General features: G+C 72.1%; 56 protein-coding genes (1 of these 56 only partly in view). 15 read left to right on the forward strand and 41 right to left on the reverse strand.

The genetic code is table 11. The features are described from left to right. The first annotated feature begins 152 nt into the window (after positions 1–152). Positions 153–1,547: an alkaline phosphatase gene (phoA, locus tag ACZ61C_RS15460; protein ID WP_465307070.1), complete on the forward strand. Its 1,395-nt coding sequence runs from the start codon at positions 153–155 to the stop codon at positions 1,545–1,547. A gap of 156 nt (positions 1,548–1,703) precedes the next feature. Next, a complete protein-coding gene (locus ACZ61C_RS15465) occupies positions 1,704–2,828 on the forward strand; it encodes a serine hydrolase domain-containing protein (RefSeq protein WP_465307072.1) in 1,125 nt (374 codons plus the stop codon). A gap of 61 nt (positions 2,829–2,889) precedes the next feature. On the opposite strand, the gene ACZ61C_RS15470 is transcribed toward ACZ61C_RS15465, so the two are convergent. Genes ACZ61C_RS15470 through fmt form a run of 3 tightly spaced genes read right to left on the reverse strand, consistent with a single transcriptional unit; the run spans position 2,890 to position 5,731 of the window. Continuing rightward, on the reverse strand, positions 2,890–3,387 hold the full coding sequence (locus ACZ61C_RS15470; RefSeq protein ID WP_465307074.1) for a flavoprotein: 498 nt from the start codon (positions 3,385–3,387) through the stop codon (positions 2,890–2,892). After that, positions 3,384–4,808, reverse strand: coding sequence for an RsmB/NOP family class I SAM-dependent RNA methyltransferase (locus ACZ61C_RS15475; RefSeq protein ID WP_465307076.1), 1,425 nt, complete (start codon positions 4,806–4,808; stop codon positions 3,384–3,386). The genes ACZ61C_RS15470 and ACZ61C_RS15475 overlap by 4 nt, the downstream gene beginning before the upstream one ends. Further along, complete coding sequence (gene fmt / locus ACZ61C_RS15480) at positions 4,805–5,731, reverse strand: methionyl-tRNA formyltransferase (RefSeq protein WP_465307078.1); 927 nt, start codon at positions 5,729–5,731, stop codon at positions 4,805–4,807. The genes ACZ61C_RS15475 and fmt overlap by 4 nt, the downstream gene beginning before the upstream one ends. Positions 5,732–5,873: 142 nt before the next feature. Between fmt and ACZ61C_RS15485 the strand changes: the two genes are divergently transcribed. Next, positions 5,874–6,818, forward strand: coding sequence for a GNAT family N-acetyltransferase (locus ACZ61C_RS15485; protein ID WP_465307080.1), 945 nt, complete (start codon positions 5,874–5,876; stop codon positions 6,816–6,818). Between the two features lies 1 nt (position 6,819). Here the strand turns inward: ACZ61C_RS15485 and ggt are convergent, their stop codons facing one another. After that, complete coding sequence (gene ggt / locus ACZ61C_RS15490) at positions 6,820–8,619, reverse strand: gamma-glutamyltransferase (protein WP_465307082.1); 1,800 nt, start codon at positions 8,617–8,619, stop codon at positions 6,820–6,822. Between the two features lie 205 nt (positions 8,620–8,824). Between ggt and ACZ61C_RS15495 the strand changes: the two genes are divergently transcribed. Together ACZ61C_RS15495 and ACZ61C_RS15500 are read left to right on the forward strand one after the other, a co-directional pair. After that, complete coding sequence (locus tag ACZ61C_RS15495) at positions 8,825–9,640, forward strand: lysozyme (protein ID WP_465307084.1); 816 nt, start codon at positions 8,825–8,827, stop codon at positions 9,638–9,640. 79 nt (positions 9,641–9,719) lie between these two features. Next, positions 9,720–11,072: a pyroglutamyl-peptidase I gene (locus tag ACZ61C_RS15500; RefSeq protein ID WP_465307086.1), complete on the forward strand. Its 1,353-nt coding sequence runs from the start codon at positions 9,720–9,722 to the stop codon at positions 11,070–11,072. 49 nt (positions 11,073–11,121) lie between these two features. Here ACZ61C_RS15500 and ACZ61C_RS15505 read toward each other — a convergent pair whose 3' ends face one another. The 15 genes from ACZ61C_RS15505 to pyrR form a co-directional block, all read right to left on the reverse strand. Next, positions 11,122–13,215, reverse strand: coding sequence for a primosomal protein N' (locus ACZ61C_RS15505; RefSeq protein ID WP_465307088.1), 2,094 nt, complete (start codon positions 13,213–13,215; stop codon positions 11,122–11,124). Between the two features lie 89 nt (positions 13,216–13,304). Continuing rightward, entirely contained in the window at positions 13,305–14,516 is a 1,212-nt protein-coding gene (gene metK, locus ACZ61C_RS15510) for a methionine adenosyltransferase (RefSeq protein ID WP_465308232.1), read from the reverse strand. A 94-nt stretch (positions 14,517–14,610) separates the two neighbouring features. Continuing rightward, positions 14,611–15,831, reverse strand: coding sequence for a bifunctional phosphopantothenoylcysteine decarboxylase/phosphopantothenate--cysteine ligase CoaBC (gene coaBC / locus ACZ61C_RS15515; protein WP_465307090.1), 1,221 nt, complete (start codon positions 15,829–15,831; stop codon positions 14,611–14,613). Further along, positions 15,824–16,093 carry a DNA-directed RNA polymerase subunit omega gene (gene rpoZ / locus ACZ61C_RS15520; protein ID WP_005152353.1) on the reverse strand — a complete coding sequence of 90 codons (270 nt, stop codon included), beginning with the start codon at positions 16,091–16,093 and terminating at the stop codon, positions 15,824–15,826. The genes coaBC and rpoZ overlap by 8 nt, the downstream gene beginning before the upstream one ends. Beyond that, the gene (gene gmk / locus ACZ61C_RS15525) at positions 16,090–16,758 is read right to left on the reverse strand and encodes a guanylate kinase (protein ID WP_465307092.1); all 669 of its coding nucleotides are present in this window, start codon (positions 16,756–16,758) and stop codon (positions 16,090–16,092) included. The genes rpoZ and gmk overlap by 4 nt, the downstream gene beginning before the upstream one ends. Then, positions 16,755–17,072, reverse strand: coding sequence for an integration host factor, actinobacterial type (mihF, locus tag ACZ61C_RS15530; protein ID WP_013224622.1), 318 nt, complete (start codon positions 17,070–17,072; stop codon positions 16,755–16,757). Before mihF ends, gmk begins: the two co-directional genes overlap by 4 nt. 107 nt (positions 17,073–17,179) lie before the next feature. Continuing rightward, complete coding sequence (gene pyrF, locus ACZ61C_RS15535) at positions 17,180–18,034, reverse strand: orotidine-5'-phosphate decarboxylase (protein WP_465307094.1); 855 nt, start codon at positions 18,032–18,034, stop codon at positions 17,180–17,182. Then, positions 18,031–21,345: a carbamoyl-phosphate synthase large subunit gene (carB, locus tag ACZ61C_RS15540; RefSeq protein ID WP_465307096.1), complete on the reverse strand. Its 3,315-nt coding sequence runs from the start codon at positions 21,343–21,345 to the stop codon at positions 18,031–18,033. The genes pyrF and carB overlap by 4 nt, the downstream gene beginning before the upstream one ends. Next, positions 21,345–21,941, reverse strand: coding sequence for a DUF4276 family protein (locus tag ACZ61C_RS15545; RefSeq protein ID WP_465307098.1), 597 nt, complete (start codon positions 21,939–21,941; stop codon positions 21,345–21,347). The genes carB and ACZ61C_RS15545 overlap by 1 nt, the downstream gene beginning before the upstream one ends. Beyond that, on the reverse strand, positions 21,938–23,107 hold the full coding sequence (locus ACZ61C_RS15550; RefSeq protein ID WP_465307100.1) for an AAA family ATPase: 1,170 nt from the start codon (positions 23,105–23,107) through the stop codon (positions 21,938–21,940). The genes ACZ61C_RS15545 and ACZ61C_RS15550 overlap by 4 nt, the downstream gene beginning before the upstream one ends. Further along, a complete protein-coding gene (gene carA, locus ACZ61C_RS15555; RefSeq protein WP_465307103.1) occupies positions 23,104–24,225 on the reverse strand; it encodes a glutamine-hydrolyzing carbamoyl-phosphate synthase small subunit in 1,122 nt (373 codons plus the stop codon). Before carA ends, ACZ61C_RS15550 begins: the two co-directional genes overlap by 4 nt. Beyond that, entirely contained in the window at positions 24,222–24,716 is a 495-nt protein-coding gene (locus tag ACZ61C_RS15560) for a PH-like domain-containing protein (protein ID WP_465307105.1), read from the reverse strand. The genes carA and ACZ61C_RS15560 overlap by 4 nt, the downstream gene beginning before the upstream one ends. Further along, positions 24,716–26,011 carry a dihydroorotase gene (locus ACZ61C_RS15565; RefSeq protein ID WP_465307107.1) on the reverse strand — a complete coding sequence of 432 codons (1,296 nt, stop codon included), beginning with the start codon at positions 26,009–26,011 and terminating at the stop codon, positions 24,716–24,718. Before ACZ61C_RS15565 ends, ACZ61C_RS15560 begins: the two co-directional genes overlap by 1 nt. Further along, on the reverse strand, positions 26,008–26,940 hold the full coding sequence (locus ACZ61C_RS15570) for an aspartate carbamoyltransferase catalytic subunit (protein ID WP_465307109.1): 933 nt from the start codon (positions 26,938–26,940) through the stop codon (positions 26,008–26,010). Before ACZ61C_RS15570 ends, ACZ61C_RS15565 begins: the two co-directional genes overlap by 4 nt. Further along, a complete protein-coding gene (gene pyrR, locus ACZ61C_RS15575) occupies positions 26,937–27,551 on the reverse strand; it encodes a bifunctional pyr operon transcriptional regulator/uracil phosphoribosyltransferase PyrR (protein WP_465307111.1) in 615 nt (204 codons plus the stop codon). Before pyrR ends, ACZ61C_RS15570 begins: the two co-directional genes overlap by 4 nt. A 249-nt stretch (positions 27,552–27,800) precedes the next feature. Between pyrR and bldD the strand changes: the two genes are divergently transcribed. After that, entirely contained in the window at positions 27,801–28,289 is a 489-nt protein-coding gene (gene bldD / locus ACZ61C_RS15580) for a transcriptional regulator BldD (protein WP_003096372.1), read from the forward strand. Between the two features lie 81 nt (positions 28,290–28,370). Here the strand turns inward: bldD and nusB are convergent, their stop codons facing one another. Genes nusB through ACZ61C_RS15595 form a run of 3 tightly spaced genes read right to left on the reverse strand, consistent with a single transcriptional unit; the run spans position 28,371 to position 30,511 of the window. Then, complete coding sequence (gene nusB, locus ACZ61C_RS15585) at positions 28,371–28,826, reverse strand: transcription antitermination factor NusB (RefSeq protein ID WP_465307114.1); 456 nt, start codon at positions 28,824–28,826, stop codon at positions 28,371–28,373. After that, a complete protein-coding gene (efp, locus tag ACZ61C_RS15590) occupies positions 28,826–29,389 on the reverse strand; it encodes an elongation factor P (RefSeq protein ID WP_323335269.1) in 564 nt (187 codons plus the stop codon). Before efp ends, nusB begins: the two co-directional genes overlap by 1 nt. 45 nt (positions 29,390–29,434) lie before the next feature. Next, positions 29,435–30,511, reverse strand: coding sequence for a M24 family metallopeptidase (locus tag ACZ61C_RS15595; protein ID WP_465307116.1), 1,077 nt, complete (start codon positions 30,509–30,511; stop codon positions 29,435–29,437). A 90-nt stretch (positions 30,512–30,601) separates the two neighbouring features. Between ACZ61C_RS15595 and ACZ61C_RS15600 the strand changes: the two genes are divergently transcribed. Then, complete coding sequence (locus ACZ61C_RS15600; protein WP_465307118.1) at positions 30,602–31,213, forward strand: B-4DMT family transporter; 612 nt, start codon at positions 30,602–30,604, stop codon at positions 31,211–31,213. A 113-nt stretch (positions 31,214–31,326) separates the two neighbouring features. Here the strand turns inward: ACZ61C_RS15600 and ACZ61C_RS15605 are convergent, their stop codons facing one another. From ACZ61C_RS15605 to ACZ61C_RS15650, 10 genes are all read right to left on the reverse strand, one after another. Continuing rightward, on the reverse strand, positions 31,327–32,808 hold the full coding sequence (locus tag ACZ61C_RS15605; RefSeq protein ID WP_465307120.1) for a beta-xylosidase: 1,482 nt from the start codon (positions 32,806–32,808) through the stop codon (positions 31,327–31,329). 440 nt (positions 32,809–33,248) lie between these two features. Then, positions 33,249–34,163 carry a GNAT family N-acetyltransferase gene (locus tag ACZ61C_RS15610; RefSeq protein WP_465307122.1) on the reverse strand — a complete coding sequence of 305 codons (915 nt, stop codon included), beginning with the start codon at positions 34,161–34,163 and terminating at the stop codon, positions 33,249–33,251. Then, positions 34,160–34,591: a type II 3-dehydroquinate dehydratase gene (aroQ, locus tag ACZ61C_RS15615; RefSeq protein ID WP_465307124.1), complete on the reverse strand. Its 432-nt coding sequence runs from the start codon at positions 34,589–34,591 to the stop codon at positions 34,160–34,162. Before aroQ ends, ACZ61C_RS15610 begins: the two co-directional genes overlap by 4 nt. Next, complete coding sequence (gene aroB, locus ACZ61C_RS15620; protein ID WP_465307125.1) at positions 34,588–35,697, reverse strand: 3-dehydroquinate synthase; 1,110 nt, start codon at positions 35,695–35,697, stop codon at positions 34,588–34,590. The genes aroQ and aroB overlap by 4 nt, the downstream gene beginning before the upstream one ends. Positions 35,698–35,705: 8 nt before the next feature. Further along, on the reverse strand, positions 35,706–36,230 hold the full coding sequence (locus tag ACZ61C_RS15625; RefSeq protein WP_465307127.1) for a shikimate kinase: 525 nt from the start codon (positions 36,228–36,230) through the stop codon (positions 35,706–35,708). Beyond that, positions 36,227–37,414 (reverse strand): chorismate synthase, encoded by a 1,188-nt coding sequence (gene aroC, locus ACZ61C_RS15630; RefSeq protein ID WP_465307129.1) that lies wholly within the window; start codon positions 37,412–37,414, stop codon positions 36,227–36,229. The genes ACZ61C_RS15625 and aroC overlap by 4 nt, the downstream gene beginning before the upstream one ends. Before the next feature lie 48 nt (positions 37,415–37,462). Then, entirely contained in the window at positions 37,463–38,083 is a 621-nt protein-coding gene (locus ACZ61C_RS15635) for a prepilin peptidase (protein ID WP_465307131.1), read from the reverse strand. A gap of 283 nt (positions 38,084–38,366) precedes the next feature. Further along, positions 38,367–39,008, reverse strand: a complete 642-nt coding sequence (locus ACZ61C_RS15640) for an anti-sigma factor family protein (RefSeq protein WP_465307133.1) — start codon at positions 39,006–39,008, stop codon at positions 38,367–38,369. Next, on the reverse strand, positions 39,005–39,517 hold the full coding sequence (locus tag ACZ61C_RS15645) for a sigma-70 family RNA polymerase sigma factor (protein ID WP_465307135.1): 513 nt from the start codon (positions 39,515–39,517) through the stop codon (positions 39,005–39,007). The genes ACZ61C_RS15640 and ACZ61C_RS15645 overlap by 4 nt, the downstream gene beginning before the upstream one ends. Before the next feature lie 4 nt (positions 39,518–39,521). Continuing rightward, a complete protein-coding gene (locus tag ACZ61C_RS15650) occupies positions 39,522–39,890 on the reverse strand; it encodes a hypothetical protein (protein ID WP_465307137.1) in 369 nt (122 codons plus the stop codon). 105 nt (positions 39,891–39,995) lie between these two features. Between ACZ61C_RS15650 and ACZ61C_RS15655 the strand changes: the two genes are divergently transcribed. Further along, positions 39,996–40,433: a QcrA and Rieske domain-containing protein gene (locus ACZ61C_RS15655; RefSeq protein ID WP_465307139.1), complete on the forward strand. Its 438-nt coding sequence runs from the start codon at positions 39,996–39,998 to the stop codon at positions 40,431–40,433. A 69-nt stretch (positions 40,434–40,502) separates the two neighbouring features. On the opposite strand, the gene ACZ61C_RS15660 is transcribed toward ACZ61C_RS15655, so the two are convergent. Then, entirely contained in the window at positions 40,503–40,958 is a 456-nt protein-coding gene (locus ACZ61C_RS15660; protein ID WP_465307141.1) for a PTS sugar transporter subunit IIA, read from the reverse strand. Continuing rightward, a complete protein-coding gene (locus ACZ61C_RS15665; protein WP_465307143.1) occupies positions 40,955–41,353 on the reverse strand; it encodes a PTS sugar transporter subunit IIB in 399 nt (132 codons plus the stop codon). Before ACZ61C_RS15665 ends, ACZ61C_RS15660 begins: the two co-directional genes overlap by 4 nt. An 85-nt stretch (positions 41,354–41,438) precedes the next feature. On the opposite strand from ACZ61C_RS15665, the gene ACZ61C_RS15670 reads away from it, so the two are divergent. The 5 genes from ACZ61C_RS15670 (at position 41,439) to ACZ61C_RS15690 (ending at position 46,149) form a co-directional block, all read left to right on the forward strand. Then, positions 41,439–42,227 (forward strand): GntR family transcriptional regulator, encoded by a 789-nt coding sequence (locus ACZ61C_RS15670; RefSeq protein ID WP_364529260.1) that lies wholly within the window; start codon positions 41,439–41,441, stop codon positions 42,225–42,227. Next, positions 42,224–43,462, forward strand: coding sequence for a PTS transporter subunit EIIC (locus ACZ61C_RS15675; RefSeq protein WP_465307145.1), 1,239 nt, complete (start codon positions 42,224–42,226; stop codon positions 43,460–43,462). The genes ACZ61C_RS15670 and ACZ61C_RS15675 overlap by 4 nt, the downstream gene beginning before the upstream one ends. 41 nt (positions 43,463–43,503) lie before the next feature. Further along, positions 43,504–43,770 carry an HPr family phosphocarrier protein gene (locus ACZ61C_RS15680; RefSeq protein WP_013224593.1) on the forward strand — a complete coding sequence of 89 codons (267 nt, stop codon included), beginning with the start codon at positions 43,504–43,506 and terminating at the stop codon, positions 43,768–43,770. An 82-nt stretch (positions 43,771–43,852) separates the two neighbouring features. Further along, complete coding sequence (locus ACZ61C_RS15685; protein ID WP_465307147.1) at positions 43,853–44,668, forward strand: serine hydrolase domain-containing protein; 816 nt, start codon at positions 43,853–43,855, stop codon at positions 44,666–44,668. After that, on the forward strand, positions 44,665–46,149 hold the full coding sequence (locus ACZ61C_RS15690) for an alpha/beta hydrolase (protein ID WP_465307149.1): 1,485 nt from the start codon (positions 44,665–44,667) through the stop codon (positions 46,147–46,149). The genes ACZ61C_RS15685 and ACZ61C_RS15690 overlap by 4 nt, the downstream gene beginning before the upstream one ends. A 187-nt stretch (positions 46,150–46,336) precedes the next feature. Here ACZ61C_RS15690 and ACZ61C_RS15695 read toward each other — a convergent pair whose 3' ends face one another. Both ACZ61C_RS15695 and ACZ61C_RS15700 read right to left on the reverse strand, forming a co-directional pair. Further along, a complete protein-coding gene (locus ACZ61C_RS15695; RefSeq protein WP_465307151.1) occupies positions 46,337–47,269 on the reverse strand; it encodes a D-2-hydroxyacid dehydrogenase family protein in 933 nt (310 codons plus the stop codon). Positions 47,270–47,273: 4 nt separating this feature from the next. Then, positions 47,274–48,368 carry an endonuclease/exonuclease/phosphatase family protein gene (locus ACZ61C_RS15700; protein ID WP_465307153.1) on the reverse strand — a complete coding sequence of 365 codons (1,095 nt, stop codon included), beginning with the start codon at positions 48,366–48,368 and terminating at the stop codon, positions 47,274–47,276. A 305-nt stretch (positions 48,369–48,673) separates the two neighbouring features. Here ACZ61C_RS15700 and ACZ61C_RS15705 point away from each other — a divergent pair, with 305 nt between their 5' ends. Together ACZ61C_RS15705 and ACZ61C_RS15710 are read left to right on the forward strand one after the other, a co-directional pair. Beyond that, a complete protein-coding gene (locus ACZ61C_RS15705; RefSeq protein ID WP_465307155.1) occupies positions 48,674–49,111 on the forward strand; it encodes a hypothetical protein in 438 nt (145 codons plus the stop codon). Positions 49,112–49,136: 25 nt separating this feature from the next. Next, positions 49,137–49,796, forward strand: a complete 660-nt coding sequence (locus ACZ61C_RS15710) for a TetR/AcrR family transcriptional regulator (RefSeq protein ID WP_465307157.1) — start codon at positions 49,137–49,139, stop codon at positions 49,794–49,796. On the opposite strand, the gene ACZ61C_RS15715 is transcribed toward ACZ61C_RS15710, so the two are convergent. The 5 genes in view from ACZ61C_RS15715 to alaS are tightly spaced (at most 58 nt apart) and all read right to left on the reverse strand, a layout consistent with a single transcriptional unit that may run on beyond the window. Then, complete coding sequence (locus tag ACZ61C_RS15715; RefSeq protein WP_465307159.1) at positions 49,783–51,039, reverse strand: GrpB family protein; 1,257 nt, start codon at positions 51,037–51,039, stop codon at positions 49,783–49,785. The genes ACZ61C_RS15710 and ACZ61C_RS15715 overlap by 14 nt on opposite strands. Before the next feature lie 58 nt (positions 51,040–51,097). After that, entirely contained in the window at positions 51,098–51,958 is an 861-nt protein-coding gene (locus ACZ61C_RS15720) for a shikimate dehydrogenase (protein ID WP_465307161.1), read from the reverse strand. Continuing rightward, positions 51,945–54,077 carry an endolytic transglycosylase MltG gene (gene mltG / locus ACZ61C_RS15725; RefSeq protein ID WP_465307163.1) on the reverse strand — a complete coding sequence of 711 codons (2,133 nt, stop codon included), beginning with the start codon at positions 54,075–54,077 and terminating at the stop codon, positions 51,945–51,947. The genes ACZ61C_RS15720 and mltG overlap by 14 nt, the downstream gene beginning before the upstream one ends. After that, positions 54,074–54,535, reverse strand: a complete 462-nt coding sequence (ruvX, locus tag ACZ61C_RS15730) for a Holliday junction resolvase RuvX (protein WP_465307165.1) — start codon at positions 54,533–54,535, stop codon at positions 54,074–54,076. The genes mltG and ruvX overlap by 4 nt, the downstream gene beginning before the upstream one ends. A gap of 31 nt (positions 54,536–54,566) precedes the next feature. Further along, positions 54,567–56,169 carry the 3' portion of an alanine--tRNA ligase gene (alaS, locus tag ACZ61C_RS15735; protein WP_465307167.1) on the reverse strand. It continues 1,058 nt past the right edge of the window, so only the last 1,603 of its 2,661 coding nucleotides appear in the window; its start codon lies beyond the right edge, outside the window — the gene reads right to left on this strand; the stop codon is at positions 54,567–54,569.

Here is a 56,169-nt window from a genome sequence, read left to right on the forward strand (position 1 = left end):
CGATCACCGCCCACGCCTTCTCCGTCAACTCACCCCGACCAACCACGCCGCAATTCAACCGGACCGCAGCTAGATCACTTACAGGACACTCCCTAATAACGCGTGTCCGAAATCCGGGCTGTACCTCCCGAAGTCCCCCAATGAGGAGAATCATGGCTTCGCTGCTCACCGGCCGCCGCCGGTGGCTGGTCGCGGGCGCCCTCGGCGCCGCGCTGATCGCCGCCGCTCCGGTCGCCATCGCCGCCAGTGGTTCCGGCAACGCCGACGCGCGTTCGTCGGCCGGCACCGGTGACCGCACCAACGACGTCCGCTCGGCGATCCAGGGCGGCTCCGCCCGCAACGTCATCCTGTTCCTGGGTGACGGCATGGGCCAGTCCGAGATCACCTCCGCGCGCAACTACGAGCGCGGCGCCGCGGGCCGGCTCGCGATGGACGAGCTGCCGCTGACCGGCGACTACACGACCTACGCCGTCGAGCAGAACAACCCCGGCAAGCCGAACTACGTGACCGACTCGGCCGCGTCCGGCACCGGCTGGGCCACCGGCGTCAAGACCTACAACGGCGCCATCTCGGTCGACGCGTACGGCAACTCCGTGCCGACGATCCTCGAGCTCGCCAAGCGCGGCGGCCTGCGCACCGGCGACGTCACCACCGCCGAGGTCCAGGACGCCACCCCGGCCGTGCTGGGTGCCCACGTCGTCAGCCGTGACTGCAAGGGCCCGGTCGAGACGACCGCCAAGTGCGCCGTCAACGCCAAGGAGAAGGGCGGCGCCGGCTCGATCTCCGAGCAGCTCGTCCAGACCCGCCCCGACGTCCTGCTGGGCGGCGGTTCGGCGTACTTCGACCAGACGGTCACCGCCGGCAAGTTCAAGGGCAAGACCGTCCTCGACCAGGCCAAGGCGGCCGGCTACAACGTCGTGAACACCGCGGCGGACCTCGCGGCGGCCAAGAAGGGCAAGCCGGTCCTCGGCCTGTTCGCCAAGAACAACATGCCGGTGAACTGGACCGGCCCGGCCGCGGTCCACGGCGGCACCCCGCCGTCGCGCTGCACGCCGAACGCAGGCCTGCCGAAGACCCAGCCGAAGCTGGCCGACCAGACCCGCAAGGCGCTCGAGCTGCTCGACGACCGCCACTCGGACAAGGGCTTCTTCCTCCAGGTCGAGGGCGCGAGCATCGACAAGCAGGACCACGCCGCCGACCCGTGCGGCCAGATCGGCGAGACGATCGACTTCGACGCGGCGATCGCGGCGGGCACGGCGTTCGCCCGCAGCCACCCCGACACTCTGGTGCTGGTGACCGCCGACCACGGCCACAGCTCCCAGATCGTCGAGCCGACCGCCACCCCGGGCCTGACCGCGACGCTGGTCACCAACGAGGGCGCGAACATGACCCTGGCCTACGGCACCGCCGAGACCGGCGGCTCGCAGTCGCACACCGGCACCCAGGTCCGCATCGCGGCCATGGGCCCGCAGGCTGCGAACGTCGTCGGCCTGACCAACCAGACCGACCTGTTCGGCACCCTGAAGCGGGCCCTGCGCCTGCGCTGACCCGCTCGTGAGTGGTAATTCGGGTTAGAACCCGAATTACCACTCACGACGAGTGCGGTAGGGCTGGCCCCCGGAACGGTTCGGCGGCCTGCCCCAATGCCCCCTGGTGGTGGGCTCCCTAGGTTGGGGAGCACCACGACACCAGGGGGTTCTTTCATGCGGAAGTCCTTGCCCGGCAGGCGAGTCCTCGCGTGCGGCACGCTCGTCGCGCTCCTCGCGGCGACCACGGCGGCACCCGCGCTCGCCACCACCACGAACCCGCTGCAGCGGGCGCTGGACCGGGTCACCGCCCAGGGTGGCGCGCCCGGCGCCGAAGCCGTCGTCACCGACCACGGGCGCGTCACCGAGACGCGCAGCGGCGCCGGCGACCTGAGCACCGGGAAGCCGTACCCGCGGGACGCGAAGTTCCGCGTCGGCAGCGTCACCAAGACGTTCGTCGCGACGGTCGTCCTGCAGCTCGTCGGTGAGGGGAAGGTCAGGCTCGACGACCCGATCGAGCGTTACCTGCCCGGGCTGATCACCGGCAACGGCAACGACGGCCGGCAGATCACCGTGCGGAACCTGTTGCAGCACACCAGCGGCCTCTACAACTACACCGACGAGGTGCTGACGGAGGATCCCGAGTCCCTGCGCCACCGCGGCGCCGAGCCCGGCGAGCTGGTCGCGATCGCGCTGAAGCACGCGCCGCTGTTCGCGCCCGGCACCTCCTGGTCTTACTCGAACACCGACTACATCGTCGCCGGGATGCTCGTCGAAAAGGTCACCGGACGCGATCTCGCCACCGAGATCGACCGCCGGATCGCCCGGCCGCTGGGCCTGCGGGACACGGCGCTGCCCCGCCGTGGCGACGAGCGGCTGCCGGCGCCGCACCCGCGCGGGTACGTGTCACTCGGCGGACCCCCGGTCGACTTCACCGACTTCGACCCGTCGATCGCCGGTGCGGCGGGCGGGCTCGTGTCGAGCGGCCGGGACCTGGACACGTTCTTCTCGGCGTTGCTCGCCGGCCGGCTGCTGCCCGCCGCGCAGCTCGCGCAGATGCGGCGCACGGTCCCGGCGCCGAGCGAGCCGGGCGCCGACTACGGCCTCGGCCTGATCCGCCGGACCCTGCCGGACGGCACGCCGTACTGGGGCCACGACGGGGGCATCTTCGGCTTCGCCACGCTGGCGGGCGCCCTCGACGGCGGCCGGGCCGCCGCCGTGTCGGTCAACGAGCTCCCCACCCCCGACGGCGTGCAGCAGAACACCGAAACGGCTTTCGAGATCGCGCTGGCCCGCAGGTAGCACCGAATTTGTCGGTGCCTGCCGGTAAAGTCGAAAACGGGGGGCGCCCCGGCGGCCCTGCTCAGGGAAGCAGGTCGAGGGCCTCGGTCCACGGCCGCCCGACGTCGAGCCGGTGCAGCGTCACCCCGGCGCCCGCGAGGGCGTCGAGGTGGCGCTGCCACGCCGGGTGGTGCACCCGGGTGTCCTGGATCTGGTACGCCACCACGACCGTGATCCCGGGCGCGCCGAGGACGTCACCGAGCACGGTCAGCGCCTGGTTGTCCGCGATCCCCAGCGCCAGCTTCGCCACGGAGTTCGCCGACGCCGGGGCGAAGAGGAACACCGCAGGGTCCGGGTGCGGCCGCGGCTCCCCCGGTAGCCTCGACACACTGCGGACCGGCAAGTCGGTCGCGGCTTCGACGTCGGCGAGCGCGCCGGTCGACTCCAGCCACCGGTGAGCCGTCGGCGTCAGGGTGATCGCCGTCCGCCAGCCGCGGGCGGCGGCGGGCCGGACCAGCTCGGCGGCGAACCGGACGTCCAGCCCGCCGCACGAGCCGGCGACCAGCCCGAGATCTCTCACGGTTTGCGCAGCACGGCGCAGAACATCGCGTCGGTGCCGTGGCGGTGCGGCCAGAGCTGCACGTACGGCCCGTCCCCGAGCTCCGGCACTCCGGGGAAGAACTCCCGCGAGTCCAGCACCTCGGCCTTGAGCCGCCGCGCCGTCTCGCCGAGGACACCCTCGGTCTCGGCCAGGTGCGGCGAGCACACGACGTAGGTGAGCGCGCCGCCGGGCCGCAGCAGCGCGTACGCCGCCGTGATCAGCTCGCCCTGCAGCTTCGTCAGGTCCGCGACGTCGGACGGCTGCCGACGCCAGCGCGCCTCCGGCCGCCGCCGCAGCGCGCCGAGCCCGCTGCACGGCGCGTCGACGAGGATCCGGTCGTAGCCCGGCTCCAAGCCGCTCTCGCGCCCGTCGGCGACGTGCACCTTCACCGGCAGGCCACTGGTGGCCTTCTCGACGAGCTTCGCGCGGTGCGGCGCCTTCTCGACGGCGTCCACGGTCGCCCCGCTCAACGCGGCCAGCGCGCCGAGCAGCGCGGCCTTGCCGCCGGGGCCGGCGCACAGGTCGAGCCAGCGCTCGTCGGTGCCCTCGACGGGCACCTTCGTCGCGGCGATCGCGCAGAGCTGGCTGCCCTCGTCCTGCACCGCGGCCAGGCGTTCGCGGACCGGCTCGGCGTCGGCCGGGTCGCCGGCGCCCGCGGGCAGCCGCACGCCGTAGGGCGAGTACGGCGCCGGGTCGCCGCCGGTGATCGCGGCCAGCTCGTCGGCGCTGATCTCGCCGGGCCGGGCGACCAGGTGCACCTCGGGCCGCGCGTCGTCGGCTTCGAGGGCGGCCTTGAGGCCGGCGCCCTTGTCCCCCAGCGCTTCGGCGAACGAGCGGGCGATCCAGCGCGGGTGCGCGGTGCGCAGCGCATAGGCGCCGATGGGGTCGGCCCCCTCGTCCGGCGCCAGCTCGTCGAGCCAGGTCTGTTCGTCCTTTTCGGACACCTTGCGCATGATCGCGTTCGCGAAACCCGTGGCCCACGAACCGGCTTCGGCCCGCACCATGTCCACAGTGGACGTCACGGCGGCGTGCTCCGGGATGCGCGTGCGCAGCAGCTGGTAGGCGCCGAGGCGCAGCGCGTCCAGCACGGCCGGGTCGGTCTGGGACAGCGGGCGCTCGGCGCACGCGGCGATCACGGCGTCGAGCAGGCCCTGCGCCCGCGCGGTGCCGTAGGTCAGCTCGGTGGCCAGCGCGGCGTCCCGGCCGCCGATCCGCCGCTCGCGCAGCAGGTCCGGCAGGACGAGGTTGGCGTAGGCGTCCTTGGTCCGCACCGCGGCCAGGACGTCGAACGCGGCCTGCCGGGCCGGGTCCACCTCCGGCGGGCGGCGCGGGCCTTCCTTGCGCGGGGCCGGGCGGCCCCGCTGCGGCCGTGACGGCCGTCGTTCCCTGCTGTCGTTCACCGGAGGCGTTCTCCCTGGTCGATCCTGGTTCCGCGGGCCCAGTCGGTGGCCGCCATCCGTTTCTTGCCGGGCGCCTGCACCTCGCCGAGCCGCAGCGGCTTCGTCGCCGTGCCGACCAGCACCCGTTTGCGTTCGACCACGATCTCGCCCGGCGGCGGGCCGGGTTCGTCGAGCACCGTGACCGGGCCGAGCTTGAAGCGTTCCCCGCGGAACTCCGCCCACGCGCCCGGCTCCGGCGTGACCGACCGGATCTGCCGGTCGACCGCCGCAGCGGGGTCGGCGAAGGACACCCGCGCGTCTTCGACCGTCACCTTCGGCGCGTAGCTGAGCCCTTCGGCGGGCTGCTCGCGCGCGACCAGGCTGCCGTCGGCCAGACCGTCCATGGTGGACAGCAGCAGCTTGGCGCCGGACTCCGCCAGCCGGCCGAGCAGGCCGCCCGCGGTGTCGGTCGCGCCGATCGTCTCGGTGACCACACCGAAGACCGGGCCCGCGTCCAGCTCCTTGACGATCCGGAAGGTCGACGCGCCGGTGATCTCGTCCCCGGCGCGGATCGCGGCCTGCACCGGCGCGGCCCCGCGCCACGCGGGCAGCAGCGAGAAGTGCAGGTTCACCCAGCCGAGGCGCGGGATGTCGAGGGCGGCCTGCGGCAGCAGCGCACCGTAGGCGACGACCGGGCAGGCGTCCGGCGCGAGCTCGGTGAGCCGGGCGAGGAAGGCCGGGTCACCGGCGCGCGCGGGCGTCAGGACCTCGATGCCGTGCTCGTCGGCGAGCGCGCCGACGGGTGACCGGACGACCCGGCGCCCGCGCCCGGCCTGGGCATCGGGCCGGGTGACGACGGCGACGATCTCGTGCCGCCCGGAGTCGAGCAGGGCGCGGAGCGCGGGGACCGCCGGATCGGGGGTGCCGGCGAAGACGAGCTTCATCGGCCCACCCCCGGCGGGAGCGGGGAGGATTCACGTGGCTGGAACATCGCGCCCGAGTCTAGAAGGCCCCGATGATCACGGCGCGCTCGCGCCCGGCGGAAACCGGGCGACAGCCCGTGCGGGCCCGGCTAGCGTCGCCGGCATGCCCACCCCGACGTGGCGCCCCCTCACCCACGAGGACGCCCGAGCCGCCGCCGACCTGCTCAACGCGATGGAGTCCGTGGACCGGATCGGCGAGCACTACACCGCGGAAGACACCCTCACCGAGCTGGTTGACCCGTACGCGGACCTGACGCTCGGGAGCCTCGCGGCCTTCGACGGCAACGTGATGATCGGCTACACGAAGATCCGCTTCAAGCCGTCGGCCGGCGAGGTCCACCGGGTCTTCCTGGACGGCGGGGTGCACCCGTCGTACCGCCGCCGGGGCATCGGTACCACGCTCGTCGAGGCCGGGGTGGTCGCCGCGAAGGTCCTCCACGAACGGCACCACCCGGGCCTGCGGCTCGCGGTGGAAGTCCACCGGCCCGAGCACATCGCCGGGCTGGCCGAGCTGATGCGGTCCCGTGGCTTCGCGCCGGTCCGGCACTTCCGGCGCATGGAACACCCGCTCGGCGAGGTCACGCCGGTGGATGCGCGGATCGAGCCGTGGTCGGAGCGGACCGACGAGGACTTCCGGCGCGTCCGGAACGCGGCGTTCGAGGGCTGCTGGGGTGCGGCGCCGATGCCCGCGGACCTGTGGCGGAACAAGATCGTCAACCAGACGTTCCGGCCTGAGGTCAGCTTCCTCTACCGCGACGCGAACGGGGAGCCGGTCGGCCTGCTCGTGACGCTGTCCTGGGACGCCGACACCGAGGCCACGGGCCTCCGCGACGCGCACTTCATGGTCGTCGGGACGCTGCCGGACCACCGCAAGCGCGGTATCGCGGCCGCCCTGCTGGCGCACGCGTTGCACGCCGCGAAGGAGCAGGGTTACGACCAGGCGAGCCTGGTGGTGGACTCGGCGAGCCCGTCCGGCGCCTCCGGGGTGTTCGAGCGGGCCGGGTTCATCCCGAAGGCGCCGTACGTCCGCTGGGCTCTCGAAGCCTGAGCTACCAGTGCGCGGGCCACACCACCTGGGCCGAGCCGATCCCGCGGCGGACCGGTTCCGCCGCCGCCAGCCAGCGGCCGTCGCGCAGCCGCTCCACGCCCGTCGCCGCGCCGATCTCCGCCGGCGCCGTCGAGAAGCCCTGGCCGCGGGCCCTGAGCGCCGCCGTCTCCGGCAGGTCCAGGAACTGCTGCTCGACCTGGGCCTGGGCCGAGTTCCGCTGCGACGCGCGCGGCGCCGCGATGGCGTCCTCGAGCGACAGGCCGCGGTCGATCCGGCCGGTCAGCACCTGCAGCACCGTCGTGATGATCGACGCGCCGCCCGGCGAACCCGTGGCGAAGAACGGGCGGCCGTCCTTGAGCACGATCGTCGGCGCCATCGAGGAGCGCGGCCGCTTGCCCGGGCCGGGCAGGTTCGGGTCGGGCACGCCCGGCGTCACCGGCGTGAACGAGAAGTCGGTCAGCTCGTTGTTGAGCAGGAACCCGCGGCCCGGCACGACGATCCCGCTGCCGCCCTCCTGCTCGATGGTCAGCGTGTAGGCGACGACGTTGCCCCACTTGTCGGCGACGGTCAGGTGCGTCGTGTTCTCACCCTCGTACGGCGTCGGCGCGCCGGTGGTCCCGGCCGCGCACGGCGTCGGGTGCCGCGGGTCGGCGGGCGCGACCGGGCTCGTCGCGGCCTTGTCCTTCGAGATCAGGCAGGCCCGCGTGTCGGCGAAGCGCTGGCTCAGCAGCTCCTTGGCCGGGACGTCGATGACGGCGGGGTCGCCGATCCAGCGGTTGCGGTCGGCGAAGGCGAACCGCGTCGACTCCAGGAAGTACTGCAGGTAGTCGGCCTTGCTCGCGTGCCTGAGGTCGTAGTTCTCGAGGATGTTGAGCGCCTCGCCGACGGTGAGCCCGCCCGAGGACGGCGCCGGCATGCCGTAGACGTCCAGACCGCGGTACTCCGCGTGGGTCGGCGTGCGCTCGATCGCCCGGTAGTCGGCGATGTCGCGCGCGGTGAGCTTGCCGGGCCGCACGTTCAGCGTCGACGCCGGGTCCTTCGGCGGCTGCTGGACGGTCTTGGCGATGTCCGCGCCGATCGGGCCCCGGTAGAGCGCGTCGACTCCGCGGCGCTCGAGCTGTGCGTAGGTGTCCGCGAGGTCGGGGTTCCGGAAGACCGTCCCGGGCGCCGGCGGCGCGCCGTTCGGCAGGTACAGCGACCGCGTCGACGGGAACGCGGAGAACCGCGCGGCGTTGTTCGCGATCTGCGTCTGGAACGTCGGGTCGACGACAAAACCCTTGCGCGCCAGGTCTTCCGCGGGCTTCAGGGACTTCGCGAGCGAGCGCGTCCCCCACTTGCGCAGGGCTTCGGACCACGTCGCGGGGGTGCCGGGCACGCCGACGCTGAGCCCGCTCGTGACGGCGTCGTTGAACGGCAGCGGCTGGCCGTTTTCGACGAAGAGGTTCGCGTCGGCGGACTTCGGCGCGGTCTCGCGACCGTCCAGTGTGTGCACGCGGTGCGTCTTCGCGTCGTAGTAGACGAAGAACCCGCCCCCGCCGACGCCGGCGGAGAACGGGTCGGTGACGCCGAGCGCGGCGGCGACCGCGACGGCCGCGTCCACGGCGTTGCCGCCGTCGCGCAGGACCTTGGTGCCGACCGCGGTGGCGTCGGCGTCGATGCTGGCCACGGCGCCGCCGAAGCCGACCGCGACCGGCGACTTCGGGGTGGGCGTGGCGGCGGAGGCGGGTCCGGCCGCGACGCCCGTGGCGAGCACGGCGGTGGCGGCGATGAGGAGGACGCGGCGGCGTCTGAGCGGCGGCATGCGGGCGAGTCTGCCCCTCGCACCGGCCGCCTTCAAGACGCCAAAGGGGCCGGTTCGCCCGCTTTGTCAACTTTTCACGTGATTCAGGGGGGTCGGAAATTAAATCACATGGAGCAGTGACGTTGTGGTCCCCGGCGTAACAGAATCATGCGGCGCGGCCTGCACACCGCGCACCGCGAGGGTGATTCGAAGGGAACAACTCAAGATGACTGCACCACGACGGTGGCGCCGCCTGCTCGGCGCCGCACTCGCGGTCTCGACCTCCCTGCTGGTCGTGACCACCGCCGGCGCCTCGGCTTCACCGGGGCTGCCGGACCAGGACGCGTCGGACAACCACGAGATGGGCGCGGCGATCCGCGCCCACGACGGAGTGCCCCCGGCGGGGCTCGCGCCGGCGTCGGTGGACGCGAGCGTCCCCGGCATCGACGTCAGCTCCTACCAGGGCAACGTCAACTGGGCGTCGTACTGGAGCGCGGGCAAGAAGTTCGCCTACGTCAAGGCGACCGAGGGCACCGGCTACCAGAACGCCTACTTTTCCCAGCAGTACACGGGGTCCTACAACGTGGGCATGATCCGCGGCGCGTACCACTACGGCCGCCCGGACACCTCGGGCGGCGCGGCCCAGGCCGACTACTTCGTCGCCCACGGCGGCAACTGGTCGAAGGACGGCAAGACGCTCCCGGGCACGCTCGACATCGAGTGGGGCCCGAACAACGCCTGCTACGGCAAGACGCCGGCCCAGATGGTGGCGTGGATCAAGGCGTTCAGCGACGAGTACCACGCGAAGACGACCCGCTGGCCGGTGATCTACACGGCGACGAGCTGGTGGAGCCAGTGCACGGGCAACACGGGCGACTTCAGCTCGACTAACCCGTTGTGGGTGGCGCGGTACGCGTCGTCGGCCGGGACGCTGCCGTACAAGTGGGGTTTCTACACGTTCTGGCAGTACAGCTCTTCGCCGATCGACCAGGACTCGTTCAGCGCGGACATTTCGCGCCTGAAGGTGCTGGCGACGGGCTGATCCCGACTTCCGCGGGTTACGCGGGTGGCGCGGTCGGCGGAAGACTCGACCGCGTCACCCACGCCGTGGAGGGAAACCCGTGCGCCTGACCGCCCTGCTCCCCCTGCTCGCCGCCGTTCCGCTCTTCGCCTTCCCCGCCGTGGCCGGCGCCGCGCCCGGGTGCTTCGACGCCGGTGTTCCGCTGACCGTGGAGGAACAGCGGCTCACCGCTTCCCTGCCGGCCGGCGGGCCTGCCGTCGGGCCCGAGCTCGTGCGGCTGGCCGGGTTCGATCCCCTGGTCGCCGAGGTGAAGCGCGACCTCTGCGCGGCGCGCACCCCGCGTCGGGCCGAGCGGGTGGCCACCCAGGCCGGCGGTCGGCTGTGGCGGACGGCGGTCGACCGCGCGCAGGGGCGCCGTCCGGACCTCGGGACGCTCGACCGCTTCGACGACCGGCCGCTGTACTGGGCGCGGCTGCAGCTCAGCAGCGCGCTGCGGCAGTGGAAGCCGGCGTTTTCCCTACCGGACCGCACTTCCCTGCTGACGGCGTTCGACCGCGGCTCGCGCGGCCTCGACGACGTCCGGTTCCCGCTCGGGAAGACGCGGCGGGTCATGGTGAGCGGCTTCGACCCGTTCCAGCTCGACGGCCCGGGCCTGACCATCTCGAACCCGGCCGGGGCGTCGGCGCTGCAGCTGGACGGCCGGGTGCTGGACACGCCGTCCGGGCGCGCGGTGGTGCAGGCGGTGAGCTTTCCGGTGGTGTGGGGCTACTTCGACGAGGGAATCGTCGAAGCGGCGTACGGCACGGCGTTGCGCGACCGCGCGCGGCGGCCGGACGTGGTGCTGACGATCAGCCAGGGCCGTCCGGGCCGCTTCGACATCGAACGCTGGGCCGGCGCGTGGCGCGGCGGGTTCCCGGACAACAACAACGTGTCAGTCACCGGCGGGGTCCCGCCGGCGGCGGGCTGGCCGCAGCCGGACGTCCAGTTCATCGAGACGACCCTGCCGTACCAGCGGATGCTGGCCGCGCCCGCCGGCGCGTACCCGGTGAACTTCAACCAGGCGTTCTGCGTGTGGCCGGATTCTTCGCACCCGGGCACCGGAACGCCGGTGTGCCGCTCGGACGCCCCGGCGCCGGGCGAGATCGCGGCGTCGGGCGGCGGTGGGAACTACCTGTCGAACGAATCGATGTTCCGCGCGAACCGCGTCCGGCTGGGGCTGGGCCTGACGTCGGTGGCGGGCGGGCACCTGCACACCCCGGTGCTGGGCCAGCCGGCCGACCCGGCGGCGCTGACGGACCCCGCTTTCGAGTCCCGCCGCCAGGCGATCGCGGCGCAGGTGATCACGTTGGCGACCGCGGCGGCGGATGCTTCTTCCGCGGCGATCCCGGTCCAGGCAACGGAATCCCCGCGGGTGGCGGTGGAGTCCCTGCCGGGCACAGTCCTTCCGGGCTGAGCCACCGTGCTTGAAAGGTCGACACGCGTGTTTGAAGGGTCGACACGGGCTAGATGAGGTCCAGGGGGTCGAGCTGGATGCGGATCGGCTCCGTGGCCTTCCGGGCGTCCCGGCGCGCCGCCGCCGCGTGGATTTCGGCCGCCAGTGCCTTTCCCTCCGCTCGGGACACGCGCACCAACGCCCGTTCGCGCGAAGCGTTGCCCTCTTCGTCCACCTCGCCCAGCGGGACCGGGCCGAGGACCTCTCCCGACGACGGCAGCGGCAGGTCGTCCAGTGCGGCAGCCACCGCGTCCGGGCTGCCCTCCACGCTCGCCATGCGCATCGCCGGAGGGAAGCCCAGCTCCTGGCGCTCGGCCAGCTCCTGGGCCGCGTGCCAGGCCGGGTCCCAGCGGACCAGTGCCTGGACCACCGGCATCCCCGCCTCCGCGCCGACGATCACGCGGCCGCCCGACGACGACGGGCGCACCAAGGCCGCCGCTGCCATCCAGCGGCGCAGGGCCTCCTCCGCCGCCCGCAGGTCCTGGCGGCCGAGCAGCGCCCAGCCGTCCAGCAGCAGCGCCGCGCCGTAGCCGCCTTCCGCCACCGGTTCCGCTCCCGGCGTGCACACCACCAGCGCCGGTTTGCCCGGCACCGAGGCCAGGACCTCCGACGCTCCGGACGTGCGGACCGGGATGCCCGGGAACGCGCGGCCGAGCTCCTCCGCCGTCCGCTTCGCGCCGACGATCACCGCGCGCAGCCGGACCGAGCCGCACGCCGTGCAGCGGAACGCCGTCTCCGGGACGCCGCACCAGCGGCACGCCGGGGGTTTCGGCTGGCCGTCGATCGAGCCGCCGGGCAGGGCCAGCGGTCCGGCGCACCGGCGGCAGTGTGCGGGCGTGCGGCAGTTTCCGCAGGCCAGGCCCGGCACGTACCCGCGCCGTGGCACCTGCACCAGCGTCGGGTGGCCCGCCGCGAACGCCTGCCGCGCGGCCTCGAACGCCACCGCGGGCAGCCGGGCGACGCGGGCGGCCTCGTCGCGGGCGACGTCGAAGTCCTCGCCGACCGGTGTGACGCGCGGGGCGGCCGAGCGCAGCACCGTGCGGTCCGCCAGCACCGGCGCCGCCCAGCCGGACTCGACGAGCAGCTGGGCCTCCGCCGTCCTGGCGAACCCGCCGACCAGCAGGGACGCCTTCGCCGCGTGGGCGCGATCCATCAGCACGTCCCGGACGTGCGGGTACGGCGCGTGCTGGTCGAGGTGCAGGTCGTCGCCGTCGTCCCAGACGGCGAACAGGCCCGGGTCGTGGACCGGCGCGAACATCGCCGCGCGTGTCCCGACCACCACGCGCACCGCGCCGCGCAGCACCGCCAGCCAGCGCCGGTACCGCTCGGCGGGCCCGAGCCCGGCGATCAGCGCCACGACGCCTTCCTCGCCCACCAGCGAAGCGCACGCCTCGTGCACCCGCGTCAGGTCGCGGTGGTCGGGCACCACCAGCACCGCGCCGCGGCCCGCCGCGGCCACGGACGCCGCCGCTTCGGCGAGCCGGCGCGGCCAGTCCTCACCCGGCAGGGCCTGCCAGACGGCGTTCGCGGGCTTGCCCTCGGCCAGCGCCTCCAGGAACGCCGGGCCACGCTGGTAGCGCGCCCAGGCCGTGGTGTCCGGCGCCTCCGGGAGCGCCGCCGGCGGCAGCGGCGGCTCGCCTTCGACCTTCGCGTGCCGCGGCGGGATCGCCAGCCGCAGGACGTCCGACAGCGTGCCGCCGTAGCGGTCGGCGACCGCGCGGCACAGCCCGCGCAGCGACGGCGGCAGCACCGGCTCGGCCGAGGTGACGCGGTCCAGGAACGCCAGCTTCCGGTCGTAGTCGCTGGACTCGCCCCGCTCGACCAGGTACCCGTCGACGAGCTGCCCGGCGAACCGGACGCGCACCCGGCAACCGGGCACGGCGGTCTCGTGCAGCTTCTCCGGCACCAGGTAGTCGAACGTGCGGTCCAGGTGCGCCAGGGGGATGTCGACGACGATCCGCGCGACCGGCCGCTCGGGCGCGGGCGACTGGGCGCCCTTCGCCTTCTGCCCCGGCTTCGGTTTCCGGGCACGCGACGGCGCCGCCTGAGCGGCGGGCGGCTTCTCCGGGAGGTCCCAGAGAGCGGCGGGCTCGGAGCTACTCACGCCGTGATCTCTACCAGACCCCTCCGACACCCCGGACGCCAGGAAGGCCACCTCGACGGGGGTCGAGGTGGCCTTCACCGGATCGTGCGTCAGGCTCCCGCGGCGTTCTTCAGCGCCTCGGCGCGGGCGGTGCTCTCCCACGGCAGGCCGAGCTCGGGACGGCCGAAGTGGCCGTACGCCGCTGTCGGGGCGTAGATCGGGCGCAGCAGGTCGAGGTCGCGGATGATCGCCGCCGGCCGCAGGTCGAAGACCTCGGTGATGGCCTGCTGGATCTTCGACGGGTCGACCGTCTCGGTCCCGAACGTCTCGACGAACAGGCCCACCGGGGCCGCCTTGCCGATCGCGTACGCGACCTGGACCTCGGTGCGCGTGGCCAGCCCGGCCGCGACGACGTTCTTCGCCACCCAGCGCATCGCGTACGCGGCGGAGCGGTCGACCTTGGACGGGTCCTTGCCCGAGAACGCGCCACCGCCGTGGCGGGCCATGCCGCCGTAGGTGTCGACGATGATCTTGCGCCCGGTCAGGCCGGCGTCGCCCATCGGGCCGCCGATGACGAAGCGGCCGGTCGGGTTGACCAGCAGCCGCGCGCCGGAGGTGTCGATGCCCAGGCCCTCGAGCTCGGGCGCGACGACGTGCTCCTTGACGTCGACGCCGAGCATGCGGTCGAGGTCGATGCCGTCCGCGTGCTGGGTCGACACGACGACGGTGTCGAGGCGCACCGGCTGGTCGCCGGCGTACTCGATGGTCACCTGGGTCTTGCCGTCCGGGCGCAGGTACGGCAGCACGCCGTCCTTGCGGACCGCGGTCAGCCGCTTGGACAGGCGGTGGGCCAGCGCGATCGGCAGCGGCATCAGCTCGGGGGTGTCCGAGCAGGCGTAGCCGAACATCAGGCCCTGGTCGCCGGCGCCCTGGCGGTTGATCTCGTCCTCGACCGAGGACCCTGTCTCGACCCGTGCCTCATACGCGGTGTCGACGCCCTGGGCGATGTCGGGCGACTGGGAGCCGATCGCGACGTTGACGCCGCACGAGTTGCCGTCGAAGCCCTTGGCCGACGAGTCGTACCCGATCTTCAGGATGACGTCGCGGACGATCGTGGGGATGTCGGCGTACGCCTCCGTGGTCACCTCGCCCGCCACGTGGACCTGGCCGGTGGTGATCAGGGTCTCGACCGCGACGCGGCTGCGCGGGTCCTTCGACAGGAGCCCGTCGAGGATCGAGTCGCTGATGGCGTCACAAATCTTGTCGGGGTGCCCTTCGGTCACCGACTCCGAGGTGAACAATCTGCTGCTAGACGCGGTCACGGTGGCCGTCACTTCCTCACCTAGACGTCGGATGCCCGGCAAGTTAGGCACCCCTTAATTAGTGCAAGCGTACTGACTATCGCTCTGGGGACAGTCAACGCTTCATGAAGCTCACAACAGCGTCCCACAACGTGGACGCGAGTTCGGCCTTCGCACCGAGAGGTATAGGGATTTCCGTGCCGTCGGATCCGAGCAGCCAGCCCGAATTGTCCTCCGTGCCGAACGCCTTGCCGTCGCCGACGGCGTTGACGACCAGCAGGTCGGCGCCCTTGCGCTTGAGCTTCACGCGGGCGTGGTCGAGAACGCTACCGTGCTCGTCGCCGGTCTCCGCGGCGAACCCGACGACCACCTGACCGGGCCGCCGGCCCCGCACCAGCTCGGCCAGGATGTCGGCGTTGCGGTCCAGCGTGAGCACGGGATCCGGCTGGTCATCGGACTTCTTGATCTTGACGTCGGCCCGGGTCGCCGGCCGGAAGTCGGCGACGGCGGCGGCCATCACGAGGACGTCGGCCACGGCGGCTTCGGCGTGCATGGCCTGCCGCAGCTCTTCGGCCGTCGAGACGTGCTTCACGACCGCGCCCGCCGGGTCGGGCAGCGCGATCGTGTGCGCCGTGACCAGCGTGACCTCGGCGCCGCGCTGCGCGGCGACGCGGGCCAGCGCGTACCCCTGCTTGCCGGAGGAACGGTTGCCCAGGTAACGGACCGGATCCAGCGGTTCGCGGGTGCCGCCGGCCGAGACGACCACGCGGACGCCTTCGAGGTCACGGGCTAGTGCGTCCGGCCTGGCCAGCAGCAACCGGGCGAGGTCGACGATCTCGGCGGGGTTCGCGAGGCGGCCCTTGCCGGTGTCGACACCGGTCAGCCGGCCGGAGTCCGGCTCGGCGACCGTCACGCCGCGTGAGCGCAGGACGGCAACATTCTCGCGGGTTGCCGGGTGCTCCCACATCTCGGTATGCATCGCCGGAAAAAAGGCAACCGGGCACCGGGCGGTGAGCAACGTGGTGGTCAGCAGGTCGTCCGCGAGGCCGTGGGCGGCCTTCGCGAGGAGGTTCGCCGTCGCCGGGACGACCAGGACGAGGTCGGCCTCCTTGCCGACGCGGACGTGCTGGACCTCGGGCACCTCGGTGAACACGCCGGTGTGCACCGGGTGCCCCGAGAGAGCCTCGAAGGTGGCCGCGCCGACGAAGTTCAGCGCGGCTTCGGTGGGTACCACGCGGACGTCGTGACCGGACTCGGTCAGCCCCCGCAGGACCTCACAGGCCTTGTAGGCGGCGATGCCGCCGCCCACGCCCAGGACGACCTTGGGTTTACTCACCCTCGGTGTGCTCGAGCAGGCCACCGTGGATCTCGCGCAGCGCGATCGAGAGCGGCTTCTCGCGCGGGCCCGGCTCGACGAGCGGGCCGACGTACTCGAGCAGGCCCTCGCCCAGCTGGGCGTAGTAGTCGTTGATCTGGCGGGCACGCTTGGCCGAGTAGATCACCAGCGCGTACTTCGAGCTGACCTTCTCGAGCAGGTCGTCGATCGGCGGGTTGGTGATGCCCTCGAGCTCTTCGTGCAGCGTCGCCTGAGTCGTCACTCTTGGTGCTCCGAATCTGTGGGACTACCGGCGGCAAACTGCTCGCCGGTAATCAAGTTTAGCAAGTGCTCAGCGGCCTCCCGCACGTCGGCGTTGACGAGGCGGTGGTCGAACTCGCCGGCGGCGGCCAGCTCACGCTCCGCTTCCGCCAGCCGCGCCTTGACGGCGGCCTCGTTCTCCGTGCCGCGTCCGGTGAGCCGGCCGACCAGCTCGTCCCACGACGGCGGCATCAGCATCACCAGCCGGGCCTCCGGCATCGCCGCGCGGACCTGGCGCGCGCCCTGCAGTTCGATCTCCAGGACCGCCGGGCGCCCTTCGGCGAGGGCCTTCTCGACCGGCTCGCGCGGGGTGCCGTAGCAGTTGCCCGCGAACTCGGCCCACTCGAGCAGCCTGCCGTCGTCGACCATCGCGTCGAACTCGGGACGGTCGACGAAGTGGTAGTGCGCGCCGTCGACCTCGCCGGGCCGCGGCTTGCGCGTGGTGACCGAAACGCTGAAGTAGACGTCGGGCTCGAGCTTGCGCAGCTCCCCCACCACGCTCGACTTCCCGACCCCCGAAGGCCCCGATACGACGGTGAGCCGGTGCCGGGGGAAGTCCCCCGCCACCGGCTCACTGCCGCGGTCGGTGCCCGGGTTCACCGGGTGGTCACGACCGACGCCGTTCACTCGCCGCTGAACTCGGCCAGCAGCGCCTTGCGCTGCCGGTCGCCGAGGCCGCGGAGACGACGGCTGGGGGCGATCTCCAGTCGTTCCATGGTCTGCTGGGCGCGGACCTTGCCGACGCCCGGAAGGGCCTCGAGCAGAGCCGAAACCTTCATCTTGCCGAGGACTTCGTTTTCCTCGGCCTGCTTCAGCACGTCGACCAGAGTGGTACCGCCCCGCTTCAGCCGCTCCTTCAGCTCAGCACGGATCTTGCGAGCAGCGGCGGCCTTCTCCAGCGCCGCAGCGCGCTGTTCCTCTGTCAGCTGGGGAAGTGCCACGTTTTCCTCCGGTAGTTCTCAAATCTGGGTGGGTGACGCGACGGTACCCACCCGTGAGCACCGGCCACAATGCGGGGGTGGCTGGTGGGACTGGTTTCCGGGGCCTGCTATTGGCCGTTTTCCTGCGGGTCGGCCAGCACTTCGGCGACACGTTCGACCGCTTGGCGCAAAGCGGGTTGCTCCGGTCCGTGCCGTAGCAGGTCACGGGACGATGCGGGCAGCACACCAGGTAGGTCCGTACCGAAAAGGGCCCGCAAATCGGCCACAGTGGCCCCCTGGGCCCCGAAACCGGGCGCCAGGACCGGTCCGTTCAGCCCGGCGAGCGCGAGCTCTCCCGGCGCAACGGTGGCTCCGACGACCACACCCACATCGCCGAGCGGCGCGGCTCCGTCGTTGAGTGCCGCCGCTTCGTCGACGATCGCCTGCGCGACGGTGCGCCCGTCGGGCAGTTTCGCGTTCTGCACGGCGGCCGCTTCGGGGTTGGAAGTTCGCGCAAGCACGAAGATGCCGCGCCCCGCGGCGACCGCCGTTTCGGCGCATTGGGCCAAAGAGCCGAACCCGAGATAGGGCGAAACGGTGATCGCGTCGGCCGCGATCGCCGCGCCGTCGGCCACGTACGCGGCCGTGTAGGCCGCCATCGTGGAGCCGATGTCGCCGCGCTTGACGTCCAGCAGCACGAGCGCGCCCGCCTCCCGGGCCGTTTCCACGACCCGTTCGAGGACGCGGACACCGGCCGCCCCGAAACTTTCGAAGAACGCCGACTGCGGCTTCACGATCGCCGTGCGCGCCGCCAGGACCTCCGTGGCGGACAGCGCGAAGCGTTCGAGGCCCGACGCGTCCACCGGGAGCCCCCAGGCCTCGATGAGGCCCGGGTGGGGGTCGATCCCGGCGCACAGCGGGCCGCGGGCCGCGACGGCCTTCGCCAGCCGCGCCCCGAACCGCTCCCCCGCCGAAGCCGTCACGACTTCGCCTTGAGCGCCGCCTGCAGCTCCTGCAGGGACTTGACCCCGATGTCACCGCGGATCAGCGCCTCGATGCCGTGCACGGCCGCCGCTGCGCCCTGCACCGTGGTGACGCACGGGATGTCCCGGGACACCGCCGCGGTGCGGATTTCGTAGCCGTCGACGCGCGGACCGCTGTTGCCGTAGGGCGTGTTGATCACCATGTCGACGTCGCCGTTCAGGATGACGTCCACGATGTTCGGCTCGGCTTCGGTCGAACCCTCGTAGTGCTTGCGCACCACCGTGCAGGCGACCCCGTTGCGCCGCAGCACTTCCGCGGTGCCGGACGTGGCGAGGATCTCGAACCCGAGGTCCGCCAGGCGCTTCACCGGGAAGACCAGCGAGCGCTTGTCGCGGTTGGCGACCGAGACGAACACACGCCCGGACGTCGGCAACGAACCGTAGGCCGCGCTCTGGGACTTGGCGAACGCCTTGCCGAAGTCGACGTCGACGCCCATCACCTCGCCGGTGGACTTCATCTCCGGGCCCAGCAGCGAGTCGACGCCGTGGCCTTCGGGCGTGCGGAAGCGGTGGAAGGGCAGCACCGCTTCCTTCACCGCGACCGGCGAGTCGGCCGGCATCTGCCCGCCGTCGCCGTCGGCCGGGAGGACACCGCTCTCGCGCAGGTCCTTGATCGTCGAGCCGGTCATGATCAGCGCGGCGGCCTTCGCCAGCGGCACCGCCGTCGCCTTGGACACGAACGGCACCGTCCGCGACGCGCGCGGGTTGGCCTCCAGGACGTAGAGGACGTCGTCCTTGAGCGCGTACTGGACGTTCAGCAGCCCCCGCACCCCGACACCGCGCGCGATCGCCTCGGTGGAGCTGCGGACGGTCTGCAGGTCGGTGTGCCCGAGCGTGATCGGCGGCAGCGCGCACGACGAGTCGCCGGAGTGGATCCCGGCCTCTTCGATGTGCTCCATGACCCCGCCGAGGTACAGCTCTTCGCCGTCGAACAGCGCGTCGACGTCGATCTCGATGGCGTCGTCGAGGAACCGGTCGACCAGCACCGGGTGCTCCGGGGTGACCTCGGTGGCGCGGCGGATGTAGCCGGCCAGGGTCTCCTCGTCGTAGACGATCTCCATGCCGCGCCCGCCGAGCACGTAGGACGGCCGGACGAGCACCGGGTAGCCGATCTCGTCGGCGATCCGCTTGGCGCCCTCGAACGACGTCGCCGTGCCGTAGGCCGGCGCGGGCAGCCCGGCCTCGGTGAGCACCTCGCCGAACGCGCCGCGGTCCTCGGCCAGGTCGATGGCCTCCGGCGGCGTCCCGACCACCGGGACACCGGCGTCGGCGAGCCGCTTCGCCAGACCCAGCGGGGTCTGGCCGCCGAGCTGGACGATCACGCCGGCGACCGTGCCGGACGCCTGCTCGGCGTGCACCACCTCGAGGACGTCCTCGAAGGACAGCGGCTCGAAGTACAGCCGGTCCGAGGTGTCGTAGTCGGTGGACACGGTTTCCGGGTTGCAGTTGACCATGACGGCCTCGAACCCGGCCTCCCGCAACGCGATCGCCGCGTGCACGCAGGAGTAGTCGAACTCGATGCCCTGGCCGATCCGGTTCGGGCCCGAGCCGAGGATGAGCACCTTCGGCTTGTCCGTCTGCGCGGCCACTTCGGACTGCGCCTCGGGGTCGGACTCGTAGGCCGAGTAGTGGTAGGGCGTCTGGGCGGCGAACTCGGCCGCGCAGGTGTCCACGGTCTTGAACACCGGCCGCACGCCGAGGCGGTGGCGCAGCGCGCGGACGCCGTCCTCACCGGCCAGCTCCGGGCGCAGCGCGGCGACCTGGCGGTCGGACAGGCCGGTGCGCTTGGCGCGGCGCAGCAGGTCGCCGTCCAGCACCGGCGCGTCGCGGACCTCGGCGCCGACCTCGCCGATGAGGGCGATCTGGTCGATGAACCAGGGGTCGATGCCGGAGGCCTCGTGCACCTGCGCGACGGTGCCGCCCAGGCGAAGCGCGCGTTCCACTTCGTACAGCCGGCCCTCGTGCGCCGTGCGCAGCGAGTCCAAAGTGGACTCCAGCGTGACACCCTCGGGGTCCGGCAGCGTCCAGAAGCCGGTCGCCTTCGTCTCGATCGAGCGCATCACCTTGCCGAGCGCCTCGGGGAAGCTGCGGCCGAACGACATCGCCTCGCCGACGCTCTTCATCGTCGTGGTCAGCGTCGGGTCGGCGCCCGGGAACTTCTCGAAGGCGAACCGCGGCATCTTCACGACGACGTAGTCCAGCGTCGGCTCGAAGGCCGCCGGGGTCTCGCCGGTGATGTCGTTGGTGATCTCGTCGAGGGTGTAGCCGATGGCCAGCTTCGCGGCGATCTTGGCGATCGGGAAGCCGGTGGCCTTGCTTGCCAGGGCGCTGGAGCGCGACACGCGCGGGTTCATCTCGATGACGACCATCCGGCCGTCGGCCGGGTTGATCGCGAACTGGATGTTGCAGCCGCCGGTGTCGACGCCGACCTCGCGCAGCACGGCGATGCCGACGTCGCGCATCACCTGGTACTCGCGGTCGGTGAGGGTCATGGTCGGCGCCACGGTGACGGAGTCGCCGGTGTGCACGCCCATCGCGTCGACGTTTTCGATCGAGCACACGACCACGACGTTGTCGTGCTTGTCGCGCATGAGCTCGAGCTCGTACTCCTTCCAGCCGAGCACGCTCTCCTCGATGAGCACCTCGGTGACCGGGGACTCGGTGAGCCCGGTGGAGGCGAGCCGCTCGAGGTCCTCGGGCGTGTGCGCCATGCCGGAGCCGAGCCCGCCCATGGTGAAGCTCGGCCGGATGACGACCGGCAGCCCCAGGTCCTCGACGGTCGCGCGGACCTCGTCCATGTCGTGGCAGACGCGGGAGCGCGGGACCTCGGCGCCGATGGTGCGCACGATGTCCTTGAACTTCTGCCGGTCCTCACCACGCTGGATGGCGTCGATGTCGGCGCCGATCAGCTCGACGCCGTACTTGTCGAGCACACCGCGCTCGTGCAGGGCGACGGCGCAGTTGAGCGCGGTCTGCCCGCCGAGGGTGGCCAGGATCGCGTCCGGCCGTTCGGCGGCGATGACCTTCTCCACGAAGTCCGGCGTCACCGGCTCGATGTAGGTCGCGTCGGCGAACTCCGGGTCGGTCATGATGGTGGCCGGGTTCGAGTTCACCAGGGAGACACGCAGCCCTTCGGCGCGCAGCACCCGGCAGGCCTGGGTGCCGGAGTAGTCGAACTCTGCGGCCTGCCCGATCACGATCGGCCCGGAGCCGATCACCAGCACGTGCTGGATGTCCGTCCTCTTCGGCATCAGTTACCTTCTTTCACCAGGCGCCGCAAGCCGTCGCGGAAGACCTGAAAGCTTTTGGATCGGTTGTTCTCGATGTCCATGTGGGGCGTGATCGCCTCGGCGGTAGCCACCTTCGGCAAGCGGTCGCGGAGGTACCCCGTGGACCGGAGGAGGTCCTCCAGCGCACGCGACGCCTTGCCTGTGCCATCAGGATCGCGGTAGCGCGCCTGCTTGCCCAAGTCCTCCGGCACCCTGCCGTGTGCCGCGCACAGGGCCGGGACGTCGCCGAGAAACCAGGACTCCAGCTCGTCGATCACTACGCGGTGCAGAACGAACTCGGACGGAAGTCCCGCTTTCTCGCCCATGCCGACCAGGTGGCGCTTGAGTTCCCGGCAGTCCTCGGCGTCCCGGTCGACGAGTACGACAACCCGAAGCGCCTCCCACTTGATCCGGGCCGCGAACCCGCGCAGGATTCCGGGCAACCGCTTGAGCAGATCCTGCTTGCCTTGAAAGCGCCGGACGGCGAAGGACACGTCCTCACCGACGATCTTCGGAACCAGGGTTTTCAACGCTGCTTCCGCCGACGGCTCCTCGACCAGGATCTCGACGTGGATCACCGGAGTTGCCCCGGCCGGTCGAGGGGATCACCGAGGCCGAAGAACCCCTCGGTCCAGAGGTTCCCCACCAGACCCCCGTTGTCGACCATGGCCATCAGCCGAGGGATGTCCGCGGCCCGACGGGCCTGCGAGAAGCCGGATTCGTCGCGGAACAGCATCCAGACCTCGTCGGGGTGCAGAGCGTCGACGAACTCGGGCGCGTGGGTGGCAACCATGACCTGACCAGCCGCTTCTGCCCCCCGCGCGTCCTCGGCGAGGCGGTAGTGGAGCCTCGGGTGAACCTGCTTCTCCGGCTCTTCGACCAGCAGCACCGAGGTGTCGGTCCGGAGGGCGACCAGGTAGCCGAGCAGTTGCAGCGTTCCGTCGGAGATGTTGTCCGGGAGAATGGGCAATGCTTCGTCCCATTCCCTCAGCCGGACGATCCAAGTTCCGTCGCCGAGCCTGAAGGGCTCGATGTCTTCCAGCCTCGGCACGTACTTGCGCAGCGAAGTGATGATCTCCGCCCACACAGACGGGCGTTCGGTGCGGAGCCGCTCGATCACCACACCGATGTTCCGTCCGGAAGACGAGAGACGCGCCGCCCGGCTCGCTCTGGTACCCCGGCGCATAGCCTCGATGTCCAGGTCCGAGACCAGAATTCCGGATACGAACCGATGGAACTCGGCGATTTCGGCATTGGCCGCGAACTGGCTGACCACACCGACTCCGAGCAGGTCAGGGGTTGCGAACTCGACCCGCTCATCGTCGCCCGGCCGGCGCACAGTTCCCTTGCCCCGGCGAAGGTTCAGCACGTCGAACGATATCTCCGCGCCGGCCGGCTGCCAGGTGAGCTTCTCCTCGGCTACCACCGGGACGTCGTTCTCATGATCGACCACCAACCGGTACTGCCCGGACGCGTCACCGACCCGGAAGTCCAGTTCGAACGACACCGGCTCGTCCCCACCTCGCGTGCCAATCTCCGCGATTCCGTCGCGGATGTCCCACGCGTGGACCAGACCCGACCGAAACGACTCGGCCACGAAGGACAAGGCGTCGAAAACCGTCGACTTGCCACTCCCGTTCGGCCCGATCAGCGCCGTCACCGGCGTCAGTCCGGCCAGTTCGACGTCCCGGAGCACCCGGAAGTTCCGGATCCGGATCCGCTCGATACCGGTCGTGAGCGTCACGACCGCTTCTCCATGAGCGAAACGAAATCGTCGAACAGGGGGGCCGCGTCGTGCGGGCCGGCCGCGGCTTCGGGGTGGTACTGGACCGAGAACGCCGGGACGTCGAAGGCCCGCAGGCCCTCGACCGCGCCGTCGTTGGCGCAGTAGTGGCTGACCTGAGCCGCGCCGAAGGGCGACTCGAAGCGCTGCCCTGGCTCGCCTTCGAGGGCGAAGCCGTGGTTCTGCGCGGTGATCGCCACCGACTTCGTGGCGACGTCGATCACCGGGATGTTGATGCCGCGGTGGCCGTAGCGCATCTTGTACGTCTCCAGGCCGAGCGCGCGGCCCAGGACCTGGTTGCCGAAGCAGATGCCGAACAGCGGGATCTCGCGGCCGAGGACCTGCTTGGTCAGCTCGGTCGCGTGGGTCGTGGTGGCCGGGTCGCCGGGGCCGTTGGAGAGGAAGACGCCGTCCGGCTCGATGGCCAGGAGCTCGTCCAAGGTCGACGTCGAGGGCAGCACGTGCACCTCGATGCCGCGCCGGACCATCTGCCGCGGGGTGTTGGACTTGATGCCCAGGTCGAGCGCCACCACCCGGAAGCGCGTCTCCCCGTCAGGCGAGATCACGTAGGGGCGAGGCGTCGAGACCTGGCCGGCCAGGTCCGCGCCCTCCATCTTCGGGCTGGCCAGCACTTCGGCGACCATCTCGTCGACGGTGCCCAGCGCGTCGCCGGAGAAGACCCCGGCGCGCATCGCGCCGAGCTCACGCAGGTGCCGCGTCAGCGAGCGGGTGTCGACCTCGGCGATGCCGACGATCCCCTGGTTCACCAGCTCCTCGTCCAGGGTGCGCTTGGCGCGCCAGTTGGACGGCGTGCGCGCGGGGTCGCGCACCACGTAGCCGTTGACCCAGATCTTCGCCGACTCGTCGTCCTCGTCGTTCCAGCCGGTGTTGCCGATCTGCGGCGCGGTCTGCACCACGATCTGCCCGTGGTAGGACGGGTCGGTCAGCGTCTCCTGGTAGCCGGTCATGCCGGTGCAGAACACCGCCTCGCCGAGGCTCCGCCCCTGCGCGCCGTACGCGGCGCCGCGGAACACCCGGCCGTCTTCGAGCACCAGTGCGGCCTGAGCGCGCGCGTTCACTGGGCACCTCCCTTGATCTTCAGCTGGTCGATCCAGTGTGGATAGTCGTCGAGCTCGTCGCCGCGGAAGCCGGTGTCGAGCTCGGTGTCGCCGGCTCGCCAGGTGATGACCAGCAGGGCGTCGGTGCCCATCACCTTCCCGGCGATCTTGCTGTCGCGCCGGATCCCGGTGATCTCGGCCCGCGGGATCCAGAAGTCGGGGGCGCCGCCGCGTTCGACCGCGACGCCGCCTTCGTGGAGCCGCCAGACCGCGCCGGTGCGCAGGCCCGCGCCCCGGGTGACGACGCGGTCCTGCCAGTTGCCTGCCGTCGTGGTGGCGACGTAGACGCCGGTGGACTCGAGCAGGATCGCACCGGGGTCACTGGGGATTTGCTCGAACGGCGGCACCTGCACGCTCTGCGAGCGCGCCTTGCGCCGCCAGCCGAGGTACATGCCCCACAGGCAGAGCAGGAAGAAAGCGACGATCGCCAGCACCAGCCACAGGCGTTCCATCAGCAGATCTTCCCGTCCCGGGCGGTGACCCGCCCGCGCAGCAGCGTCGCGGTCACCACGCCGGGCAGCCGCATTCCCTCGTACGGGGTGTTGGCGGCGATGCTGGCGAGCTCGGCGCCCCGGACCGTCCACTCGGCGTCCGGGTCGACGAGAGCCAGGTTCGCCGGCTCCCCCACCGCGACCGGCCGGCCGTGGTCGGGCAGGTTCCCGATCTCGGCGGGCCGCTCGCTCATGACGCGGGCGACGCCGCGCCAGTCGAGCAGCCCGGTGCGGACCATGGTCTCGGCCACGATGGACAGTGCCGTCTGCAGCCCGAGCATGCCCGGCCGCGCGGCACTCCACTCGGTGTCCTTGTCCTGCACCGCGTGCGGGGCGTGGTCGGTGGCGACGCAGTCGATGACGCCTTCCGCGAGCGCGGCCCGCAGCTTTTCGGCGTCGGACTCGGTGCGCAGCGGCGGGTTCACCTTGTTGACCGGGTCGTAGGTGGCCAGGCGCTCGTCGGTGAGCAGCAGGTGGTGCGGCGTGACCTCGGCCGACACCTTCGTGCCGCGGTCCTTCGCCCAGCGCAGCACGTCCGCGGTGCCCGAAGTGGACACGTGGCAGACGTGCAGCCGCGCGTTCGCGTGCAGCGCCAGGAGGCAGTCTCGGGCCACGATGGACTCTTCCGCCGCGGCCGGCCAGCCGGTGTAGCCGAGCCGGGCCGCGCGCTCGCCCTCGTGCGCCTGGGCGCCGACGGTCAGCCGCGGCTCCTCGGCGTGCTGCGCGATGACGACGTCGAGCGCGGTCGAGTACTCCAGCGCGCGGCGCATCAGCAGCGGGTCGGCGACGCAGAGGCCGTCGTCGGAGAAGACCTTCACCTGGGCCTGCGACTTCGCCATCGTGCCCAGCTCGGCGAGCTTCTCGCCCTTGAGCCCGACGGTGACCGCGCCGACCGGGTGGACGTCGACCAGGCCGACCTCCTGCCCGCGGCGCCAGACGTGGTCGACGATCACGGCGTTGTCGGCGACCGGGTCGGTGTTGGCCATGGCGAACACCGCCGTGTAGCCGCCGAGCGCCGCCGCGGCCGAACCGCTGTCGATCGTCTCGGTGTCTTCGCGGCCGGGTTCGCGCAGGTGGGTGTGCAGGTCGACGAAGCCCGGCAGGAGGACCTGACCGGCGGCTTCGATGACTTCGGCGGCTGCGGTGTCTTCGGGGGCGTCGACGGCGCCGATCGCGGTGATCACGCCGTCCTCGACCAGGACGTCGACCGGGTCGCCTTCGCCGTAGGGCCGGGCGCCCTTGATCAGGATGGTCACGCGGCGGCTCCTTCGCTGGCCAGGAGGTGGTAGAGGACCGCCATGCGGACGTGCACGCCGTTGCGGACCTGTTCGGTGATGGCCGAGGCCGGGGAGTCGGCGACCGCGCTCGCGATCTCCATCCCGCGCAGCATCGGGCCGGGGTGCAGGACGACCGCGTGGTCCGGCAGCAGCTTCTGCCGCCGTTCCGAAAGGCCGTACGCGATCGAGTACTCACGCGCGCTCGGGAAGAACCCGCCGTGCATCCGTTCGGCTTGGACCCGCAGCATCATCACGGCGTCGACCGCGGGCAGCTCGGCGTCCAGGTCGTGCGAAACGGTCACCGGCAGGCTTTCCACGCCGTACGGCAGCAGCGTCGGCGGCGCGACCAGCACCACCTCCGCGCCGAGCGCGGCGAGCAGGTGGATGTTCGAGCGGGCGACGCGGCTGTGCAGGACGTCCCCGACGATCGCGACCCGGCGGTCCTTCAGCGAGCCGAGCCGCTCCCGCAGCGTGGCCGCGTCGAGCAGCGCCTGCGTGGGGTGCTCGTGGGTGCCGTCACCGGCGTTGACCACCGAGGTGCCGGGCTCGGCGAGCCACTCCGAGAGCCGCTGGGCGGCGCCGCTGGCGGGGTGCCGGACGATCACGCAGTCGGCGCCCGCGGCGGCCAGCGTCAGGGCGGTGTCGCGCAGGGACTCCCCCTTGTTGACCGAGGAGCTGGACGCCGAGACGTTGATCACGTCCGCGCTCATCCACTTCCCGGCGATCTCGAACGACACCCGGGTGCGCGTCGAGTTCTCGTAGAACAGGGTGATCACCGTGCGGCCGCGCAGTGTCGGCAGCTTCTTGACCTCGCGGCCGAGCAGGGTGTGCTTCAGCTCGTCGGCGGTGTCCAGCACGGCGGTGGCGACCGCCGGGTCGAGCCCGTCGGTGGCGAGCAGGTGCTTCACGAGTCTTCTCCAGGGGCTTCGGCCGGGCCGCCTTCCGACGGGCGCAGCAGCACGGCGTCGCGGCCGTCGATCTCGGCCAGCAGGACCGACACCCCCTCGGTGCGGGCGGTCGGCACGTTCTTGCCCACGTAGTCGGCGCGGATCGGCAGCTCACGGTGACCTCGGTCGACGAGGACCGCCAGCTGGACCGCGCGGGGGCGGCCGTGATCACGGAGGGCATCGAGCGCGGCCCGGATCGTGCGGCCGGAGAAGAGCACGTCGTCGACCAGGATCACCACCCGGTCGTCGATGCCGTCGGGCGGCAGCTGCGTCTGTTCGAGCGCGCGCGGCGGACGGCGGCGCAGGTCGTCCCGGTAGAGGGTGACGTCGAGGGCGCCGGTCGGCGGGCGGAGGCCGGAGAACTCGCCGATCTTGCCGGCCAGGCGGTTCGCGAGCGGCGTGCCGCGGGAAGGGATGCCGAGCAACACGGGCGGGGTAGTGCTCTCCGCACCGTTCGCGGTCTTTTCGATGACCTGATGGGCCATTCGGGCGATCGTGCGCGCGACATCGCCGGCCGTCAGGAGCTCGCGCTCCCCGGCCGAACCAGCCGCGCCACGCGGACGTGACGACAAACCGGACTCCTTCCCCGCCTCACCGGACGGGTCCTTAAAGGACGTCTGTTCCCCTGCTGGTCGGGGCTTTCGCACCGACAGTAGCAGGCACTTTGCTCAGTCTTACGGGTGGTGTGGCGTGATTCGCGGCAAGCTCGCGCTTGACCTGGTGACAACAATGCGTAACCATTACTCTGAGTATTCGACTCGAAGAGTCCCCTGGACCGGTCACCCCGACCGGAAAGGGGGTGGAGAACGGAGAACGACCAGATGGGCGATTACGCCAAGGCGCTCGGGGCCAAGCTCCGCGGGATCCGCCAGCAGCAGGGCCTGTCCCTGCACGGGGTCGAGCAGAAGTCCGGTGGGCGCTGGAAGGCCGTCGTCGTCGGCTCGTACGAGCGTGGCGACCGTGCCGTCACCGTGCAGAAGCTGGCCGAGCTGGCCGACTTCTACGGCGTGCCGGTGGTCGAGCTGCTGCCCGAGGGCCGGGTCCCCTCCGGCGCGGAGCCCGCCACCAAGATCGTGATCAACCTCGAGCGCCTGCAGCAGCTGCCGGCCGAAAAGGTGGGCCCCCTGGCCCGCTACGCGGCGACGATCCAGAGCCAGCGCGGCGACTACAACGGCAAGGTGCTCTCGATCCGGACCGAGGACCTGCGGTCCCTGGCGATCATCTACGACATGACGCCGGGCGAGCTGACCGAGCAGCTCATCGACTGGGGTGTCCTCCCCCCGGAGGCGCGCCCGTCCAAGGAAGACTGATCAGGTGCTGCGCCGACGCAGTGAGCGTCCCCCGGTGGGGCACCGGAGACGCTCACTGGCTCGTCGGGGGGCTCGCAGCACCTAGAGAACGGCGCGGAGGCGGTCGGCGATGGTGCCGATCCGGCCCAGCACGCCGTTGACGAACCGCGGTGAGTCGTCCGTGGACAGTTCCTTCGCGAGGCCCACGGCCTCGTCGATCGCGACCGGGTCCGGCACGTCCTCAGCCCAGAGCAGCTCGTAGACCCCGACCCGCAGCACCGCGAGGTCGACCTTCGGCATCCGCTCCAGGGTCCAGCCCTGCGCGTGCTCGGCCAGCAGCTCGTCGATCTGCGTCTTCCGCGCGGTGACGCCCTCGACCAGGCTGATCGTGTAGTCCCCGATCGGGTCCACCTCGGTCGCCCCGACGCGGTCGGCCAGCAGCGTCACCGGGTCGGCGTCACGCTGCGAGGCCTCGTAGAGCATTTCCACCGCGCGACGGCGCGCCTGCCGCCGGCTGATCGCGCCGCCGCGGTTCGGGTGGGGCTTCGAAGTCGGCATCAGCTGGAGACGCGGCCCAGGTAACGGCCGTCACGGGTGTCGACCTTGATCTTCTCGCCGGTGGACAGGAACAGCGGGACCTGGATCTCCGCGCCGGTCTCCAGCGTCGCCGGCTTGGTGCCGCCGGTCGAGCGGTCGCCCTGCAGGCCCGGGTCGGTGTGCTGGATGAGGATCTCGACCGAGGTCGGGAGCTCGACGTAGAGCGCCTCGTTCTCGTGCACCGCGACCTGGACCTCGGTGTTCTCCAGCATGTAGTTGGCGTTGTCGCCGACGACCGCGGCCAGCACGGTGATCTGGTCGTAGGTGTCGCCGTCCATGAACACGAAGTCCTGGCCGTCCTTGTACAGGTAGGTCATGTTCCGGCGGTCCACCGTGGCCGTCTCGACCTTCGTGCCCGCGTTGAACGTCTTGTCGACCACCTTGCCGGTGAGCACGTGCTTGAGCGTCGTGCGCACGAAGGCGCCGCCCTTGCCCGGCTTGACGTGCTGGAACGCGGTGACGGTCCACAGCTGGCCCTCGAGGTTGAGGACGAGCCCGTTCTTCAGGTCGTTGGTCGTGGCCACGAGCTTGCAGTCTCCTGTGTCGAATCTTCGGGTTCGGGGCCGCTGTCAGACGACCACGAGGTTCTTGGTGCTCAGGGTGAGGAGCTCGGGCTCCCCGGCCCGCACGACGAGCGTGTCCTCGATGCGCACGCCACCGCGCCCAGCGAGGTAGACGCCGGGCTCGACGGTGACCGCCATACCGGCGGACAGTGTACCGACGCCCGTCGCGGCCAGGCTCGGTGCCTCGTGGATCTGCAGGCCGACGCCGTGTCCGAGACCGTGCGCGAAGTGCTCGCCGTGGCCCGCGTCCGCGATCACGCCGCGCGCCGCGGCGTCCACTTCGGACACATCGGCGCCCGGCGCAACGGCCCGGGCGCCGGCCGCCTGCGCGGCGTGCACGAGGTCGTAGACCTCCCGCTGCCAGTCCGCGGGCGCGCCGAGGACGAAGGTGCGCGTCATGTCGGAGTGGTACCCGTCGACGGTCGCGCCGAAGTCCAGCTTGACGAAGTCCCCGCGCTTCAGCTCGGCGTGCGTGGGCTGGTGGTGCGGGATCGCCGAGTGCGCGCCGGCGGCGACGATGGTGGCGAAGCTGGGCTCGGCCGAGCCGTGCTCCAGCATGCGGTTCTCCAGGTCACGGGCCACCTCCAGCTCGGTCCGCCCGGGCCGCAGCCCGCCGGCCGCGACGAGGTCGTCCAGCGCCCGGTCCGCGGCGGCGCACGCCTGGCGCAGCGCGTCGACCTCGGCTTCGTCCTTGACCAGCCGCAGCCGCTCGACGAGCCCCGGCGTCCGCTCGAGGGCGAGGTGCTCGCGGAGGGTCTCGTACTCCTCGACGCTGACGTGCTGGCTCTCGAAGCCGACCCGCTCGGCCTTCCCGGCGCGCCGGACGAGCGCGTCGGCGCTGGGCCGTTCGATGACCCGTTCGAGGTCGGGGACCTCGGCGGCCGCTTGGGTGGTGTAGCGGCCGTCGGTGCAGAAGAGCGTCTTCCCGTCGCCTTCGGCGCGCAGCAGCACGGCGGCGTTCGAGCCGGTGAAGCCGGTCAGGTAGCGGATGTTGAGCAGATCGGTGACCAGCAGCGCGTCGAGGCCGGCTTCGGTCAGAAGCCCGTGCAGCGCCGCCCGGCGTCGTCCATGGGTTTCAGGCACGACGTCCAGCCTAGTGGGCCGGGCGGGCAACCTTCGTCGCCTTCCGCGCCGGGAAGCGACTCGCCAGTAACCTGGCCTACACTCCGCAGGATGAGCGCCTGGGTGATTCGCGGGCTCGGGATGGCGGTGCTCCACGGCGCGGCCATCACCCTCCTCGCCAAGTACGCCGTCTACCACCCCACCGACCAGACGCTGGTGGTGTCGGTGGCGCTCGCGGTGCTGGTCGGCACCGCGGCGCTGTGGAGCGCCCTGGACGCCTGGCGGGGGCTGGCCGACCGGGGCAAGGTCTGGTTCATCTCGGCGCTGATCGCCGGCCCGGTGGCCGGAGTCCTGTACGTGATCGGGCGCGCGGTGTTCGTCGACCAGACGGGGATTTCGGAGCTGGGCGGCGCACTGACCGGCGGCGCGGCGTTCTCGGCGTTGCTGGTGCTGGTCCCGGCGGGCCTGGGGTTGTTCGTCGGCGGGCGGATCGGGCGTTCTCGGCCGGTCTCGGAAGACTCGGTTGACGAGCCGGTCGAGGAACCGGCGGAGGCGCCTTCGCCGCGGCCTCGGCCCCGGCCTGCTCGCCGCCCGGTGGCCGCGGGCGATCGAGCCGACGGCTCCGGCCGCCCAATGGCCGCGGGCGACCGGACCGATGGCTCCGGGACTCCGCCACGGCCGATGCGGCGCCGTCAGCCGCCCAGGGAAGCTCCGCGCGGCTAGTTCTCGATTTCCCCCGAATGTGCCCCCCGGAGCGGGAACTCCGGATCACTTTCTCAGGGAAAGTGACGCTTGCCGACCGGGCAGGCGCCGGCTCAGTGGGGTCTCAGCGGGTCTCAGCCGGCGAGGGAAGCTCCGCGCGGGTAGCCGTCCCACTGGGCCGCCGTCAGCGGGCGGGCCGTCGAGGCGTTGCCCGCGACCACCCCGGGGTCGGGGACCCGCCACAGCCGGCGGTCGTCGAGGACCAGGGCGTACCCGCGGCCCGGCGCCTGGACCGCCTCCGCGCCGGAGCGCAGCCGCGCCGCCACCGGGAGGGCGCCGACCGCGAGTGGCGCCTTCTCCAGCAGTTCGCCGGCGAGGGCCGCGGCCACCGCACGGCGGTCGACCCGCACCCGCTTCCCGGCGCGGACCAGGTCCATCGTGCGTTCCGGCGAGGGCATCGTGACCCCGTCGAACGTCGCGGCCACCCGGGCCGGGTTCGCGCAGGCCTGGCTGTCCTGCAGGTCCAGCCCGAAGTGGCGCAGGCCGGTCGGGGCGCCGGCGGTGCCGATCGCGGTCGCGCGCACGACGTCGAACGGCACCCGGTCGCACGGGTCGGCCGACGACAGCGGCGCGTGCCCGTCCGACCGGCGCACCAGCCCGGGGCCCTCCTTCCACGGCCCGGGGACCACCACCGGCCGGAAGGGGTTCTCGGTGAAGTCCGCGGTCCAGAAGGTGAGCGTGGTCCCGGCGTCGGTCTCGTGCGCGACGACGAACGCGTCGAGCGCGCCCACCCACATCAGGTCGGCGCTGAAGCCGTCGACGACCGAGCGGCCGCGCGGCGCCGCCGTGGACGAGACCGGCACGAACCCGCCGACGTCCAGCGCCTGCACCCCACCGCCGAACGCGGGGTCGGGCGAGCGCAGCACGAACTGCCCGGCGCCGTTCCAGCCGGCGGCGCGGCCGGTGGTGTCGGTGAACATCAGGTAGAACCAGCCGTCGAGGTAGACGGCCGAGGGCTGGCCGGCGCCGTAGACGTTCGCGCGGTGCACGTCGTGCGACGGCCCGAGGATCGGCCGCCCGTTCGCCGCCCGCGTCCAGTGCACCCCATCGGTGCTGGTCGCGAGCCCGACGGCGTTCCCGAGCGCGTGGTCACCGGCGGCGCCGGTGTAGTAGAGGTAGTACGTCGAGCCGACCCGTAACACGGACGGGTCACAGGTGTGCATGCCGTCGAACTGCCCGGGCGCCCCGGAGAAGACGGCAGCGGGGATCCCGCCCCCGGGCGCGGTGAAGGGGCCGTCGATCGACTGTGCCTGGGCGTAGAGGATGTCGTCCCCGGCGGGTCCGGCGCCGCCGTACTGGCTGCACCACCACATCCGGGTCTGCCCATGGTCCAGCATGACGGAGGGCCCGTAGTTGTAAACGGCATCCGCCCCACCGGCGGCGATCACCCCGCCACTCTGCCGAGGGTCACCCGAAGGAAGTTTGACGTCGATCGGCCGCGGCGGGGCGGTGGTCTTCCCGCCCGCGATGGCCGGCTGGTCCCCCGCTGCCTGCGGCTGGGCGTAACCCTGGGTGCAGCCCGCGACCAGGAACGCCGCCAGCGCACTGACGAGCAAGGCACGAGCGGGTCGCCGACCCCCACGACGAAACGGGCGCACGACACCGGAGTGTAGCGAGAGCGCCCCCGACCGAGTGATGACGCTCCCGGTCGGGGGTCGCCTGATCGTTTGTGCCTCGATCGGTGCGCCGGGGTGGCTGGGGGCGTTGTGCGGCAAGGATCTTGGTTGCCGGGCGGCGGAGCTGCGACGATCCGGTTTGCGGGTACGAGCGCACGCCTCGCGCTTGGTTTGCCCGGCGGCGCTCCCTGGTTCGCCGGGCGGCGGGCCGCGGCCGCCGCAGGTAACCAGCCGCACCGAAGCCCGATTCGCCGACGACGCAGCACGGCCGCCTCAGATGACCAGCCGAGCCGATCCACGGTTCACCGCCGATGGGCCGCGGCCGCCTCAGGTGGCCGGTCGGTGGTGCACTCGGCTTGCAGCTGGGCGGTCGGGCCGCCTCACACGGGCGGTGGCGGGCCTTCCATCGCGACCAGCTCGACCTCGAAGCCCGCGTCGTTCTCGAGGTAAGCCGCGTAGTGCGCTTCGCCGCCCGCGTACGGGTAGCGATCCGCGAACAGCGGGCGCCAGCCGTGGTCGGGGGCCTGCTCTGCCAGGGCGTCGACCTCGGCTCGGGTGGCCACGTGCAGCGCCACGTGGTTCAGACCCGGGCGGGTGCGCTCGTGCTCTGTTGCGCTCAGTGCCGGTGATGCCTCGACCACCAGGTACGTTCCGCCCCGCCGCCAGCTGACTCCCGCGGGCCAGCGCTGGAACTCCCGCCAGCCGAGCTCGCCGAGCAGCCAGCCCCAGCTCCGCTCCGCCGCCGCGAGGTCCGGCGCCCACAGCTCGATGTGGTGCGGCCGCCCGTGCTCGGTCGGGAGCGCCACCAGCACACGGTGCAGGTCGCCGTAGTGGACGCCCGTGCCCACGTCGAGGAAACCCAGGCGCCCGGCCACTTTCCGGCTTGCCGCGTTGTTCTCGTGCACCAGCGCCCACACCGCCGGGAGCCCGAGCGCGCCCAGGCCGTGGTCCAGCAGCGCGCGGGCGGCCTCGGTCGCCAGGCCCTGCCCGGTGTGCGCGCCCGTCACGTAGTAGCCGAGCTCGGCCACCCCGCCCGGCAGCTCCGTCGACGGGCGCAGGTGCGCGACGCCGACGACCTCGCCGTCGCGCTCGATCACCCAGTGGCCCTGGCCGGCCGGGCCGCGGTAGGCCAGGCGGCGGTCCACCATCGCGCCCGCCGCGGCCGGGTCGGAGAAGTCCGCCGCGAAGAAGCGGCTCATCTCCGGGTCTGCGAACACCTTCACCACGGCCTCGCGGTCGGCCTCGACCAGCTGCCGCAGCCGCAGCCGCGCCGTCGTCAGCGTCGGCAGTGTCATCCCGGGTGCGCGGCGAGCCACCGCAGGGCGAGCGGGTAACCGTCGACGCCGAGACCGGCGATCACCGCGGTCGCGATGTCGGAAAGCACGCTGTGGTGCCGGAACTCCTCCCGCTTGTGCACGTTCGAGATGTGCAGCTCGATCAGCGGCGCGCTCAGCTGCGCCGCGGCGTCGCGCACCGCGATCGAGTAGTGCGTCCACGCGCCGGCGTTGAGGACCACCGGGTTGCCGCCGTCGGCGGCTTCGTGCAGCCAGCCGACCAGCTCGCCTTCGAAGTCGGTCTGCCGGACCTCGACTTCGATCCCTAGCTCTTCACCGGTCTTGACGCACAGCGCGGCGAGGTCGTCGTGGGTCGTCGAGCCGTAGACCGACGGCTCGCGCTTGCCGAGCCGCCCCAGGTTGGGGCCGTTGAACACGAACGCCTTCACAGCAGCACGCTCCCGCCGGCCTTCGGGGCGTCGGCGGCGATCGCCGAGTAGGCGCCCGCGAGCAGCGACGGGTCGGGGCCTTCGAGCCGGCCGGGCTTGCCGAGGCCGTCGAGGACGACGAACCGCAGCACCCCCGAGCGGGTCTTCTTGTCGCCCTTCATGGTCTCCAGCAGCTGGGGCAGCGCGTCGGCGTCGTACGTCGTCGGCAGGCCGAGCAGCTTCAGCACGGCGGCGTGGCGCTCGGCGGTGGCGTCGTCGAGCCGCCCGGCCAGCCGCGCGAGCTCGGCGGCGAACACCAGCCCGACACTCACCGCGGCGCCGTGGCGCCACCGGTACCGCTCGCGGCGCTCGATGGCGTGGCCGAGGGTGTGGCCGTAGTTGAGGATCTCGCGCAGGTCGGACTCGCGCAGGTCGGCGGCCACGACGTCGGCCTTCACCTGGATCGAGCGGCGGACCAGCTCGGCCAGCACGTCACCGGTCGCGTCGAGCGCGGCGGCCGGGTCGGCCTCGATCAGCTCGAGGATCCGCGGGTCGGCGATGAAGCCCGTCTTCACGACCTCGGCCATCCCGGCGACGAGCTCGTTCGGCGGGAGCGTCTCCAGCGTCGCCAGGTCGACGAACACCGCACTCGGCTCGTGGAACACCCCGACGAGGTTCTTGCCCGCCTCGGTGTTGATGCCGGTCTTGCCGCCGACCGCGGCGTCGACCATGCCGAGCAGCGTCGTCGGCACGTTGACCAGCCGCACCCCGCGCATCCAGGTCGCCGCGACGAACCCGGCGAGGTCGGTGACGGCGCCGCCGCCGAGCCCGACGACCACCCCGCGGCGGTCCAGCCCGATCCGGCCGAGCACCTCCCAGCAGAAGCTGGCGACGGTGAGCGCCTTGCCGTCCTCGGCGTCCGGGATCTCGACGCGGTGCGCGTCGAGGCCCGCCGCGTTCAGCTCCTCGCGGATCGCCTCGGCGGTGGTGGTCAGCGTGGGCGGGTGGATCAGCGCGATCTTCGAGGCGTCGGCCAGCTGCGTGGTGAGGTCGCCGAGCAGGCCGCGCCCGATCACCACGTCGTAGGGATGGGCGGTGGCGACCGGGATGCGCACCGGGTCGGACATCGGGTGACTCACTCCTTGGCTTCGGCGGGGACGACGAGCTCCGCCGCGAGGTCCGCGACGATCTCGGCGGGCGTCCGGTCGTCGGTGACGACCTCGACGGTGGCGACCTCGCGGTAGACGGGCACCCGCTCGTCGAGCAGTTTCTTGAACGTGGCGCGAGGGTTCACCCCGGCCAGCAGCGGCCGCGCGGAAGACAGGCCGGTGCGCTGCACGCCGGCGGCGAGGCCGACGTTCAGGAACACGACGGTGTGCTCCGCGAGCCGGGCCCGGGTGCCGGGCGTGAGCGGCGCGCCGCCACCGAGGGACAGAACACCGTCGTGCTCCGCCAGCGCCGTGGCGACGGCCTCCGCTTCCAGCGCCCGGAAGGCCGGTTCGCCGTCTTCGGCGAAGATGTCGGAGATGCTGCGCCCGGCGCGCGCGACGATGTCGTCGTCACTGTCCCGGAACGCGACACCGAGCGCCGCCGCCAGCATCGGCCCGACTGTGCTCTTGCCCGAGCCGGGCGGCCCGACGATCACCGCGCGAGGGCTCACCACCGCTCCTCGAGGGCCTTGAGGTACGCCTCGGCGTTGCGCTTGCTCTCGACGAGGGAGTCGCCGCCGAACTTCTCCAGCGCGGCGTCGGCGAGGACGAGCGCCACCACCGACTCCAGCACGACTCCCGCGCGTGGCACCGCGCAGACGTCCGAGCGCTGGTGGATGGCCACCGCGGGCTCACCGGTCTTGACGTCCACAGTGGACAGTGCTTTGGGGACGGTCGAGATCGGCTTCATCGCGACGCGCACCCGCAGCGGCTCGCCGTTGGTGATGCCGCCTTCCAGACCGCCCGCGCGGTTCGACCGGCGGGTGACGCCGACCGGGCCGGAGCCGCGGTCGATCTCGTCGTGCGCCTGGCTGCCCCAGCGGCGGGCGGTGGTGAAGCCGTCACCGACCTCGACGCCCTTCATCGCCTGGACGCCCATGAGCGCGCCCGCGAGCCGCGCGTCGAGCCGGCGGTCCCAGTGGACGTGGGAGCCGAGGCCCGGCGGCAGCCCGTAGGCGAGGACCTCGATCACGCCGCCGACGGTGTCCCCCGCCTTCCGCACGGCGTCGACCTCGGCGACCATCGCGTCGGTGCCCTCCTGGCTGAAGGCGCGCACCGGGCTCTCGTCGATGGCGGGCAGGTCGGCCGCGACCGGCAGCGGGCCTTCGGGCGCGTCCGCGCCGCCGATCGAGACGACGTGGCTGAGGATCTCGACCCCGAGCAGCTGCTTGAGGAAGTTGCGGGCGACGGTGCCGAGCGCGGTCCGCGACGCCGTCTCGCGGGCGCTGGCGCGTTCGAGGACCGGGCGGGCCTCGTCGAAGCCGTACTTCTGCATGCCGGGCAGGTCGGCGTGGCCGGGGCGGGGGCGGGTGAGCGGTTCGTTGCGCGCGAGGCCCTCGAGGATCTGCGGGTCGACCGGGTCGGCCGCCATCACCTGCTCCCACTTGGGCCACTCGGCGTTCTCGATCTGGATCGCGACCGGGCCGCCCTGGGTGAGGCCGTGGCGGACGCCGCCGAGGAAGTCGATGTGGTCGGTCTCGAAGCCCATCCGCGGGCTGCGGCCGAAGCCGAGGCGGCGCCGGGCCAGCTGCTCGGTGACGTCGGCGGTGGTGACCCCCACGCCGGCGGGCATGCCTTCGAGCACGGCGGCCAGCGCGGGTCCGTGCGATTCACCTGCGGTGATCCAGCGCAACATGTCCTCAATCCTGTCACGGGCGCCGACGGGGGCGGAAACGTGTTCCGGTCACTGCGCGGCCGGGAAGATCGCGCACAGCCAGGTGGCCGTGAGCAGGGCCGGACCGTGCGGCACGCGGCCGCGTCCCCGCACGATCGCGACGGCCAGGCTGAGCGGCGCCGCCAGGACGGCCGCGAGCGCGAGGGCGGGCCAGCCGGCCGCACCCAGGACGGCGCCGAGGCTGCCGGACAGCTTCACGTCACCCGCGCCGAGGCTTCGAGGCGCGGCCTGCCGGACCATCGCGTGAGTGCCGCCGAAGAGCAGGGCGCCGATGGCAGCGCGCACGGCGAGCGACGGGCCCCCGCCGCCGAGCGCGGCCGCTCCGACGGCGGCGCCGAAGAGCGGGTAGGCGGGGAGGGTGAGCACGTCCGGGAGCCGGAGGTGGCGCAGGTCGGCGAAGGCGAGCGGGACCGCGACGACGGTCAGCAGGACGGGCACCGGCAGCCACCAGCCGGGGAGGGCGCCGGCGAGCCGGGCGGTCGTGACCACGGCCACGCCGAGGGCGGCGAGGACCGCGGTGGCCGCGACGGGGATCGGCGCGGCGGCGCGTTTCAGCAGGGCCGCGGTGACGGGTGCGGTAGCGGCGGCCGCTGTGGCCGCCGCGGTGGTGACGAGGATCGGGGAGGTCATGGGTCCAGCGTGCGGCGGGCGGGTTGAGCAGGGCAAACGGCGGGCGTCACGAACGGACCGTTCGCTGCGTTCCGGGGTGGATTTCACTCCTGTGGGTGGCCGGGGAGGCGTGATTGAAGGGGCAACACCCGTGATTGGAGAGGCATCAAGCGTGATTGAGGGGGCATCACGCGTGGTTGGAGGGACGACTCGCGTACCTGGGTGGACGACACGTGCCCAGAGGAGGTGAGTGGGCCGCTCGTCCGGCGGAGCCGGACGAGCGGGCCGAGCGGGACCAGCGGGACTAGAGGGACAGGCGGAGCAGGGGGCGGCCGCTTCCGCCGCGGACCTCCAGCGCCGTCAGGTCCGACCGCTGCAGGGCCGTGCCGATCACGATGCGGGCCGTGTTGTCCGGGACCGCCTTCCACGTCGCCAGTACCGTCTCCGTGCCGTTGCGGGCGATCGCCACCAGCAGGTAGTCGCCGCCGCTGCGGCCGCCCGTGTAGCTGCACGACATGTCGACCTGGGTGCCCCAGTCGAACGTGTCGAGGCGGGCGTCCGCGCGCACCGGGAACTGGCCCAGCGCCGTCATCTGGATCGCCGGCGGGCCCGACGGCGCCGGCCACGCGGCCACCACGCCGAGCGCGACGCACGCCGAAACCGCGAGCGCGGCCGACACCGACGTCACCGCGAACCGGATCCGCCGCCCGCGCCGGACGCGGCGCAGCACCGAAGGCAGCAGCTCCGGCGGAGGCGGCCCGGCGTCGAAGACCGCGGCCGGCGTGTCCACCCTGGCCAGCAGCCCCGGCAGGCCCGCCAGCTCGCGCACCGAAGCCGCGCACCGGTCGCACTCCCGCAGGTGCTGCTCGAAGCGCTGGCGGTCCTCGGGGGCGAGCGCCCCCAGCACGTACGCCGCGTCGAACGTCGCGAACGGGTCCTCGCTCACTGGGTCACCCCCCTCTCCTCCAACACCAGACGCAGCGCGCGCAACGCGTAGTGCGTACGCGACTTGACCGTCCCCTCGGCCACGCCGAGCCGTTCCGCCGCGTCGGCGACGGAGTACCCCTGGAAGTAGCACAGCAGCAGCACCTCGCGGTGCCGTTCCGACAGCTCCGCGAGGGCTTCCGCGACGAGCCAGCCCTGCACCGCGCGGTCGGTCCCGTCCGCCACGGCCCGCTCCGGCGGCTGGTCGGTGACCACCTCCGAGCGGGCCGACGCCGAGCGCCAGCCGTCGATCGCGATGCGCCGCGCGACGGTGAACAGCCACGCCCGCGCCGAGCCCGTCGACTGGTCCAGCACCGTCGTCGACCGCCAGGCCCGCAGCAGCGTCTCCTGGACGACGTCCTCGGCACGGATCCGGTCACCGGAGGTCAGGTGGAGCGCGTAGGACCACAGCGCGCCCGCGTGCTCCTCGTGCAGGGCGCGCATCAGCGCGTCTTCGGCGACTTCCCCCACGAGCTCAGGCCGCTACTCGACGCCGGTCCTTCACGAACATCAGGGCGAGACCGCCGATGATGCAGACCGCCTCGGTGATCACACCCCAGTACTCCGGCTGGCTGGTGAACTGGTCGTGGTTGCCGGCGAAGCCGACCGTCGCGGCCAGCACGTACGCGCCGAGCGTCAGCACCCCGAAGCCGACCGCGCCCAGCGCGGGCAGCCAGTGCCGCCAGGCCAGCACCGCGATGGCGATGACCAGCCCGCCGATCGCGTCCAGCAGGAACAACGGGCCGACGATGCCCGGGTAGTCCTCGGTCCACAGGAAGTAGTGCACGCCCGCCGAGCCCAGCAACGCGGCCGCCACGACGATGCGCAGAACCCAACCCACCATGATCTTTCCTCCGCTCCACACCCACTCGGGTAGATACACGGAACAGGGGCCGATCCGGTTCACCGCGGATTGAACCGATGCGGTGTCGATCTCGTTCATTAGGGCATGACTGCCGAACTGCACTCCCGCCGCACCGTCCTCACCACCGGTGCCGCCGTCGCCGGCGCCGCCGTCGGCGCCGTCGCGCTCACCGCCTGTGGCTCGTCGGACGACGCCAAGTCCGGCACCGCCCAGGCCCCGATCGCCGCGGGCACGCCTCTGGTCGCGCTCGCCGACGTCCCGGTCGGGCAGGCGAAGGCCGCCAAGGCCCCGGACGGCTCCGACGTGATCGTGGCCCGGACGTCCGAATCGGCGTGCGCCGCCTTCAGCGCGATCTGCACGCACCAGGGCTGCACGGTCGCGCCGAAGGGCGCCGACCTCGTCTGCCCGTGCCACGGCTCGGTCTTCAACGCGCTCACCGGGGAGGTCAAGCAGGGCCCGGCGAACAAGCCGCTGCCGTCGGTGGCGGTCAAGGTCGAGAACGGGAAGGTCGTCACCGGCTGACGGGCCGGTCGGCACGAAGGGCCCTTGTGGACGGTCGTCCGCAAGGGCCCTTCGTGTGACAGAAAGAACTCAGGCGTCCCAGGCGAACAGCCGCTCGCCGGCGGTGACGTCGCGCTCGCCGTCCAAACCGGACAGCACGTCCGCCGAGGCGTCCAGCGCCACGACCGGGACGATCGCCGAATACCCCGCCGCGGTCACGGCTTCCGGGTCCCAGCTGACGATCGGCTGGCCGGCCCGCACCTGCTCGCCCTTGACGACGTGCAGCGTGAAGCCCTCGCCCTTCTCCTTGACCGTGTCGATTCCCAGGTGCACCAGCACCGCCTTGCCGTCGTCGGTCGCGACGACGTAGGCGTGCGGGTGCAGCGTCGCGACCGTGCCGTCGACCGGCGCGACCGCGTCGGACCGGCCGCCCGCGGGCTGCACCGCGAGGCCCGGGCCGACCATCGCCTCCGCGAACACCGGGTCGGGGACCTCGGTGATCGCCACCACGCGCCCGGCGACCGGGCTGAGGATCTCGAGGCTCACAGCAGGTCCTCGATGTCGCTGGCGATCGTGTCCGCCTCCGGCCCGACGATCACCTGCAGGGCCGTGGACCCCATCTTGACGACGCCCATCGCGCCGGCCTTCTTCAGCGCCGCCTCGTCGACGAGACCCATGTCGTCGACCTCACAGCGCAGCCGCGTGATGCAGCCTTCGATCTCGGTGAGGTTGCCCGCGCCGCCGAGTGCCGCGAGGATCTGTTCGGGCCTGTCATCCGCCATCGCGGTCTCCTTGATCGCTGTTTGTTCCCAACCTGACGCGAACCGCGTGTCCACCTGTACTACGCCGTTCGTCGGCATGCACCCCGCCGCGGGCCACGAACGGATAACGGTGGTTGACACCCGTCCGCGCGGCGGAGCATCCTGCCCCATCAGATTCATTGGTCTAGACCGGAACGTACCAATGTTCCGGTCCGGACGCGAGCACCGGTCCCCCGGTGAACCGAGAACGAGGAGGGTGACGCCGATGAGCGCGGCCGCGCACGTCCCGCCACCCGACCGGGTCGTAAACGGGCCCACGCCCAAGCACGCCCAGCTGCGGGAAATCCTCCGCCGCACGGTGGAGCGAGAGCTCCCGCCGGGTGCGCCGATCCCGTCGGAACGCGAGTTGGCCCAACGCTACGGCGTGTCGCGGCTCACGGTCAGATCGGCGATCGGCAAGCTGGTCGAGGAGGGCCTGCTCGCCCGGGTCCGCGGCAAAGGCACGTTCACCGCGGCCCGGCGGATGGAGCTGCAGCTGTACCTGATGTCGTTCACCGACGACATGCGGAGGCGGGGGCTGACCCCGACGACCGAGGTGGTGTCGGCCGCCACCGAGGTCCCACCCACCGCCTCGGCCCACGCCCTCGGCCTGACCGAGGGCGCCCCGGCGCACCACCTGGTGCGGCTGCGCCACGCCGACGGCGTGCCCCTGGCCGTCGAACGGGGCTGGTACCACGCGGGCCGGGCTCCCGGCCTGCTCGAGCTCGACCTGACCCAGTCGATCTACGCGCAGCTGGCCGAGACGTACGACGTGCGTCCCGACCAGGCGTGGCAGACCGTCTGGGCCGAAGGAGCGGACCGCGAGACGGCCCGGCTGCTCGGCATGCGCGCCGGCAGCCCGCTGCTCGTGTTCCGCCGGGTCTCCAGCGCGAACGGCGACCCCATCGAAGACATCACGTCCTGGTACCGGGGAGATCACTACCAGGTGACCATGCAGTTGGACCGGAACACCCCGGAACCCGGTCAACCACCCCACTATGGAGGATCCAGATGAGCTCCACCACCGCGGAAGGGGCGACGAAGAAGGGCGGCGGAGGCCTCGCCGGTCTTCAGCGCTTCGGCCGTAGCCTCATGCTCCCCATCGCCGTGCTCCCGGCGGCGGGCATCCTGCTGCGGTTCGGGCAGGACGACATGCTCGGCAAGGACGGCCTCGGCTGGAACAAGGTCGCCTCGGTGCTCGCCGCCGGCGGCGGCGTCCTGTTCAACTGGCTGCCGCTGCTGTTCGCCGTCGGCATCGCGGTCGGCTTCGCCCGCAAGGGCGACGGCTCGACCGCGGTCGCCGCGGTTGTCGGCTTCTTCGTCTTCAGCGCCGTCGTCCAGGTGTTCGCCCCGCTGGCCGACCTGCCCGGCTACAAGGCGGGCGCGACCGAGCTGGCGCCGATCAAGTGGCCCTACTCCGTGCTCGCCGGTGTCGTGGTCGGCGTCGTGGCGGCGTTGCTGTGGCAGAAGTACCACCGCATCAAGCTGCCCGCCTACCTGGCGTTCTTCGGTGGCCGCCGGTTCGTCCCGATCATCACCGCCGCCGCCATGGTGATCCTCGGCGTGATCTTCGGTCTCGTCTTCCACTGGGTCGACCAGGGCATCCAGGCCGCCGGCAGCGCGGTCACCTCCTCCCCGGTCATCGGTGGCGGCATCTACGGCGCGCTGAACCGGCTGCTCATCCCGGTCGGTCTGCACCAGCTGCTGAACGTCCCGATCTGGTTCATCTTCGACGGCGGCGACATCCCGAACTTCATCGCCGGCAAGACCTCGGCGGGTGCGTTCACCACCGGCTTCTTCCCGATCTTCATGTTCGCGCTGCCCGCCGCCGCCCTCGCCATCTGGCAGACGGCCCGCCCGGCGCAGAAGAAGGTCGTCGGCGGTGTGATGATCGCCGGCGCGCTCACCTCGTTCCTCACCGGTGTCACCGAGCCGATCGAGTTCTCGTTCATGTTCGTCGCGTGGCCGCTGTACCTGTTCCACGCGATCATGACCGGCACCTCGCTGGCGATCTGCAACGCGCTGGGCATCCACCAGAGCTTCAACTTCTCCGCGGGTGGCATCGACTTCCTGCTGAACCTGGGTGCTCCGGCGGCGCAGAAGCCGTGGCTGCTGGTGCCGATCGGCCTGGTCTACGCGGTGATCTACTACGTGGTCTTCCGCTTCGCGATCACGAAGTTCAACCTGCGCACGCCGGGCCGTGAGGACGACTCGATCGAGTCGGACCTCGAGCGCACCGCCGCCGCGTAAGATCTTTGACGACGTAACCCCGTTGTAGCGAGAGGACGAACATGCCGGAGAAACGCGTCGCCGTGGCAAGCAAGGTGGGCCTGCACGCCAGGCCGGCCGCGCTGGTGGCGAAGGCGGCCGCGGCGCAGCCCGTCGCGGTGCAGATCGCCAAGGCGGGCGGGAGCCCGGTCGCTGCCGGCAGCGTGCTCAACCTGATGACGCTCGCCGCCGGGTACGGCGACGAGGTCGTCATCAGCGCCGAGGGCGAGGGCGCCGAGGAGGCCGTGGAAGCGGTCGCCCAGCTGGTCGCCACCGACCTCGACGCCTGAGGTAGAACACCCCACGAAGGCCTCCGCACCGGTCCCCCGACACCGGTGCGGAGGCCTTCGTGGCGTTTCGTAGGGTGGACGCATGGACAGCGTGCGCCTGATCGACGAGTGGCCGGTGGACAACGCCGCGACGGCCGTGGTGACCGCCGACGGGAGTGTCGTGGGCCGCCACGGCGACACCGCGCGGCAGTTCCGGCTGGCCTCGGTCAGCAAGCCGCTGACCGCCTACGCCGCGCTCATCGCGGTCGAAGAGGGCGTCGTCGAGCTCGACACCCCGGCCGGGCCCGAGGGCTCGACCGTGCGGCACCTGCTCGCGCACACCTCCGGGCTCGCCTTCGACGCGCACCAGGCGATGGCCGCGCCGGGCACCCGCCGCCTCTACTCCAACGCCGGCTTCGAGCAGCTCGCCGACGCGCTGGCCGAGCACTCCGGCATCCCGTTCGCGCAGTACCAGGCCGAGGCGCTGTTCGCGCCGCTGGGCATGGGCGCGACCACCCTCGACGGCTCGCCCGCGTCCGGCGCGGTGTCCACTGTGGACGACCTGGTGGCCTTCGCCGCCGAGCTGCAGGCGCCCAAGCTCCTCGACCCGGCCACCGTGACCGCGGCCACGAACGTCGTGTTCCCCGGCCTGTCCGGCGTGCTGCCCGGGTTCGGCCACCAGAAGCCCAACGACTGGGGCCTCGGCTTCGAGATCCGCGACCACAAGAGCCCGCACTGGACGGGCTCGGCCAGCTCACCGCGGACCTTCGGGCACTTCGGCCAGTCGGGCACGTTCCTCTGGGTCGACCCGGACGCCGGCGCCGCCTGCGTCGCGCTGAGCGACCGCGCGTTCGGCCCCTGGGCGGCCGAGGTCTGGCCGCGGTACACCGACGCCGTGCTGGCGGAATTGAGCGCGTGAAGCGCCTTCTCGCCGCGCCGCTGCTCCTGCTCGCCGCCTGCAGCGCGCCCACGGCCGCCCCGCCGCCTCCTTCGCCGTCGCCGGCCGCCGCCGAAGCTCTCCCGGCCCTCGGCACGAACGGCGCCGCCGTGCCCGCCCTGCGCTGGACGCCCTGCCACGGCGGTTTCCAGTGCGCGCCCGCGTCCGTGCCGCTGAGCTACCGCGAGCCGAAGGGCAAGGCCGTCACGCTGTCGGTGATCCGGCTGCCGGCGACCGATCCGGGACGGCGGCTCGGCTCGCTGTTCTTCAACTTCGGCGGCCCGGGCACCGACGGGGTCGGCGAGCTGACGCGGTTCGCGGCGCGGTACCCCGCCGAGCTGAAGGCCCGCTTCGACCTGGTGAGCTTCGACCCGCGCGGGATCGGCGGGTCCGCGCCGATCAGCTGCCCCGGCGCCGACCACGCGCCGCCGCCCGGGTCACCGCTGCGGCAGCCGGACGCCTTCTTCGCGGCGAGCGCGGCGCCGGGCAAGGCCTGCGCGGCGGGCTCCGGCGACCTCCTGGCCCACCTGTCGACGGCGAACGTGGCGCGCGACCTGGAGCTGCTGCGCCAGGCCGTCGGCGACCCGGCCCTGAACCTCTACGGCTACTCCTACGGCACGTACCTCGGCGGCACGTACGCGAACCTGTTCCCGGACAAGGTCCGCGCGATGACCCTCGACGGCACGCTCGACCTGGTCGCCAACGCCACCGGGAAGCCGGGCCAGGAGAAGCAGCCGGTCGACGTCCGCGCCGACGTCGCCGGGGCCCAGCAGCAGGAGCTGGACCAGTTCTTCACGGTGTGCGCCGCGGCCGGGCCGAAGTGCGCGTTCTCCGGCGGCGACCCGAAGGCGAGGTTCGCCGGGGTCTTCGCGCGGGCGTCGCGCACCACGGGTGTCGGCGGCCTGATGAAGACGGTCGACAGCGCGCTCTACCAGTCCGGGCGGTGGAAGCGGCTCGCGCAGACCCTCGCGGCGATGCCGGCGGATCCGGCGCCCGCTTCGGCGGTGCTCGACCCGTATGTGCCGACGCACTCCCCCGGCTTCCTGGCCGTCCAGTGCGTCGACAGCGACAACCCGTCCTCGCCGGCGGACTACGCGGCGCTGGCGACCCGGGAGAGCGCGCGGCAGCCGTACTTCGGGCTGGGCTCGGTGTTCTCGATGGCGCAGTGCGTCGGCTGGCCCGCCCACGACGAAGACCGGTACACCGGGCCGTGGAACCGGGCGCGGAAGAACCCGGTCCTGGTGCTGAACAACCGGTTCGACCCGGCGACCCCGCTGCACAACGCGCAGGCGACGGCGGCGGAGCTGGGTGACGGCCGGGTGCTGGTCGTCGACGGGTACGGGCACACCTCGCTGGACGCGCCGAGCGCGTGCGCGTCGGCGGCCGTGGTGCGCTACCTGACCGATCTGGCCGCGCCGGCGGCGGGGACGACGTGCCCGCCGGACGCGGTCCCGTTCCCGTGAGGGAGCAACCGTTTTCCGGTCCGGTATCTCACTCACTCCCCGCGAGAGCGGGTCGTTCAGCCCAACGGCCGACGCCGGCAGGGTCTTTGGACCCTGCCGGAGGCACTGCGCGGGTGGTGTGATCCAGGGGTGCGAGCCCGCCGCCGGGCCGGTGCGGGGACCTCGGGCCCCGGCGGGCCGCACACCACTACTGCGCCATGACGCGGATCGGTTCCCCCGCCTGGAAAGCCGCGATGTCCTCGACGGCGTCACCGTAGAAGATCTCGTAGACCTCCCGCGCGACGAAGCCGATGTGCGGAGTGAGGGTCGCGTTGTCGAGTGTCCTCAGTGGATGGTCAGCCGGGAAGGGTTCGATGTCGTAGACGTCGAGCGCGGCCCGGATCGCCTTGCGCCGCAAGGCGTCCACCAACGCGTTCTCGTCGACGACCGGGCCGCGCGAAGTGTTCACCAAGAGCGCGCCCGGTTTCATCGCCGCCAGCTCCGCCGCGCCGACCAGGCCGCGGGTGCGCCCGCTCAGCACGAGGTGGACGGACAGGACGTCCGAGCGGGCGAACAGCTCGTCCTTCGACACCGCCGTGACGCCGTGCGGCTCCGCCTTCTCCGGCGTGAGGTTCTGGCTCCAGGCGATGGTCTCCATCCCGAAGGCCTGCCCGATCTTCGCCGCGCCCGAGCCGAGCCGGCCCAGGCCGAGCAGCCCGAGGGTCTTGCCGTGCAGCATGGTGCCGACCCCGGTCTGCCAGCCGCCCTCGCGCATGGACCGGAACTCCTGCGGCAGGTTCCGCGACGCGGCGAGGATGAGCGCCCAGGTGTGTTCGGCGGTCGGCGCACCGAGGTAGCCGGTCTTGCACACGACAACGCCGTTGCGCTGCGCGGCCGGCACGTCGATGGCGGCGTTGCGCGGACCGGTGCTGACGAGCAGCTTCAGGTCGGGCAGCCGGTCGAGCACCTCGGCCGGGAACCGGGTGCGTTCGCGCATCGCGACGACGGCGTCGAAGCCCCGCAGCTGCCCCACGACGTCGGTGAGGGGCTCGGTGAAGACCGTGATGTCGGCCTTCAGCGAGTCCCAGTCACCGAAGGTCAGGGCGACGTCCTGGTAGTCGTCGAGGATGGCGATCCGCATGGGATCACCGTAGTGGCACGAGCACGTCCACGCGGACCAAGTGGTGGTCGGAGGCGTCGTTGAGCCGGGACAGCGGGTCGGCCGGCACCGGCCAGAACACCTCCGCCTGCCAGGGCAGCAGCCCCTTCGACGGCAGCACGTAGTCCGTGCGGAGGTTGCCCGGCGCGACGTCGTTGAAGTCGCCCGTGTCGTAGAACGGGTTACTCTTCTGGCCCACGTTCGCGCCGCCCTGGGCCTGGGACGCCAGCACCGCGCCGCGGCTGCCCGGGTGCGTCTGGATCACGCGGCGCGCGTTCAGCAGCTGGTCGATCGCGCCCGGGACGCTGTCGCCGTCGAGCGGGTCGGAGTTGTTGTCACCCGCGACGACGAAGCGTTCCGACGCGCCCAGGCCGCCGCGGTGGCCGCGGTCGTCGTAGATGTAGCCGCCCTTGCCCGGCGTGACGTAGTCGGCCCAGAAGCGGATCTCGTCGTTGTTGCGGGTGCCGTTGCGGTCCTCCGGGCCGTCGAAGCTCGGCGGTGTCGGGTGCGAGACGAGGAAGTGCACCGTCGAGCGGCCGACCTTCAGCGGCAGGTCCCAGTGGGACTTCGACGACAGCCGCAGCACGTTCAGCTTCGCGGGGCTGTACCAGTCGTGCGGCGCCGGTGTCGCGGGGTCGTCCGGCAGGAGCGCGCCCGGCATGTCCTTCCAGAGGAACTTCTGGAAGGTCCGCGCGTGCGCGAAGTCGATCGGGTACTTCGAGAGCACGAGCAGCCCGTACTGGCCTTCGAACGTGCCGAAGCCCTGCGCGTCGTTGCCGAGGCCGATGGTGCCGTTGCGGTCGAGGTCGAAGCCGGTCGGGACGCCCGTGTTCACCGGCGCGGTGTAGGCGTACGGGTAGTCGATCGGCTTCGCGCCGTGCTGGCCCACCGCGAGGTAGTTCTTCCGGAACAGGTCCGCGGCCCGGTTGCCGGGCACGTAGTCGAACTCGTTGATCAGCTGGACGTCGGCGCGGTTGCGCTGCACGACCTCGGCGACCTCCTGGGCCTGGGCGTTGCCCGGCGTCGAGAGGTCGGTGACGAGCTGCCCGGCGGCCGCGCGGTTGAGCGAGGCTCCATCCATGCCCCCGCCACCGCCCTCAACGGAGACGCTTCGCGTCCAGCTCTAATTCAAGGTGGCGAAGCGGACATTGGTCCCGAAGCTCGCTTCAGCGGTGGCGGGCACGAAGAGCGCGACGAGCGCGGCGACGGTCAGCCCGGCGGCGATGCGTTTCACGGTGAGTACCTCCCAGTCGGGCGACACCCTATGCGGCGAAACCCCGTCCCGGGTGAGCGCCAGGTGAACGGACAACGTGACCCAGCCCTCTTGAACGCGTTCAAAAAGAGCGCTACCGTTCCTCTTGAACACGTTCAAAACAAGGAGGGACCATGGAACCCGTTGTTGTCGCCTACGCGCTCTACCTGCTGATCAGCATCCCGCTGACGGTGCTCGTCGCCCGCACGCTCAGCAAGCACGGCCGCACCTTCCTCACCGAGGTCTTCGAAGACAGCCCCGGCCTGGCCAACGCCGTCAACCAGCTGCTGGTCGTCGGCTTCTACCTGATCAGCCTCGGCTTCGTGACGCTGTTCCTGACCAGCCACGCCGCCGTCGGCACCGCCCGGGAGGTGTTCGAGCTGCTGTCGGTGAAGGTCGGCGTCGTCGCGCTCGTCCTCGGGGTCATGCACCTGTTCAACGTCCTGGTGTTCAACGGCATCCGGCGCCGCCACCTGGCCCCCAAGCCGGCGCCGCAGCCGGTGCTCGCCGGCCGTCCCGTCCCCTACCCCGGCGCGCCGGGCCAGCCGGTCCCGCCCTTCCCCGCGCCCTGACGTGCCCGGCGCTAACGTGCAGAGCGTGCCGAAGAGCGAGGAAACGCGGTCCCTGATCGTCACCACCGCCATGCGGCTGTTCACCGAGAACGGCTACGACCGCACGACGATGCGCGCGATCGCCACCGAGGCCGGCGTCTCGGTCGGGAACGCGTACTACTACTTCTCGTCCAAGGACCAGCTGATCCAGGGGTTCTACGACGAGATCGCGCGGCTGCACCTCGACGCCGCCCGCGAGCTGCTGGCGAACGAGCCGGGGTTCGCGCAGCGGCTGAAGGCCGTGCTGCTGTGCTGGCTCGACCTCGCCGAGCCCTACCACCGCTTCGGCACGCAGTTCTTCGTCAACGCGGCCGACCCGGAGTCCCCGCTGAGCCCGTTCAGCCCGGAGTCCGCGGCCGCCCGCGACGCGTCGATCGAGCTGATGCGCGAGGTCGTCGACGGCTCCGACGTCAAGCTCGACCCGGAGCTGCGCGCCCAGCTGCCGGAGCTGCTGTGGCTGTTCCAGATGGGCGTGGTGCTGTTCTGGGTGCACGACCGCTCGGCCGGGGAGAAGCGCAGCCGGATGCTGGTCGAGCGCAGCGTCCCGCTGCTGGCCCGGCTGGCCGCGCTCTCCCGGCTGCGGGTGTTCCGCCCCGTCAGCCGGGAGATCGTCGACCTGATCCAGGATCTCGCTAAGCGGGACTGACCGCGCGGAAGTACAGGAACCGCGGGGTGGTCCGCAGCTTCTCCGTCCACTTCGGATCGGCCTCGGCCGCCTCCGGAACCGGCATCGGCTCCTCCAGGCGGTCGACGGCGAACCCGGCGTCGCGGACCGCGGCGAACGTCCAGCTCAGCGGGCGCCGGTAGAACTGGACCGGGTGTTCGAGGCCGCCCAGTCCGAAGTCGTCCTCGAGCAGCTCGAGCCGGAAGTAGTCGTCCTTCTCGAACCAGCGCCAGTCCTCGCCCGGGTGGTGCACCGAGAACACGAGCCGCCCGCCCGGCTTCAGGACGCGGCGGAACTCGGCCAGGGTGGCGGCCCAGTCCTTCAGGTAGTGCAGCACCAGCGACGCCGTGACGACGTCGATCGAGCCGTCCGGCAGCGGCAGCGGTCCGCTGACGTCCACGACCTCGAACCGGGCGGCGTCGCCGAACTTGCGGCGGGCGACGGTGATCATGCCCACGCTGGCGTCGACGCCGAGGACGTCCGCGCCCCGCCCGGCCAGCAGCGCGCTGAGGTGCCCGGCCGCGCAGCCGACGTCGAGCACCCGCTTGCCCTCGACGTCGCCGGCCAGCTCCACGATCGCGGGCCGGTCGTAGAACGCGTTGGTGACGGACTTTTCCGCGTGCTCGGCGTAGGCCTCGCTGTAGGCATCGTACTGCGCGGCCCGGGCGCGGCCGAGGATCTCCTCGACCACCTCCGTCTTGGCGTCGGCGTAGTTCTGGATGTACTTCCACTCCCGCGCCGCCAGCTCACGCTTCTTCGCCGCGTACCGCTCCAGCTCCTCCGGGTGCGACCGCAGGCGGTCGCGGAAGAGCCGGTAGCGCGACGTCTGGCCGTTGCCGGGCGAGTACACGTGCAGGTTGACGTTCGTGTCCGGGCCCTTGAAGCACCGGTGCTTCTCCCAGTCCGGCTCGCGGATCACGAGCCGGTAGCCCGCCGCCTCCAACGCCGGGACGTAGGCGGCCTCGTCGTCGGAGTCCGGCACCTCCAGGAGGATGTCGACGATCGGCTTGGCGCACAGCCCCGGCACCGACGTCGACCCGACGTGCTCCAGCACCAGCACCCGCTCCCCCAGGGCCCCGCGGATCCGCTCGGCCTCCCGTTCGAAGAGCTTCGGCCACTCCGGGTCGTACTCGGCGAGCGTCACGGTCGAGTTGAGCTTCGGCGGTTCGCCGCCGACCCAGGCGTTCGCGAGCCGGCCGTCGTCGAGCGCTTCTTGGCTGGTCATTCCGGTAGACCCCCTTCTTCCAGGCAGTCCACCAGAATATCGACGCGCGCAACCGGGTTTACGAGATCGGCAACGGCAGGATGTTTCCGGTCACTTCGCGCAGCGCGTCGCGCATCGCCCGGCGGGGAGCCGGCTGCCCGGTGAAGTGCTCCGCCTGGCCGAACGCCTGGTGCAGCAGCATGTCCAGCCCGGTCGCGAGCCGGCCGCCGCGCGCCGCAACCGCTTCGGCCAGCGGTGTCGGCCACGGGTGGTAGATGACATCGAGGACGTGCCCGATCGCCGCGAGCTCACCCGCGTGCGCCGCGACCGCGTCGGGCGGGGCGGTGTTCACCAGCACCGCGGCCCCTGCCGCCAAGGCCGCGAAGTCCGTTTCGGACCAGCGCAGGACGTCGACGTCGAGCGAAGCGCGTTTCGCCGCGTCGAGGGTGTCCCCGGCCCGAGCCGGTTCCCGCACGACCAAGCGCACCTGCCGCACTCCGAGTGCCGCCAGGCCGACGACCGCCGCGGCCGCGGTGCCGCCCGCGCCGAGCACGACCGCCGTGTCGGCGTCCGAGGGCTCGTAGCCGCCGACCGCGCGCAGGGCGCCGGTGACACCGTCGACGTCGGTGCAGTCCGCGAGCCAGCCCTTCGCCGTCCGGACCAGGGTGTTGGCCGCGCCGACGGCGGCCGCGCGCGGCGTCACCTCGTCCGCGTGGTCCAGCGCCGCGCGCTTGCCCGGCATGGTCACCGAGAGCCCGGCCCACTCCGGGCCGAGGCCGTCGACCAGGCCGGGCAGCTCCTCGGCGCTCGTCTCGATCCGCTCGTACGTCCAGCCGGTCAGGCCGAGCGCGGCGAACGCGGCGCCGTGCAGCACCGGCGACAGCGAATGCGCCACCGGCTTGCCGAGGACAGCGGCGCGCCGGGGCTCAGATGACGCCACGTTGCTGGGCCAGCTTCACGTTGGCCTTGTGGTCGTCGAAGGAGACCCCGAAGCAGGACAGGCCGTTCTTCTCGCACTTGACGAAGTACACCCAGTCCCCGGCCGTCGGGTGCACCGCCGCCTGGATGGCGTCGGCGCTCGGCACCGAGATCGGGGTCGGGGTCAACCCGGTGTTCTTGTACGTGTTGTACGGCCCCGGCCGGTTCCGGTCCTCGTCGCTGGTCGCCAGCGTCGGGCGGTCCAGGGGGTAGTTGACCGTCGAGTCCATCTGCAGCCGCATGTCGATCGCCAGCCGGTTGTAGATCACCCGCGAGAGCTTGCCGAAGTCCGCCTTCACCGCTTCGCGCTCGATGATCGACGCGATGATCAGCGTCTGGTACGGCGTCATCTCCGGGCCGGTCGACTGGGCACTCAGCCCGGCGTTCTGGATCGCCTCGGTCGAGCTCTTCACCAGCTGACCGAGGATCTCCTGGGCGGTCGCCCCGGGCCGGATGTCGTAGAGGCCCGGCGCGATCAGGCCTTCGAGCCGGCGGTCCTTGCGGTCGGCCTTGTTCGCGGGCTCGATCGCCCAGTCCGGCACGCCGAGCGTCTTCAGGTCCGCCGCGTCGACGGCCTTGCGCAGGTCGTCGGCCGAGACACAGGTGCTCTTGCCGTTGATCTGCGCGCAGGACGCCTTCGCCATCAGGCTGTAGACGCCGGGAGTCACCTTGCCGTCGGGCTGGGTGATGTCGTCGAACTGCGTGTACGGCCGGACCTCCAGCTGACCGACGCGCGAGCCGGCCTCGAGGATCCGGTCGACCGCGCTGGCGCCGGACATGTGCGACTTCATCACGTAGAAGCCGTGCTGGATCCGCGACAGCTTCGGGTTGTCCTCGCCGGCCTTCACGAACGCCTTGCCGCTGGCGACCACGCCCGCCGTGGCGAGCTTCGCGCCGATCGCCGACGTCGAGTCGCCGTCGTCGACCTGGAACAGGACGTCCCCGTCGCCGGAGCCGTCGAAGTCCTCGTAGCCGAAGAACTTGGTGAAGCCGAAGTAGGCGCCGCCCGCGAGCAGGGCGATCACCGCGATCGCGGCCACCCAGCCGAGGGCGCGCTTGCCCTTCTTCTTCCGCGGCTTCTTCGGCTCTTCCTCGTACTCGTCGTAGTCCTCTTCGTAGGCGTCCTCGTCGTAGTCGCCTTCGTACTCGTCGTAGTCGGCGTACTCGTCGTCCTCGGCGAAGAAGCCGTCGTCTTCGGGCTCGTCCTGCGGCGGGGCCGGGGGCTGCGCCGGGATGATGTCGGTCACCGGCTCTTCGCGCACCGGCGGAGGCGGCGGACGGCGACGCCGTGGCGGCTCCGCACCGGTTTCGGGCACGCCGACAGAGCGGTCACCCGGCTGGACGGGCCGTCGCGGGGGCTCGGGGGCGGGACGGCGGCGGCGCGAAACCGGCGCCTCGCCGGTCTCGTCGGGAGGCGGGACGGCTCGGAGGCGGGGCGCTTCGGCCGGCTCGTCGGCACGCATCCGGGCCGCCTGCGCTTCGGCCGCCTCTTCCAGGTCGAGCATCGCCTGGTGACGGCGGGCCGCGTCGGCTTCGGCCAGCTCTTCGGGGCTGGGACGGCGACGGCGGGGGTCCACCGGCTCGTCCCGCTCCGGCGCCGGACGGCGACGACGGGGCGCCTCGTCCTCGGGCGGGACCACGCGACGGCGGCGCCGGGGTTCGGCGGCTTCGCCGGGATCCGGAGCGCCGCGACGGCGTGCGGGCGGGGGCTGCGCGTCGGCGCCCTGGTCGAGGCCGTGGCGGGCGCGGGCCGAAGCCGAGCGCTCGACCTCCTGCGGGTCGAACCCGTCCTCGGCCGGGGGCAGCGTGCCCGGCGGCTCGAGCCGGCGACGGCGGCCGGTCTGCGGCGCGTCCCGGCGCGGGTCGTAGCCCGGCTCGGGCCGCGCGCGGCGGGACGGCTGGGGCAGCTCGTGCGAACCGCTCTGCCGCGAAGGCTGCGGAAGCTCCTGGTACCCGCTCGCGCGGGGGTCACGCGGGTCGGCGCGACGCGGCGAGGGCCGGGACGGCGGCGGGGCCGCCGGTTCCGGCTCGCGGAGTCGCCTGCGCCCGCGAGGGGGCTCAGGTGGCTGCTCGTCGTTCATCGGTCTCCCTCCCGGGCGCGGTGCGCAGCTGCGGCGTCGATCCAGGCCTGCAGGATCTCGACGGCGGCGGCCTGGTCGACCACCGCACGCTGCTTGCGGCCTTTGACCCCGCGCTGGGAGAGGATGCGGGATGCGGTGACCGTGGTCAGCCGCTCGTCGCCCAGCCGGACCGGCACGGGCGCTATCCGCCCGGCCAGACGCTCAGAATACGCGATCGCCAGCTCGGCCGCCGGACCCTGCCGGTTGGCGAGCGTTCGCGGCAGGCCCACGATCACCTCGACCACCTCGTTCTCGGTGACGAGGGCGGCCAGCTGGTCCAGGTCACTGTCGTCGGTCGCATCGCGGGAGAGGGTAACCAATGGCGAAGCGAGCATCGGGGCCGGATCGCTGAGCGCGACGCCGACCCGGACGGATCCGACATCAACACCGAGGCGACGGCCGCGCCCCGGATCGGCCACACCGGGCCGGTCCGGGCCGCGGTTTCCGCGGTTAACCAATGCCGGCAATCGCCGAACGCAGCGCCGTGACCGCGTCCGCCGCGCCCGCCGGGTTCGTGCCGCCACCCTGGGCCATGTCGGGCTTGCCGCCACCGCGGCCGCCGATCGTCTCGGCGAACGACGGCACCAGCTTGCCCGCCGCGATGCCCTTGTCCTGGGCCGCCTTCGTCGTCGCGACGACGAAGCTCAGCTTCTCGCCGGCCGGCGAGAACAGCGCCACGACGCCGGGCCGCGTGCCGAGCCGGCCGCGGATGTCCGAGGCGAGCGCGCGCAGGCCGCCGCCGTCGACGTCCGGGACGACCTCGGCGACCACCGTGACCCCGCCGATCTCCTGCGCCTTGTCGAGCAGCGAGCCCGCCGAGCCCAGCACCTGCTGGGTCTTGAGCTGGGTGATCTCCTTCTCGGCGTTCTTCAGCCGGGTCAGGACGTCCTCGATGCGGCCCGGCAGCTCGTCCGAGGGCACCTTGAAGGTGTTCGCCAGCTGCGAGACCAGCAGCTGCTCCTTGCGGACGTACTTCAGCGCGTCCGAGCCGACGAGCGCCTCGACGCGGTGCACGCCGGAGCCGATGGAGGCGTCGGAGACCAGCTTGACCAGGCCGAGCTGACCGATCCGGTCGACGTGCGTGCCACCGCAGAGCTCGCGGGAGTACTCGCCCATGTCGACCACGCGGACGTCGTTGCCGTACTTCTCGCCGAACAGCGCGACCGCGCCCAGCTCGAGCGCCTTGTCCTTGGTCGTGGTGAAGCTCTGCACCTCGACGTTGGTCTGCAGGTAGTCGTTGACCTCCTGCTCGACCTCGGTCAGCACGTCCGCCGACACCGAGCCCGGCGTGGTGAAGTCGAACCGCATGCGGCCCGGCGAGTTCAGCGAGCCCGCCTGCGCCGCGCGCTTGCCGTACGCGCCGCGGACGGCCGCGTGCACCAGGTGCGTCGCGGAGTGCGAGCGCTCGATCGAGAGCCTGCGGTGCGCGTCGACCGAGCCGGTGAGCTTCGTGTCGAGCCCGACCTCGCCTTGCGCGACCTCGACGCGGTGCACGAACAGCCCCGGGACGATCTTCTGGACGTCCAGGACCTTCAGCTCGACGCCGTCACCGAGCAGCACGCCGGTGTCGGCGACCTGGCCACCGCTCTCGGCGTAGAACGGCGTGCGGTCGAGGACCAGCTCCGCCTTCTTGCCCGCGGAGACGCTGCGGACCGGCTGGCCGTCTTCGAGCAGGGCGACGACCTTCGCCTCGGCCTGCAGGTCGGTGTAGCCGAGGAACTCGGTCGCGCCGTGCTGCTCCAGGACCTTCCGGTACTCCGAGAGGTCGCCGTGGCCGGTCTTGCGCGCCGCCGCGTCCGCCTTCGCGCGGGTGCGCTGCTCGTTCATGAGCGTGCGGAAGCCGTCCTCGTCGACGGACAAGCCCTGCTCGGCCGCCATCTCGAGGGTCAGGTCGATCGGGAAGCCGTAGGTGTCGTGCAGCTGGAAGGCCTTGTCGCCGGCCAGCACGTCGCCGCCGCCGCGCTTGGTCTCCTCGGCCGCGAGGTCGAAGATGCGCGAACCGCTCGTCAGGGTCGAGAGGAAGGCTTCCTCCTCGATCCGCACGACCTCGTTG

The organism is Amycolatopsis sp. NPDC104587, assembly GCF_055583645.1.

Excerpts from the sequence above, each read along its gene's own strand:
- phoA (WP_465307070.1), top strand. The coding sequence starts at position 153 with ATGGCTTCGCTGCTCACCGGCCGCCGCCGGTGGCTGGTCGCGGGCGCC.
- ACZ61C_RS15465 (WP_465307072.1), top strand. The coding sequence starts at position 1,704 with ATGCGGAAGTCCTTGCCCGGCAGGCGAGTCCTCGCGTGCGGCACGCTC.
- fmt (WP_465307078.1), bottom strand. The coding sequence starts at position 5,731 with ATGAAGCTCGTCTTCGCCGGCACCCCCGATCCGGCGGTCCCCGCGCTC.
- ACZ61C_RS15485 (WP_465307080.1), top strand. The coding sequence starts at position 5,874 with ATGCCCACCCCGACGTGGCGCCCCCTCACCCACGAGGACGCCCGAGCC.
- ggt (WP_465307082.1), bottom strand. The coding sequence starts at position 8,619 with ATGCCGCCGCTCAGACGCCGCCGCGTCCTCCTCATCGCCGCCACCGCC.
- ACZ61C_RS15495 (WP_465307084.1), top strand. The coding sequence starts at position 8,825 with ATGACTGCACCACGACGGTGGCGCCGCCTGCTCGGCGCCGCACTCGCG.
- carB (WP_465307096.1), bottom strand. The coding sequence starts at position 21,345 with ATGCCGAAGAGGACGGACATCCAGCACGTGCTGGTGATCGGCTCCGGG.
- ACZ61C_RS15560 (WP_465307105.1), bottom strand. The coding sequence starts at position 24,716 with ATGGAACGCCTGTGGCTGGTGCTGGCGATCGTCGCTTTCTTCCTGCTC.
- bldD (WP_003096372.1), top strand. The coding sequence starts at position 27,801 with ATGGGCGATTACGCCAAGGCGCTCGGGGCCAAGCTCCGCGGGATCCGC.
- nusB (WP_465307114.1), bottom strand. The coding sequence starts at position 28,826 with ATGCCGACTTCGAAGCCCCACCCGAACCGCGGCGGCGCGATCAGCCGG.
- ACZ61C_RS15600 (WP_465307118.1), top strand. The coding sequence starts at position 30,602 with ATGAGCGCCTGGGTGATTCGCGGGCTCGGGATGGCGGTGCTCCACGGC.
- ACZ61C_RS15610 (WP_465307122.1), bottom strand. The coding sequence starts at position 34,163 with ATGACACTGCCGACGCTGACGACGGCGCGGCTGCGGCTGCGGCAGCTG.
- aroB (WP_465307125.1), bottom strand. The coding sequence starts at position 35,697 with ATGTCCGACCCGGTGCGCATCCCGGTCGCCACCGCCCATCCCTACGAC.
- aroC (WP_465307129.1), bottom strand. The coding sequence starts at position 37,414 with ATGTTGCGCTGGATCACCGCAGGTGAATCGCACGGACCCGCGCTGGCC.
- ACZ61C_RS15635 (WP_465307131.1), bottom strand. The coding sequence starts at position 38,083 with ATGACCTCCCCGATCCTCGTCACCACCGCGGCGGCCACAGCGGCCGCC.
- ACZ61C_RS15650 (WP_465307137.1), bottom strand. The coding sequence starts at position 39,890 with ATGGTGGGTTGGGTTCTGCGCATCGTCGTGGCGGCCGCGTTGCTGGGC.
- ACZ61C_RS15655 (WP_465307139.1), top strand. The coding sequence starts at position 39,996 with ATGACTGCCGAACTGCACTCCCGCCGCACCGTCCTCACCACCGGTGCC.
- ACZ61C_RS15665 (WP_465307143.1), bottom strand. The coding sequence starts at position 41,353 with ATGAATCTGATGGGGCAGGATGCTCCGCCGCGCGGACGGGTGTCAACC.
- ACZ61C_RS15670 (WP_364529260.1), top strand. The coding sequence starts at position 41,439 with ATGAGCGCGGCCGCGCACGTCCCGCCACCCGACCGGGTCGTAAACGGG.
- ACZ61C_RS15675 (WP_465307145.1), top strand. The coding sequence starts at position 42,224 with ATGAGCTCCACCACCGCGGAAGGGGCGACGAAGAAGGGCGGCGGAGGC.
- ACZ61C_RS15680 (WP_013224593.1), top strand. The coding sequence starts at position 43,504 with ATGCCGGAGAAACGCGTCGCCGTGGCAAGCAAGGTGGGCCTGCACGCC.
- ACZ61C_RS15685 (WP_465307147.1), top strand. The coding sequence starts at position 43,853 with ATGGACAGCGTGCGCCTGATCGACGAGTGGCCGGTGGACAACGCCGCG.
- ACZ61C_RS15695 (WP_465307151.1), bottom strand. The coding sequence starts at position 47,269 with ATGCGGATCGCCATCCTCGACGACTACCAGGACGTCGCCCTGACCTTC.
- ACZ61C_RS15700 (WP_465307153.1), bottom strand. The coding sequence starts at position 48,368 with ATGGATGGAGCCTCGCTCAACCGCGCGGCCGCCGGGCAGCTCGTCACC.
- ACZ61C_RS15705 (WP_465307155.1), top strand. The coding sequence starts at position 48,674 with ATGGAACCCGTTGTTGTCGCCTACGCGCTCTACCTGCTGATCAGCATC.
- ACZ61C_RS15715 (WP_465307159.1), bottom strand. The coding sequence starts at position 51,039 with ATGACCAGCCAAGAAGCGCTCGACGACGGCCGGCTCGCGAACGCCTGG.
- mltG (WP_465307163.1), bottom strand. The coding sequence starts at position 54,077 with ATGAACGACGAGCAGCCACCTGAGCCCCCTCGCGGGCGCAGGCGACTC.